Raw genomic sequence first — 56826 nt, forward strand, 5'->3', positions numbered from 1 at the left:
TTCGGGGTCGACGGCGGCGCCGCGCGCTCCGACGGCGACGTGGCACCCGAACGCGTCCACGACGTCCCCGTCGACGGCGAGGCCGAGATGTCCGGCATCTCGCTGCGACTCATCGCCGGGCTCGCGGCGACGGCCCACGGGTCGGTCCGCGCCGACCCCGCGCGACTCGACGTCACGGTCGACAGCACCGCCCCGCTGCGCACTGCCCTGCGCGACGCCACGGCCGGCATACGGCTGACCCACCGGCTCGTCCTCGCCGACGCCGCAGCCCTCGCCGAGCACGGGCGCGGCCTCCATGACGTCTTCACCGCCCTCGAGCAGGCCTCGGCCGCCGGCGTCGTCGTGTCAGGGCTCACCGGGCGCGCCGCGACGTCGGTCCGGACCGCCGCAGAGGCGACCGGGCTGCCGCTCATCGAGGTGCCGCTCGACCACATCGCGACCTTCACCACCGAGGTGCTGACCGCGATCCTCGAGCACCAGACGGCGGTCCTGCGCCGGCTCGAGGACGCCGACCGCGCCCTCGTGCAGATCGTGCTGGCCGGCGGGTCTCTCGACGCCCTCTGCGAGCAGGTGGTCGGTTTCCTCGACGGGGCCGTCATGGTGACGACCACCGACGGCCGGGTCATCGCCCGCGCCGGCTCCGATCGCGAGCTCGAGCACGCCGTGGGCCTCGAGTGCTTCGACCGCACCGGGCGGCTGCTCACCGAGAACGAGCCGATGGGTCCGCGGCCCGACGGCCCGACCGCCAACCGCGCCGCCGTGCGCATCGTGGCCGGACACCTCGACCACGGCGTGCTCATCGCGTTCTGCAGCCACCGGCGGCTGACCGTCGACGACGTGCGTTTGCTGGAACGGGCCGCCACCGTCGCCGCGCTCGCCATCACCAAGGACCAGGCCGTCTCGGCGGTCGAGAGCAAGTACCGCGCCGAGTTCCTCCGCGACGCCCTGGCCGGCCGCGCCGGGTCGCCTGCTGAGGCGGTCGCCCACGCGAGCTCGCTCGGCTGGGACATCAACCGCCCGATGGTCGTCGTGGTGGCCGAGACCGACGAGGACGACGACCGCTCGACGCGTGACGGCGACGAGGTTCGTTTCCTCCAGCAACGCTTCGCCCGTGCCTGGACCCACGCCGTCACGGTGCGCGACGCCCGCTCCCCCGTCATGGGGTTCAGCCGCGAGGTCGTGGCCCTCGTCGGGGTGCCGCCGCAGGCCGACACCGACCAGGTCATGCGCGTCGTCGGCGAGTACGTCCGCGTCGTCCGGGGTGACGGCGGCGGCGGCCGGCGCAGCTTCTCAGCGGGCGTCTCGCGGCCGTTCGTGTCCGTCGCAGCCCTGCCCCAGGCGTACGACGAGGCCCTCTCTGCGGTCACGGTCGGGCGCCAGATGCACGGCGACGGCGCCCTCACGCACGTCGACGGCCTCGGCATCTACCGCCTGCTCGCGCTCATCCCCGACGGCGCCGACCTGCGGCGGTTCGTCTCCGAGTCGCTGCGTGAGCTGGCCACCGACGAGTCACCGGAGTATGCCGGCCTGCGCGAGACGCTCGGCGTGCTCCTCGACACCAACCTCAACGTCGCCGAGACGGCCCGGCTGCTCTTCTTCCACTACAACACCCTGCGCTACCGCATCGGCAAGCTGGAGAAGCTCCTCGGGCCGTTCACGACCGACCCCGACCTGCGGCTGACGCTCGCCCTTGCACTCAAGATCCACCAAATGCGCGGTATATGACCTCGCCAGAGCCGCGAAAAGCCAGCAGTTCCAGCTTTTTCCGGTGGCGGGCGCCCAGCGGGAATACCGCATTCGGTGGCGCCTCGCAGGGCGCGGGGCGTGCCTTCACTTCGGGGAGTCCCGAAAAGGAAGAAACTTCTGGCTTGTGCCGCTGCACTGGCTCTCAGCGCCGGCGGACTGGTCGCCGGAGCCGCGAGTGCCGGCGCAGATCCGGGCCTTCTTCGACTCCGGGTCGCAGGAGCAACCCCCGTTCTTCGTCGACGGCCCCTCCGTCGGGATGGACGTGCAGTCGCCCGGTCGACAGGCCTTCCTGACCTACCGGCTGCCGGCCGGCACCTACGTGCTCGCCTGCTTCGTCGCAGACGACGTGACCGGTATGCCGCACCTGCTGATGGGAATGCACAAGGTGGTGACCCTGAAGTAGGGCACCCGTGAGGGCAGCCCGTCCGCCGCGGGCGGACGGACTGCTCCCTCGATCAACGGGGTGGCGTCACCGGCGCAGCAGTGACGGGGCACTCACTTTCCGACGAGCACGCTGACCGAGGTGTTGCCCGTGCAGTCCGGGATCTCGCGGATCGCCCACCTGCCGCGTAGTCCGTTGCCGGCGAAGTTCGACTCGGCGTCGCGGTCCTCCACCTCACCCTCCGACGGGGTCCACCCGCGCGTGGAGTAGGCGGACTGCATGTCGGCGAGGGTCTGCTCGAACGGCTTCGGCGAGACGGCCGTGACCACGGTGCGGCCGGCCGTGCGTGCCTGGACGTCCGTCACGACGTAGCCCTGGGGCACCGCGGCCTGCGCCGGGAACGCGGCGGGCACGGCGACGGCGGTGGCGTCCTTGGCGCAGACGAGCGGCGCCAGAGTCTGGCCCGCCGGAGGCTCGGCCATCGCCGACGCCAGCTCGTCGGACCCGCAACCGCCCAGCAGTGCAGCGCTGCCCACCGCGAGCGCCACGGCCACGGCCCTGGAGCGCAACCGCAGCGCCGGCGTACGCCTCATCGGGTCACCTGCGTCTGGCGCCGGTTGTCGGACTCGTCGGACTCGCGGATGCGGCCGTCCGGGTCGACGGCGACGAGCACGGTGTGCGTGCCCTTGCCGAGCCGCACACCCGGGAACGTCACGGAGCTCGAGCGCCCGGCAGCGAGGTCGACGGGGGCGGAGGTCGCGACGTTCACGCCGTCGACGAACAGGCGGCTGGTGACGCCGGAGGCGGCGGCCTTGCCGGAGTTCGTGACCGTCGTGGATGCGGCGTACAGCCCGCCGGCCTTCGCGACGGAGAGCGTCGTGGGGGCCAGGTTGGGCAGGGCGTCGTTGGCGGCATACAAGGTGTTGCCGGTCTGCTGACGCGCGATGGTGGCGTAGGCGTCGAAGTTCTGGACACCCCCGGGCTGCGTGCACGCCCCGGTGCAGCCGTCTGCGTAGCCGACCTCGACGCGGCCGGTCCGGTCGACCGTGGCGTCCATGAAGTCGAGCAGGTTGCGGTCGTTGCCGCAGGTCGTCCCGCCGGTGCAGATCGAGCCGCGCTGCACCGGGTCGCTCGGGGTCGTGTCGACGGTGGCCCAGCTCTTGCCGCCGTCGTACGTCGTGGACACGTACAGGTGCCAGTCGCCCTTGAACGCGGCGGCGTCCTGGTAGTTGCCGGGCGTCGTGCTGCCGATGAAGGCGAACGAGGCGCGGTCGTCGTCGCCGGCCACCACGGCCGGGAACACGGTGTTGTGGACGCCGAGGCTAGCGCCGACGTTCTGGTCGTCGGTCCACGTCGTGCCCTTGTCACGGCTGACCGCGACGCGCGGTGTGCCGTCGGCTGCCTGGTAGCCCATGTAGACGGTGCCCTTGGCGCCGATGCCGACGCTCGGGTCGGAGTCGCCCGCGGTGCTCGCCGGGTCCTTGCGCACCGACCACGTCGTGCCGCCGTCCTCGGAGACGGCGACGGCCTGGTTGCCGCCGCACGACTTGTTCGGCACGTAGACGGTGCCGTCGTTCGGGGCGACCTTGACGTGGCCGTGCAGACCGCCGCAGTCGAGGAGGGAGTACATCGGGACGGCAGGGCCGAACGTCGTGCCGCCGTCGTGGCTCGAGGCGCAGTTCGCGTCGGCGACGTCCTGGCTGCAGTAGTAGACGGCGTTCGCGTAGGTGGAGGTGGGCAGTGCTCCGACGCCGTTCGCAGAGTACGGGCCGCCACCGACGGTCTGGTGGTCGACGCCGGAGTTGAGGCCGCCTCCCTGGCTCGGCGACCACGTGCTGCCCTCGTCGTCGGAGTAGCACATCAGCGAGGTCTTGCCGGCGAGCTGGCTCTCGAAGACCCGTCCGGTGGTCGGGTCGGTGAAGCCGATGGGGTCGAGCGACGTCGAGCCGCCCGAGGCGCAGCCCCTGGCCGGGTTCGCCGAGACGTCCGTCCAAGTGACCTTCGAGGGCGTGGTGCTGTCGTCCCACGTCGCGCGGTAGGTGTCGTAGAGCGCCTGGTAGAAGCTGGCGTTCGTCTTGTGGCTGCTCCCCAGCGATGGCTCACCGGCGTCGTGGGCGCGAGCGAACGACTCCGGGGCGCCGTACTGGCTGAACGTGGGCGGTGTGGCCGTGCTCGGTGCCGGGTTGGCGGGGACATCGGTGAGGGTGGCCGTGCCGGAGACCGACTCGCCGAGCGGGGAGAAGGGCACGACCCTCACGGTGTAGTCACCGCTCGTGGGGGGCGCGACGATGACCTCGGGGTCAGAGCTCGAGGCGGCGGACGCGACCACTGCACCACTCTGGTCGAGCAGGTAGATGTCGAAGTCGGCGGCGGCGTTGCCCCACCCGACCTTGACGGTCAGCTGGTGGGTGTCGCCGTAGCCGGCCGGTGTCGACACGTGCAGGGCGAAGTCGTCACACAGCTGGGGTCCACAGCTGACGTCGCCTGTCGTGCCCGTGGCGTTCGGCACGGCGAACGGGCCTGCGGCCCACTGCGTGGTCGTGCTCGTGTCGGACAGCGACGCCGAGGCCGGCGTGGCCGCGAGGGCAGGGCCCGCGACGCCGACAGCCACGACCAGGGCGGCGGCGCCCACCAGCAGGGTCTGGGGGCGGGGGCGGTTGGTGCTAGGCCAGATCTTCAGCATGTTGACTGCTCCTGAACAGGGAGAGAACGAGACACCCCCGAGGTGTCCGGTCGACGGACGCGGCACCCCGTGACACCACGTGACGCCACCCGGTCCAACGACGCGCGAGCCCGCGGCGCTACGTCCCGGCGGGTCAAGAGTCGGTCAGGAGACGCTGGGACTCGGCTGGACGTTCGCTGGGCGACGAACCGCATGCTGCTGGAGAAACGGGACAACCCGGACACACGGCATACGTCATCTAGTGCCAGTGGCACGCCGTCGGCGTGTATCAACGTTTGACGAACGCAATCCCCTGTTGTGGGAGTAGTTTTCGCCCATCCCGGAGTGGGACGTGACCCGCATCACCAGGTGCGGCAACAATAGGAGTCGGAATGGCTTTGGGCTTGGGCTGGAAACTTCACGGGGACGGCAGAACGATGGGCCCCGACGATGTCGTCGCTCCCGACGAGCGTCTGTCCTGGGGCAAGACGGTGGGCCTCGGCGCCCAGCACGTCGTGGCGATGTTCGGGGCGACCTTCGTCTTCCCGCTCGTCATGGGCCTCAACCCGCAACTCGCGATCCTGATGAGCGGCATCGCGACCATCTGCTTCCTGCTCATCGTCAACGGCAAGGTGCCGAGCTACCTCGGCACGTCGGCGAGCTTCGTCGGCGGTGTCGCGGCGATCCGCGCGCAGGGCGGCACGTCGCAGCAGGTCACGGGCGCGATCCTCGTCTCGGGCCTCGTGTTGGCGCTCGTCGGCATCACGATCCACTTCCTCGGGTCGTCGATCCTGCACAAGGTGCTGCCGCCGGTCGTGACGGGCGCCGTCGTCATGCTCATCGGCTTCAACCTCGCACCGGTGGTCGCCGGCATCTACTGGCCGCAGGACCAGTGGGTCGCGATCCTCGTCATGCTCTTCACGATCATCTGTGCCGTCGCCTTCAAGGGCTTCATCTCGCGCATCGCGGTCTTCCTCGCGCTGATCTTCGGCTTCGTCATCTCGTGGATCTTCGACAAGGCCTTCGGCCAGATCACGAGCTTCGACGCCGGCGCCGGCAAGGTCACGACGCACTTCCGCACCAACTTCGACAACCTCGCCGCGTCACCCTGGTTCGGCTTCCCGCCCTCGACGGGCGACATCGGCCCTGACGGCAAGGCTCTCGTCGGCGTCCACCTGCCGTCGTTCTCCGTCGCGGCGATCCTGCTCGTGCTTCCGGCCGTCATCGCGCTCATCGCCGAGAACACCGGACACGTCAAGGCCGTCGCCGAGATGACGAAGACCGACCTCGACCCGTACATGGGCCGCGCCATCGCCGCGGACGGCATCGGCACGATGATCGCCACCTCCGTCGGTGGCTCCCCGACGACCACCTACGCCGAGAACATCGGCGTCATGGCGGCAACGCGCGTCTACTCGACGGCGGCGTACTACGTGGCCGCCGCAGTCGCGATCCTCTTCGGCCTCTCGCCGAAGTTCGGCGCGCTCGTCTCGTCGGTGCCCGGTGGGGTGCTGGGCGGCATCACGGTCGTGCTCTACGGCATGATCGGCCTGCTCGGCGCGAAGATCTGGAAGGAGAACGGGGTCGACTTCGGCAACCCGATCAACCTCGTTCCGGTCGCCGCCGGCATCATCATCGGCATCGGCAACGTCGAGCTGAAGTTCACCGACAGCTTCACCCTCGGTGGCATCGCCCTCGGCACGATCGTCGCCGTCGGCGCCTACCACCTCGCCCGTTCGGTCGCGCCGGAGGAGCTGCGACTACGAGCAGACGCGGCGGGGGGCACGATGATCGCGCTCGGCAAGGCGGAGTACGGCGACAGCGACGGCATCGACGACCTCTACCAGGACGAGCCGAACGGCCCCGACCTGCGCCGCCGCTGACCGCAGCCAGCACGACGCACTGCACGTCGCCGTGGGCCCTCGACGCCGAGTCGGGGGCCCACGGCAGTTCCGGGCAAGAGTTGCCAAAAGCGCACGGTCAGCGATGCACAACCATCACTAGTACGTAGCCGGATCGGAAGGCAGGATCAGTTCGGTGAAGCCCGCCCCCTTCGAGCACCACGCTCCCCTCAGCGTCGAGGAAGCCGTCGCCGTCCTGACCGAGGTCGGCCACGACGGCAAGGTCCTCGCGGGTGGGCAGAGCCTGATCCCGATCCTCAACATGCGCCTGGCCTCGCCGGCCCACCTCGTCGACATCAACCGCGTCGCGGGCCTCGACGGCATCGAGGTGACCCCCGGGGCCGTACGCGTCGGCGCCCTCGTGCGCCACGCCGGCCTCGAGCGGTCCGAGGAGGCGTATGCCGCCCTCCCCCTCCTGCGTCAGGCGCTCGTCAACGTCGCCCACCCGGCGATCCGCAACCGCGGCACCACGGTCGGCTCCATCGCGCACGCCGACGCCGCCGGCGAGATGCCCGCGATCCTCGCCCTCACCGAGGGCGTCGTCGAGGTCGCCGGGCCTGCTGGTTCGCGCGAGGTCCCCTGGGGCGACTTCTTCCTGGGCGCGCTTGAGACCTCCCTCGCGGCCGAGGAGCTCGCCGTCGCGGTGCGCTTCCGCCGTTTCGCCGCCGGCACGGGGACGGCGTTCGTCGAGGCCGCCCGTCGACACGGTGACTACGCCATGGCCGGCGTCGGCGTGGCCGTGACGGTGAGCGACGGCGTCGTGTCCGGCGCTCGCGCCTCGTTCGTCTCCGTCACCGACGTGCCTTCGGTGCTCGACCTCGGGCCCGCTCTCGACGGCGTCGAGCCGTTCAGCAGCGGGTGGGGGGCGGCCGTCGACGCCGCTGCCGAGCTCGTGCACGCGCACGTCGACCCCGAGGGCGACATCCACGCCACCGCCGAGTACCGCCGCATGCTCGTCACCGAGCTGACCCGCCGGGTCCTCCCCGGCGCCGTGGAGCAAAGTGCCCACTCGACTGGACACGGCCCCACCACCCCGTCGAGTGCCCAGTTCCCGACGGACACACCCCCGTCGAGTGCTCAGTTCCCGACGCAGGAAAGTGCCCACTCGACCGATTCAGGAAGGCAGTCATGACCGACACCGCCAGCGAGACGCTCCACGACGTGACGGTCACGGTCAACGGCATACGCCGGTCGGCCCGGGTGCCTGCGCGACGCCTGCTCTCCGACTTCCTGCGCCACGACCTCGAGCTCACCGGCACGCACGTCGGCTGCGAGCACGGCGTCTGCGGCGCCTGCACCGTGCTCGTCGACGGCGCCCCGATGCGCTCGTGCCTGATGTTCGCGGTCACCGCGCAGGACCACACGATCACCACCGTCGAGGGGCTGTGCACGGCGCCCGACGCCCGCGTGGCCCCGACCGGCGAGTCGATGAACCCGGTGCAGCAGGCGTTCGCCGAGTGCCACGGGCTCCAGTGCGGCTTCTGCACGCCGGGCTTCCTCACCACCGTCACGGCCTACCTCGACGAGAACCCGGCTCCGACGAGCGAGCAGGCGCGCGAGGCGATCTCGGGCAACCTCTGCCGCTGCACCGGCTACCAGAACATCGTCAAGAGCGTGCTCCGTGCGGCCGAGATCAAGGCCGAGCGAGCCGACGAGGAGGTCGAGGAGCGCTCATGACGACGCAGATGTTCGGTGCGCCGATCAAGCGCAAGGAGGACCCGCGCCTCGTCACCGGGGGCGGCCGCTACCTCGACGACCTCGGCAACGACGCGCTCGCCGCCGCCTTCGTGCGCAGCCCGCACGCCCACGCCCGCATCGTCGACATCGACGCGTCCGACGCCATCGACATCGAGGGCGTCGTCGGCATCTACGTGCACGAGGACCTGCCGGGCCGGGTCGGCGAGCCGCTGCCGCTGCTCATCCCGCACCCGACCCTGACCCACGGCCGCACCGGCTACGCGCTCGCCCGCGACGAGGTCAACCACGTCGGTGAGCCCATCGCGATGGTGGTCGCGACCGACCGCTACGTCGCCGAGGACGCGTGCCAGCGCATCCGCGTCACCTACGAGCAGCTGCCCGTCGTCGTCGGAATCGAGGCCTCCCGCTACGGCGAGCGGCTCGTCCACGACGACGTGCCCGGCAACGTCGCGGCGCACATGCTCCAGGAGGTCGGCGACGTCGAGGCCGCGCTGGCGTCGGCGCCGCACACCCTGACCCTCGCGCTCGACATCGAGCGCAGCGCCTGCATGCCGATGGAGGGCAAGGGCGTCTATGCCCGCTGGGACCGCGAGCGCGGCGAGCTGCGGATGTACTCCTCCACCCAGACCTCGACCGGCGTGCGAGCCGCCGTCGCGGCCAAGCTCGACCTGCCACTGGCCAAGGTCGAGTGCATCGCCCCCGACGTGGGCGGCGGCTTCGGCGTCAAGATCATGCACCCGTGGCCCGAGGAGGTGCTGGTCCCTTGGGCGGCAAAGCTGATCGGCCAGCCCGTCAAGTGGACCGAGGACCGCCGCGAGCACTTCATCAGTTCGGCGCACGAGCGTGGCCAGCTGCAGCAGGTGACCGTCGGCTTCGACGACGACGGCCGCGTGCTCGGTCTCGACGTGCGGTTCTGGCACGACAACGGCGCCTACACCCCCTACGGCATCATCGTCCCGATCATTACCTCGACCCAGCTGCTCGGGCCCTACAAGCCTGGCGCCTACCGCGTCGAGTTCTGGTCGCTATACACGAACACCGTTCTCGTGACGCCCTATCGGGGCGCCGGTCGCCCGCAGGGCTGCTTCGCGATGGAGCGCACGATGGACGCCATCGCCGACCAGCTCGGCCTCGACCGCGCCGAGGTGCGCTCGCGCAACTTCATCCTCCCGAGCGACATGCCCTACGACCACGGCCTGCTCTTCCAGGACGGCCGACCGTTGAAGTACGACTCCGGCGACTTCCCGGCGAGCCTGGCCAAGCTCAAGTCGCTCGTCGGGTGGGACGACTTCGCCGAGCACCGCCGGCAGGCGGAGGCCGAGGGGCGCAAGGTCGGGCTCGGAATCGGTTGCTACGTCGAGGGAACCGGCGTCGGCCCCTACGAGGGCGGCCACATCCAGGTCGAGACGAGCGGCCGGGTCAACGTGTCCACCGGGCTCACCTCACAGGGCCAGGGCCACGAGACCGTCTTCGCGCAGATCGTCGCCGAGGAGCTCGGCGTTCGCCTCGAGGACGTCCACGTCACCACCGGTGACACACGCAAGATGCCGTATGCCGTGGGCACCTTCGCGTCGCGGGCAGCCGTCATGAGCGGCAGCGCCATCGCGCTCGCGACCCGCAAGGTCCGCGAGAAGGCCCTGCGCATCGCCGCCGACGCCCTCGAGGTCTCTCCCGACGACCTCGAGATCGTCGAGGGCACGGTGCGCGTCAAGGGGGCCCCGACGACGTCGATGAGCCTCGGCACCGTGTCGGTGCTGTCCAACCCGCTCCGCTACGCCTTCGACGAGGCGTCCAAGGCGGCAACGCAGTTCGCCGGTAGCACCGACCTGAGCAAGCCGCCCGTCGCCGAGGGCGAGGAGCCGGGGCTCGAGGGCAAGGGCTTCTACTCGCCCCCGCAGGCGACCTTCGCCAACGGCATGCACGCCGCGATCGTCGAGACCGACCCGGTCACGGCCGAGATCAAGATCCTCCGCTACTGCGTCATCCACGACTGCGGCACGATGATCAACCCGATGATCGTCGAGGGCCAGGTGCACGGCGGCGTCGCGCAGGGCGTCGGCGGGGCGCTCTACGAGCGGATGGCCTACGACGAGTCCGGGCAGCTGCTCAACGCGAGCTTCATGGACTTCCTCATGCCCTACGCCTCCGAGGTGCCGACCATCGAGGCCGACCACCTCGAGACGCCGTCACCGCTGAACCCGTTGGGCATCAAGGGTGCCGGCGAGGCCGGTTGCATCCCGGTGACCGCCGTCATCGCCTCCGCCATCGAGGACGCCGAGGGCTTCCCGATCACCCGCATGCCCATCTCACCCAACGACCTGTGGGAGCTGCGCCGCCGTCACGCCTCCGGCGAGATCCCGTCGCTGCACCGCAACCCGAGCACCCCCAGCACCCCGAGCAATGCCAGCACGCCCAGCACGCCCAGCACGCCCAGCACGTCACCGAAGGAGCCGACGTCATGAAGATCTCCGGATCCGCGACCCTCGCGTCCGAACCCCAGCAGGTCTGGGACGCCTTCCACGACCCGGCCGTCCTCGCCCGCTGCCTCCCCGGCTGCGAGCGCCTCACCGAGGTCGGACCCGACCACTACGCCATGACCGTGACCGCGGGCGTGGCCGCGATCAAGGGCACCTACGACGGCGAGGTCTCGCTGCGCGACCCGCAGCACCCCGACTCCTTCACGATGAAGGCGTCCGGTGCCGGGGCGCCCGGCACCGTCGACGCCGACGTCGTCGTGCGGCTCGCGCCCGGCGCCTCGGGCGGCACCGACCTCACCTACGACGCCGACGCCGCGGTGGGTGGCGTCATCGGCGGGGTCGGGCAGCGCATGCTCGCCGGCGTCACGAAGAAGATGGCCGGACAGTTCTTCTCGGCCGTCGACGCCGACATCGCCGGCGCCCGGCCGGCCGTCGCAGCTGCTCCCAGCGGCACCGTCGCCGGCGCGCCCGCGGCAGCAAACGGCATACCTGGTGGGGCCGTCGCCGCCCAGCCGAGCGGCACGGGAACCGTGTATGCCGGCCGGCCCGCCCCCGCCGAGGCGTCCAGAGTTCGCGACTACGCCCTCGGGGTCGTCACCGGGGGCGTGGTCGCGGTCGTCGGCGTGCTCGTCGGCTGGGCGATCGGGAGGGGCTGACGATGCGCGCCTTCACCGCCGCCGCCGCCCAGGTGGCCCCCGTGCCCGAGAAGCTCTCGCACGAGACGATCCAGGCCAACATCGAGGCCTGCGTCGAGATGACGCGCCGCTGCGTCGAGGCCACCCGTGCCGAGCTCGTCGTGCTGCCCGAGACCGCGACGACCGGCTTCACGCCCGGCTGCTCCAAGGAGGAGCTCTGGGACCTCGTCACCGAGCTGCCCGGTGCGATGACCGAGCCGTTCCAGGCGGCCGCCCGCGAGCTCGGCGTGCACCTCTGCGTCGGCACCTACGAGCGGGGGCCCGAACGCGGCATCGTCTACAACTCGTCGGTGCTCATCGACCCGAAGGGCGAGGTGCTCGGCGTCTACCGCAAGACGCACCCGTTCTGCTCCGAGATCGTCAGCGGCGGCGGCTGGGTCACCCCGGGCGACACCGTCACGGTGTGCGACACCGACCTCGGCCGCATCGGCATGATCATCTGCTTCGACGGCGACTACCCGGAGCTCTCGCGCATCCAGGCGGTGCAGGGCGCCGAGGTGATCTGCCGCCCGTCGGCGCTGCTGCGCTCGGCCGACATCTGGGACCTCACCTCGCGGGCCCGCGCCTACGACAACCACGTCTACGTCATCGGCGCCAACGCGGTCGGTCAGGACCCGGCCGGGGTGCTCTACTTCGGCAACTCGCACATCGTGACCCCGGTCGGCCACATCGTGGCCAAGGCGGCGACGCACCCGGGCTGGGTCACGGCCCGCCTCGACCCGGCGGAGGCGCTCGCGTCGCTGACGCCGGGCTCGAACGTCGGCCAGGCATTCGACCACCTGCGCGACCGCAATCTCGACCTCATCCGCAACCACCGGGCCGAGCTCGAGGGCGCGGCCGAGACGCCGTTCCCGCACGCGCCGATCCATCGCGGCGAGGCCGGCTGAGTCTGCGACGGAGGAAAATGGGCACTCGACTGTGTGGGAGGCACGATCTTCCCGAGGGAGACCCGTCCTCCCCCGTCGAGTGCTCAGTTCCCGACGCAGGAAACTGAGCACTGGACTGGATGGGAGGGGACCACCCAGACACGACGGGACCGAACCTCCCCGTCGAGTGCTCAGTTCCCGACGCCGCCCTCACGTCGAGTGCTCAGTTCCTGACGCAGGAGAGTGAGCACTCGACTGGGTTCAGGGAGTGGGTGGTTCGCTGCTCTCGAAACGGCGGAGCAGCTCACGGATGGCTGCCATCTCCTCGGCGAGCGCATGCCGGCCCGCCCGCGTGATGGTCACCCAGGTGCGGGGGCGCTTGCCGGCATACCCCTTCTCGACGTGCACGAGCCCGCTGCCGGCGAGCACCTCGATGTGCCGTCCGAGATTGCCGTCGGTGAGGTCGAGCATCGACTTGAGATAGGTGAAGTCTGCCCGCTCGGTCTCAGCAAGAACCGCGAGGATGCCGAGTCGTGCCTTCTGGTGCACGACGTCGTTGAGCCCGCTCGTCGGGTGCGGGGCCTCGTCGACCGAGGCGTCACCCGCAGTCACGACGTCACCGGGTCGCGCGCGGCTCGACCCTCTCCGCTCGTGCGCCACTGCCGGAGGCCGACACCGATGAGCAAGATCCCCAGCGCTGCCATGACGACGAGGTCGGCCTGGACGATGGCGTCGACCGACACGGAGTCCGACAGCCCGACGAGCCGAACCAGGTCGCCGAAGCGGTTGGTGAAGAACCCGAGGTGCGCGAGCGTCACTACCACTCCGAAGACGACAACCCACACGGCAAGCCGCGGGTCGCGGCGGCGCCGCGCGATGATCAGCAGCGCGAGGCCGATGAACGCCGTCGGCGCCATGAACCCGACGATGCCGAACATCCCCACGAAGCCGAACGGCGAGAACGGCAGCCCGAAGGTCGCCAGGACGAAGAGCCCGACGCCGCCGGCGACCCACGCGCCGGCGCCGGCACCCGCACCCACACGTCGGCTGCGCACCGCGAACCAGATGCCGATGACCACAAGTCCGACGGCACCGACGACGGCCCAGTAGTTGTCGGCGAGCTGCTGGAACCAGAGCTCGGCGTCGGCGGAGTCCCTGGACTGTCCGGGCCCGAGGTCCGAGAAGAGGACGTTCTGTTGGATGTGGGACACGGCGGCGTAGCCGATGGTGAGGACACCGAGAACGAGTAGTGGGATGGCGAGGCCCCGGGCGTCGGCTCTGGCGGCTCGTCGCACGCCCTCGGTGCGCTCGAGGAGGCGGCGCGCCTCGTCGGGGTCGAGCCCGGCGGATGGTGCTGGTGAAGCGGAGTTGCCCGAGACGTCCATACCGTGCCCCCTGCGGTCGCGGCGCCCTCACGCGCCCAGTGCCTTCACTCTGCATTGCAGAGTGGTCGCCAGTCAAGAGTACTCTCTGGCCAAGACCGATAGAGAGAACGCTCGGCACGCCAGCCACCCGGACGGAGCGTTCTCTCGATCGGAGGTGGGGATCGAAACTGCGAGTTCGTACGCGAGCCGCGGGCGGCGCTGGGAGACTGGGAGGCGCGCTCTCCGGAGCTCCCGGGGGCAGCCTGTGCATCGGGGGGGTTCACCATGCAAGGTCGGACACGTCGCGCTCCGAGGACGCAGCGATGGAGGCGGTGACCTCGACCGACCCCTCTGGTCGCACCGCTCCGGGGCGGTTCCTCATGGTTGCCATCGATGCCGGCGGCACGCTGCCACCGATGTTGGGGGTCGCCGCCGAGCTGGTGAGGCGCGGGCACCAGGTGCTGGTGCTCGCCGACCCCACCGCCGAGGACGTGGCCCGGACGGCCGGGTGCGACTACACGCCTTGGCAGACGGCGCCCCAAATCGGGTCGGTCGCCGAGCAGACCGCGATGATCTCCGAGTTCGAGACCGGCAACCCGCTGCGACGACTGCGGCGCGTCCGGGAGCGCGTGATCGTCGGGCCGGCAGGCTTCTTCGCCCGTGACGTGCTCGACGCAGCGCATCGTCACGCCGCGGACGCGGTGCTCGTCGAGGGCACGGTGCCCGGCATGGTCATCGGGGCAGAGGCGAGCCGGCTGCCCTTCGCCGCGCTCATGGCGAACATCTATGCGCGGCCCACCCGCGGCCTCCCACCCTTCGGCACCGGCTGGCCACTGGCCCGCAGCCCTGTCGGTCGAGCCCGCAATGCGATGGCCCTCGCGGCCATCCGAAAGGCGTCGGCCGGAATGACCAAGCAGCTCAACGCAGTTCGTGCGGCATACGGCCTCGAACCTGTCAGCGAGCTGCTCGGAATGCTCGACCACGCGAACGCGGTGCTGGTGCTCACGAGCCCGTCCTTCGACTTCACCACGCCCTACCTGCCGGGCAACGTCCGCTACGTCGGCCCGCAGCTCGACGACCCCGGCTGGGCGACGGGCGGGGACGAGGCGTCCGACGACCCCCGGCCCCTCGTGCTCGTGGGTTTGAGCTCCGTCCACCAGGACCAAGCAGACACGCTGGCCCGCATCTGCGCTGCCCTCGGCCGGTTGCCGGTGCGGGGCCTGGTCACGACCGGTCGCGCCGTCGACCCCGAGACCGTCGTCGCGCCGGCGAACGTGCAGGTCGTGCGGGCTGCATCGCACAACGAGGTGCTGCGGCGGGCGGCAGCGGTGGTCACCCACGCCGGACACGGCACGGTCCTGCGCTCGCTCGCCGCCGGAGTCCCTCTCGTCTGCATCCCGATGGGCCGGGACCAGAAGGACGACACCGTACGCGTGATGCGGCTGGGTGCCGGCGTGCGGGTGCGTGCGTCCGCCGCACCCGAGCCGATCGCCGCCGCAGTGCGTCGCGTGCTCGAGGACGGGCAGTATGCCGCAGCGGCCAGACGCTTTGCGGCTGTCCTCGCGGAGGAGGCCCGGACGCGTCCGTCCGCCGCCGACGAGGCAGAGGCGCTGCTCCGGCCGGGCTGACCCGCCCACCTCGCCAGGAGTCAGCGCAGAGCAGCTGCGCGTCGGCCCGATCGACTCGCCCGTCGCCGGCTCAGTCGTCGTGAGGCAGCACGATCGGCGGCGGGGTCGTCGTCGGCTCCGGCCGATCACGCTCGCGGGGATCGCAGCCGAGCAGCACGTGCCGCCAGGTGTCGACGCTCGGCCTCGTTCGTCGCCGTGGCGGCGGCCCGGTCGAGGTGGGCGGCGGCGAGCTCGGACTCGTCGGCCATCTCGAGCAGGTGGCCGCGCACGGCGAGCCAGCGGTGCGAGTCGCCGAGTCGGTCGGCGACCTCGTCGACGACCTCGATGGCGGCCTGCGGCCCGTCGACCATGGCCACGGCGACGGCCCGGTTGAGGGTGACGACCGGGCTGCCGGTGACCTGCTCGAGCAGACCGTAGAGCGTCAGGATCTCGCGCCAGTCCGTGTCGGCCGCGGTCGGCGCACGGTCGTGCACCGCGGCGATCGCGGCCTGCAGCTGGTACTCCCCCACCGCGCCGATCGCCATGGCCCGACCGAGCAGGTCGAGACCCTCCGCCACGAGGTCCGGGTCCCATCTCGTCCGGTCCTGCTCGGGGAGCGGCACGAGGTCGCCCGCGGCGTCCGTGCGCGCCGGAGCCCTCGCCGCGAGAAGGAGCATGAGGGCGAGCAGTCCGAGCGCCTCCGCATCGTCGGGCATGCCGGCGACGAGCAGCCGTGTCAGGCGAATCGCCTCGCGGGAGAGCTCGATCCGCTGCACCGCGTCACCGCGCGTGCTCGCGTAGCCCTCGTTGAAGAGGAGGTAGAGCACGTGCAGCGCGGAGCGCAGCCGGGCGTCACGGTCAGCACCGGACGGCATACGGAAGGGCTCACCCGATGCGCGGATCGCCGCCTTGGCGCGGCTGATCCGCTGCGCCATCGTCGACTCCGGCACGAAAAAGGCGTGCGCGATCTCGGCGGTCGTCAGGCCACCCACGGCGCGCAGCGTCAGTGCGATCGCCGATGCGGGGGTGAGCGCCTGGTGGCAGCAGAGGAAGAGCACCGTGAGGCTGTCGTCCCGGTCGGAGGGGTCGTATGCCGGCACCTCCCACGCGATGACGCGCGCCTCGCGCTCGCGCCGGGCGGCGTCACTGCGCCAGAGGTCGACGAGGCGTCGTGAGGCAGTCGTGACGAGCCAGGCGCGCGGCTCGTCGGGGAGCCCGTCGACTGGCCAGTGGCGTGAGGCCGCGAGCAGGGCCTCCTGGACGGCGTCCTCGGCGGAGTCGAAGTCGCCGAAGCGCCTGCTGACGATGCCGACGACCTGCGGCGCGAGGGTGCGCAGCAGGTCGTCGACCTCGGGTGCTGGACTCAGCGGGTGCCGCCAGCGGTGCGCAGGAACGCGTCCATCTCCTCCGTGTCCGACGGCGCCTGCTCCATCACCTGGCGCACGTGGATCGGCTGCCGGGTCGGGCGGCCCCCACGGCCGGGCACCGCCGACATCCGCGACGCGATCTCGAGGGCGCGCTCCTCCGTGTCGACGTCGACGACCTGGAAGCCGGCCAGCCACTCCTTGAACTCCTGGAACGGCCCGTCGGTGACGACCGGTGCGGCCCCGTCGGAGCGGACGATCTTGGCCAGGTCGGGACCGGTGAGGATCGTCGACGAGACCAGTTCGCCGTTGGCCTCGAGCTCGCCGATCAGCACCCCGTAGTAGTCGAGGTGCGCCTGGACCTCCTCGGGGGTCCAGTCGGACATCGGGGCCGGGTCGTCGCCGGCCTGGAAGTCCACGCCGATGAGGTACTTCGCCATGTCACTTTCTCCTTCGTCGCGTCGTGCCAGCGTGGCACGCTCACCCCTGGGACGGAGCGGAGGGCGCGCGCTCGACGTCGAGAAGGACGCCCGGGGCACAACTGGCGAGGATTGACCCGGAAGCGGACCTCTGTTGGCACCATGTGCCAACGCCGCGAGGTGGGTCCCCCGGGTTGAATCCTCACCATGACAGCAGGCATCCCCGCAGGCCGCCGGATCCGCATCGGCATCGACACGGGCGGCACGTTCACCGACGTCGTCGCGCTCGACGAGGGCTCCGGAGAGCTTGTCACGACGAAGACCCCATCCACCCCGAGCAACCCCGCCGACGGCTTCCTCGCCGGCGTCCGCAAGGTGCTCGACCTGATGGGTGCGACGGGCGACGACATCTCGGCCGTGTCGCACGGCACGACGGTCGCCACCAACAAGCTGCTCGAGGGCAAGGTCGAGGCGCTCGGGTTCATCACGACCGAGGGCTACGAGTTCATCCTCGAGATCGCCCGCCAGGCCGTGCCCGACGGCTACGGCAACTCCTACTTCTGGGTGAAGCCGCCCCGCATCGTCCCCGCCGACTACGTCAAGACCGTGGGCGGCCGGATGGACTTCGAGGGCAACGAGATCCGCCCCTTCGACGAGGACGGCGCCGTGGCCGTCGCGCGCTGGTTCAAGGAGCGCGGCATCACGACGATCGGGGTCTGCCTGCTGCATTCGTACGCCGACGACAGCCACGAGCTCGCCATGCGCGAGGTGCTGCGCCGCGAGCACCCCGAGGCCATCGTCTCGATCAGCTCTGAGGTGCTGCGCGAGTACCGCGAGTACGAGCGCTCCATGACGACCCTCGTCGACGCCGCCGTGAAGCCCAACGTGTCGCGCTACGTCGCGAACATCCACCAGCGGCTCGACGACTTCGTCAGCAGCAGCGAGAAGCTGCCGTTCTACATCATGAAGTCCAACGGCGGCGTGCTCTCGGCCGACGAGGTCGTGCACCAGCCGATCACGACTGTCCTCTCCGGCCCCGCCGCGGGCGCCCTCGGCGCCGGGCTCATCGCCAGCCGCGCCGGCTTCGACAAGGTGCTGACCTGTGACGGCGGTGGCACGTCGACCGACGTCTCCGTCGTGCTCGGCGGCGAGCCGACCCTGACCACCGAGGGCAGCGTCGGCGCCTACCCGAGCAAGATCCCGATGATCGACGTCGTCACCGTCGGTGCCGGTGGCGGCTCCATCGCGTGGGTCTCCCCCGAGGGCTCGCTCAAGGTCGGTCCGCAGTCGGCCGGCGCCGACCCCGGCCCGCTCTGCTACGCCAAGGGCGGCACCGAGCCGACGATCACCGACGCCCACGTCACGCTCGGCCGCATCCCCCCGCACCTGCTCGGCGGCGAGATCCCGCTCGACGTCGACGCCGCCCGCACCGGCGTCCAGGCCCTCGCCGACCGCCTCGGTCTCGACTTCGAGCGGTGCGCCACGGGCATCCTCGAGATCTCGGCGTGGAACCAGGCCAACGCCCTGCGCCAGGTGAGCGTCAAGCGCGGCCTCGACGTGCGCGACTTCATGCTCGCCACCTTCGGCGGGTCGGGCTCGCTGCTCGCCTGCCGCCTCGTCGACATCCTCGGACTCGCCGGCGTCGTCGTGCCTCAGAACCCCGGCAACGTCTCGGCGTTCGGCCTGCTCACCGTCGACGTCAAGAACGACTACGTCCAGACCGCCGTGGCGCGGCACTCGTCGCTCGACCACGCCGCAGTGCAGAAGACGTTCGACGACCTCACCTCGAAGGCCTCGAGCGCCCTTGACGCAGAGGGCTTCCCGGGCGAGGAGCACCGCTACACGCGCACCGTCGACCTGCGCTACTTCGGCCAGGCGTACGAGGTCCGCGTGGCCGCCCCCGAGGGTGAGGTCGACGAGGCGTATGCCGTCGACGTCGCCTCGCGCTTCCACGACGAGCACCGCGCCCTCTACGGCTACGACTTCCGCAGCGACCCCACGCAGCAGGTCGAGTGGGTCAACCTCCGGGTCACCGGCGTCGGACCCATCACCCGCCCGGAGCTGCGCGACCTCGCGAGCGCCGACGTGTCCGGTGTCGCCGACGTCCACGAGCGCGCCCACCGCAGCGTGCGGCCCGTCTGCTTCGACGCCGACGCCGGCTACGTCGACACCGACGTGTGGTGGCGCCCCGACCTGCTCGCCGGCGACTCGGTGCACGGCCCCGCGATCATCGAGGAGTTCGGCTCGACCGTCCCCGTGCACCCCGGCTTCGTCGTCCGCGTCGACACGCTCGGCAACCTCGTCATCACCAAGAGCGCTGCCGCCGACACCGTCACCGCTCAGACCAACACCACGGAGGCCTGAGATGTGCTTCTCCTGCCAGACCGCCGCCACCCGCCTCGCGCCCGTCGACGCCGCCACCGGCTCCCACGGGTCAACGGCCGGCACACCCGGCCACGACGCACCCGCGCCGAACCCTGCAGGGCTCCCCACGGCATACGAGCACGGCAACCGCCTGACGCCCGAGGGCACGTCGGTCGACCCGATCCTCGTCGAGATCGTCGAGGGCACCCTGGCCAGCGTCGAGATGGAGGTCGAGACGGCGATCGCCCGCACCAGCCGGTCGCCCATGATCCGCGACGCGCACGACTTCCGTGCCGGCATCCACGACCGCCAGCTGCGCAAGCTGACCGGGCGCTCCTACAGCGCGCTCGTGCACCCCATCGCCCGGGACTTCCCGCTCGACGAGATGAGCGAGGGCGACGTCTTCTTCCACAACGACGTCTACGAGTCCGAGGGTGGCATCGGCCACCTGCCCGACCTCTGCGTCACGGTGCCGGTCTTCTCCGGCGGCGAGGTCGTCGCGTTCGTCCAGGCGTTCGGCCACCACGACGACATCGGTGGAGCGGTGCCCGGCTCGATGCCGAGCAACGCCCAGACCGTCTTCGAGGAGGGCCTCTCCGTCCCGCCGATCAAGCTGTGGGACAAGGGAGTTCCGAACCAGGCCGCGCTGCGCATCATGACGCGCAACAGCCGCATGCCCGACAGCCTCGCCGCCGACCTCGACGCCGAGTGCTCGGCCTGCCTCATGGGTGCGCGTCGCCTGTCCGAGCTCTTCGAGCGCTACGGCCGCGACACCATCGAGGCGGCGTTCGACGCCATCCTCGACAAGACGACGGAGACCTACCGCCGCGAGATCCTCAGCAAGATCCCCGACGGCACGTACGTCTGGGAGGACTACGCCGAGCACGACGGCGTCGACGAGCCGATGCTGCACACGCAGCGGATCACGCTGACGAAGGTCTCCACCGGTGGCCCCGGCCCCGGCGACGGCGGCCCGAAGCTGATCATCGACTTCACCGGCACCGCCAAGCAGGCCAAGGGCCCGATCAACCACTGCGGCGACTACGTCGGCGGCAACTTCCTCAAGAAGTGGCTCGCGCCGATCCTGCGCAACCTCGCCGACACCCCCGAGCGGATGGCCGAACTCGACGTCAACGAGGGCATCGTGCCGCTCATCGAGATGAAGTTCCCCGAGAAGGGCACCCTGCTCACGCCGATCTACCCGGCGCCGACGAACGCCCGCACCTTTGTCATCCTGCGCCTGCTCGGCGTGCTCGCCGGCGTCGTCGCCAAGGCCGTCGACGGCAAGATGCCCGCCGACCAGGAGACGATCCGCTACACCGGCGTCTACGGCAAGGACCGCGACGGCAACGACTACCTCATGCGCGAGGTGCTCGGCGGCGGCTCGGGCGGGCGCTACTACGCCGACGGCGAGGACACGATCCACGTCGTGCCCGACAGCCGCAACCTGCCGACCGAGTTCACCGAGAGCCGCTTCCCGTTCATCGTCGAGCGCCTCGGCCTCGCCGTCGACTCCGGCGGCGCCGGGCGACACCGCGGCGGCCTCGGCTACGAGAAGCACATCCGGATGCTCAAGGACGCCAACTTCATGTCGATCGCCGACCGGTCGATCCTCGCCTGCTGGGGCGTCAAGGGCGGCAAGGCGGGTCGCCCCTTCGAGGTGACCGTCGACGTCGGCGGTCCCGAGGAGCGCACCGTGGATGCCCTCGCCGACGCCGAGGTCGTCAAGGCCGGCCAGGTCATCCGCATCCGCACGACCGGCGGTGGGGGCTGGGGCGACCCCCTCGAGCGCCCCTACGACGAGGTCGAGCGCGACCTGCGCTGGGGCAAGGTCTCCCTCGACGGCGCCCGACGCGACTACGGCGTCGTCGCGAGCGGCAGCAAGGACGAGCCGTCGATCGACACCGCGGCCTCGGACCAACTGCGTGACGAGCTGCGTGCCGGACGCGCCGCCGAGCGGCCGTTCTTCGACCGCGGCCCCGGCTACGCGACACTCGCAGCCGGCCAGCACGCAGCGGACGTCGACTGGGTGTGAACGATGACCGTCCTCGTGATCGGCGCGACCGGCAAGACCGGTCGCGCCGTCACGCGTGCCCTGGCCTCACGCGGCATCGCCGTCCGCGCTGCCGTGCGGTCCGTCGACAGACAGACCATGGCGTATGCCGCTGGGGCCCAGTCGATCTCGGTCGTTGACCTCGAGACCGGGGCCGGGTTGAACGAGGCGGTCCACCGGGTCGAGGGCGTCTACCACCTGGCGCCGAACGTGCACCCGGACGAGGCCGCCATCGCCGGCCGTGTGGCTTCGGCTGCGGCAGCGGCCGGAGTAGGTCGCTTCGTGTTCCACTCGGTGCTGCACCCGGACGACAGCTCCATGCCGCACCACCTCCGCAAGGGAGAGGCGGAGCGCGTCGTTCGCGCCGTGTTGCCGGGGGCGACAGTGCTGCGCCCGGCCGCCTACCACCAGAACCTCGTCGAGGCCGCCCGCTCAGGCCGGCTCGCCGTCCCCTACTCGCTCGACTCCCCCTTCACCAACGTCGACCTCGACGACGTCGCTGAGGCCGCCGCGCTGGTGCTCACCCGGCACGGGCACGAGGGCGTCACCTACGAGCTGGCCGGGCCCGAGGCCCTCAGCGTGCGCGCCCAGGCCGCCGTGGCCAGCGAGGTGCTCGGCCACCACGTGACGGCCGAGCACATTGCGCTCGAGGACTGGTCGAACGGCCCGGGCGCAACGCTGCCCGAGCAGGCCCGCGCCGACCTGCTCGCGATGTTCACGGCATACGACCGCCATGGTCTCGTCGGCGAGTCCGCCACCCTGGCCCGGCTACTGGGCCGCGACCCGCGCACTTGGGCCGACGTGCTAAGCGCACCCGTCACTGACCGCGCCCTTTGACCGCGCCCCCTGACCTACCTCACCCGAAAAAGACACCGCGACAGTGTGATTCGAAGCTGGCCTCTCCTCGCACCGCAATCGACCAGTGTTGCTCCGGCGCGCCGCCACGCCGCGGCAGAGCCACAAGCAAACCCCTCGCCCGCTGTCAGATGTTGCCGAAGAGTGGCATTCGTCACGGCTGGCACAGTCCTCCGCAACGGCACAGGGCCGCACTCACACACCGGCTCCTCAGCGACGCCGGAGCACCCCTTGGAGGTCCCATGGCACGTCACTCCGTCTTCCGAATCGTTGCCCCCGCCCTCGGTGTCGCGCTGCTCGCCGCAGCCTGCGGCTCGAGCGAGCCCGGCAGCAGCACGACCGGCGGTGCGGGCGGTGACGCCCCGCGCATCGCCGCGATCTTCTCCGGATCCGCCACCGACGCCGACTACAACGCCCTCGGCCTGCTCGCCCTCCAGGCAGCCGAGAAGTCCCAGGGGGCCGAGACCGCCCACTCCGAGAGCGTCCCGGTGCCCGACGCCGAGCGCGTCATGAAGGAGTACCTCGCCGACGGCTACACCGTGATCTGGAGCCACGGCAGCCAGTACTTCGAGGCGACCAGCAAGCTGGCAAAGCAGAACCCCGACGTCACCTTCATCGGCGAGTTCGACGACAAGCCGAAGGAGTCGATCCCCAACCTGTGGGTGCTCGACCGCAACTTCCACACGGCCTTCTACCCCCTCGGCGTCCTCGCAGCCGCGCAGACCAAGTCGGGCAAGATCGGCTACGTCGGAGGCCTGTCGCTCCCCTTCTCCTACTCCGAGGTCCACGCCATCAACCAGGCGCTCAAGGACAACGGCTCCAGCGCCACCGTCACGCCCGTGTGGACCGGCGACTTCAACGACCCGACGAAGGCGCAGCAGATCACCTCGCAGCTCGTCGGCCAGGGCAACGACGTCATCATCGGCTCGCTCAACCTCGGCATGGTCGGCGCCTTCCAGGCCCTCAAGGGCAAGGCCGACAACGTCGTCGTCACCGCGAAGTACACAGACAAGTCGCAGTTCGACCCACAGCACTATGCGACGTCCGCGATCTACGACTTCACCAAGCCCCTCGGCGACATGCTGACGAAGATCAAGGCCGGCGAGCGCAACGGCTACTACCCCCTCGGCTTCCAGGCGGGCGTCTCGATCCAGACTCCGAAGAACATCGACCCGGCCGTCGCCGCGAAGGTCGAGCAGGCCGTCACCGACATCACGTCGGGCAAGATCATGGTCGAGAAGAACCTCACGCCGATCAAGTGATGCGCCCATGACCGACGACACCGCACGGGGGCCGGAGAGCCCCCGGCCGCTCCTGCACATGGACGGCATACGCAAGACGTTCGGGCCGGTCGTGGCTCTCGACAGCGTCGACCTCACGGTCGGGCAGAGCGAGGTCCACGGCCTGCTCGGCGGCAACGGGGCCGGCAAGACGACGCTCATGAACGTCCTCTACGGGCTCTACCGCCCCGACGCCGGCACCGTCACCCTCGAGGGGGCCGACGTCGTCATCCGCGACCCGCGGGCGGCGATCGCCCACGGCATCGGCATGGTCCACCAGAACTTCCTCCAGGTCGACACGTACAGCGTCACCGAGAACGTCGTCCTGGGCACCCACCTGCCGTCGTGGCCGTCGATGAATCTGCGCGGCGAGGCTGAGCGCATCGCGGAGCTCTCCACGCGCTTCGGCCTGACGGTCGACCCGGGTGCCAAGGTCGCCGACCTGTCGGTCGGCCTGCGCCAGCGGGTCGAGATCCTCAAGGCGCTCTACCGCGGCGCGAAGGTGCTCGTCCTCGACGAGCCGACGACGAATCTCACTCCACAGGAGGTGGACTCGCTCTTCGGCTCGCTGCGCGCGATCGTGGACGAAGGGATGAGCGTCGTCTTCATCACCCACAAGATCCGCGAGACGATGGCGGTGTGCGACACGCTGACCGTGATGCGCGACGGCCTCCGCGTCGGCACCGTCGCACGTCGCGAGACCTCACCCACCGAGCTGGCTGGGCTCATGGTCGGCGACGACGCAATGGTCAGCCGGGTCACCGAGGTGGTGACGGCCGGCATGGCCGCCCCCGTCTCCGGCACCAGCGGACCGAGCACGTATGCCATCAGCCACGGTCCCGAGCGGGTCGTCGTCTCGGGGGTGGTGGCGCACAACGACCACGGCGTGCCCGCCACCCACGACGTCAGCCTGTCGGTCCGCGGCGGTGAGGTCGTCGGGATCGCCGGCGTCGCCGGCAACGGCCAGGTCGAGCTCGCCGAAGCACTGTCGGGTGTGCGGCCCATGGTCGCCGGCTCGGTCTCGCTCGACGACCACGACCTCGCGGGGGCCCCGACGGCGGCGTGGCTCGACCGTGGTGTCGCGTACGTGCCGGAGGACCGTCACCGCGACGGCATCCTGCCCTCGGAGAGCATCGTCGAGAACCTCGTGCTCGGCGCGCAGCGCGGGCGCCGGTTCCGCTCAGGACCCCTCCTCGACTGGCGCGTAGCTCGGCAGCACGCCGAGGACTCGATCAGGGCCTTCTCCATCAAGGCGCCGTCGGCCTCGACCCCGGCCGCGCAGCTGTCGGGAGGCAACATCCAGCGGATCATCCTCGCGCGCGCCTTCTCCCACGAGCCCGGGTTCCTCATCCTGCACAACCCGACGCGCGGCCTCGACATCCCGTCGACCCAGTTCGTGTACGACCGCACCCGCGGCGCCGCCACCAACGGCACGGCCGTGCTGCTCATCTCTGAGGACCTCGACGAGCTGACCAACCTGTGCGACCGCATCCTGGTCGTCTACTCCGGCCGCATCGTCGGCGAACGGCGCCGGGGCGAGTACGACCAGTACGAAATGGGCCATCTGATGGCCGGACTCGAGGAGTCGGCATGACGACGACCACCACCCCCGTCCAGACCCCGCCGCAGACCGGGCCCGCCCCGGGTCGCGGCCCCGCCATGGCCAGGCAGGTCGTCTCCTACGTCGTGGCCGTTCTCCTCGCGTTCGTGGTCGCCGGCATCGTGATCTCCGCGCTCGGGCACAACCCGCTGAGCGCCTACCGCGCCATCGTGACGACGTCGTTCAAGTCCGGCTTCGGGCTCGTCGAGACGGTACACAAGTGGGTTCCGCTGGTGTTGCTGGCACTCGCGTTCACGATCCCCCTCGCGGCCGGCAAGTACAACATCGGTGGTGAGGGGCAGCTGCTCGTCGGTGCCACCGCGAGCACCGCGGCCGGCATACTCCTGGCCGACCTGCCGCTGCCCGTCCTGCTGCCCATGGTCCTTGTCTGCGGGGTCCTGGCCGGCGCTGTCTTCGCGTGGGTCGCGGCCTGGCTGATGGACCGGTTCGGCATCAACGAGATCCTCAGCACGGTGCTCCTCAACTTCGTCAGCTTCGGGATCGTCGACTACGTCGCGTCCGAGGTGTGGAGCGACCCGGCAGCCGGGCACCCGACGACCATCCCCATCGGCGAGGGCGGTCTGCTCCCTCAGGTCGGTCGCCCCGCCATGCACCTCGGGGTACTGCTCGCAGTGCTCGTGACGGTCGCGGTGGTCGTCATCATGCGGCGCAGCGTGCCGGGCTACGAGCTGCGCGCCGTCGGCGCCAACTCCCGAGCCGCCCAGGTCCACGGCATCCGCATCGGCAGGGTGGCCGTCGGATCGCTCGTCGTCGGCGGAGCCCTCGCGGGACTCGCGGGCGCCATCGAGGTCGCCGGTGTGCACGGGAAGCTCATCGAGGGCATGCAGTCGAACTACCTGCTCCTCGGCATCATCATCGGGCTCATCGCTAGGGGCAACGCACTCGCCGTGCCCTTCGTCGCCTTCGGCATCGCCGTCCTCGAGGTCGGCTCCAGCGCGATGCAGCGCACGGCCGGCGTGCCGAGCGAGATGGTGCTCATCGTCGAAGCCCTGATCCTTTTGTTCCTGCTCTTCTCCGACGTCGTCGGGGCCCGTCTGGGGAGGTCGTCGCGATGACCGAGGTCACCTCGTTCCTGCAGCTCGTCGTCACCGCCATGGTGCCGTTCATCCTCGCCGCCCAGGGCACCATGCTCGCCGGACGCGCCGGGGTCTTCAACGTGGCCCAGGAGGGCCTGATGATGCTCGGCGCCAGCGTCGGCTTCCTCGTCTCGCTGAAGTTCGGCGGCAACCTCGTCGGCCTCGTCGCGGCCGCGCTCGTCGGCGGCTTCTTCGGCTGGTTCCTCGGGTGGGTCACCACGCGCTTCCGGCTCGACCAGTTCGTCATCGGGCTCGCGCTCTTCTTCGCCGCCACCGGCATCGCTTCCCTGCTCTACAAGGTCGTCATCGGCGTCACGCTCCAGCCGCCGCTCATCCCGACCCTCGACGACGTGAGCATCCCGCTGCTGTCGTCGATCCCCGTGCTCGGTCCGGTGCTCTTCCAGCAGTCGGGCATGGTCTACCTCGCCTTCGTCGTCTCCGGGTTGCTCTACTGGCTCCTCTACCGCACCAACCATGGCCTCAAGCTCCGGTCCGTCGGCGAGAACCCCAAGGCCGCAGACAGTCTCGGCGTCAACGTCGCCCGGACGCGCATCTGGTGCAGCGCGGGCGGTGCAGCCCTCATGGCGCTCGCCGGCGCCTACCTGCCGATGACCTACACAGGCACCTACACCGAGGGCATGGTCGCGGGCCGCGGTTGGCTCGCCATCGCGCTCGCCTTCTTCGGGGGCTGGCGACCGCAGTACATCCTCGGCGGTGCTGCGTTCTTCGCCGGCATGGAGGTCCTGGCGCTGCGCGTGCAGGTCGGCGGGCTCGACGTGCCGCACCAGTTCATCTCGATGCTGCCCTACGTCGCGACCCTCCTCGTCATGATGTTCGCACTACGCTTCGCCCGCATCCCGGCCTTCCTCGGACGCAACTACGACCGCGAGAGCCGAACCTCGCACTGAGGCGAGGCCGAACGATGCACGAAGAGAAGGGGACTGTCATGATCAAGCCACGACGGCTGGGCGCGCGGGAGCTGCTCGCCGCGGTGCTGGACGACGACAGCTGGCAGGGCTGGGACGAGGAGCCGTCCCAGCCGGCCGAGCCCGGTAGCGCCTATGCCGTCGAGCTCGCCGCCGCCACCGAGCGCAGTGGCTGCGACGAGTCGATCATCACCGGAGAAGGACGCATCCGAGGGCGGCGCGTGGCGGTCATCGCGGGCGAGTTCTCGTTCCTCGCCGGATCCATCGGGGCCGTGGCCGCCGAGCGGATCGTCCTCGCCTTCGAGCGGGCCGTGCGCGAGGAGCTGCCGGTCTTCGCGGCGCCCAGCTCCGGTGGCACGCGCATGCAGGAGGGCACGCCGGCATTCGTCGGCATGGTCAAGATCAGTGCCGCCTGCGCCCAGCTCAAGGCGGCCGGCCTGCCGTACCTCGTCTACCTGCGTCACCCCACGACCGGAGGAGTATTCGCGTCGTGGGGCTCCCTCGGCCAGGTCACCGTCGCCGAGCCCGGCGCGATGATCGGCTTCCTCGGCGCCCGGGTCTACGAGGCCCTCTACGGCCAGCCGTTCCCCGAGGGCGTCCAGACCGCCGAGAACCTCTTCGAGCACGGCCTCATCGACGCGATCCTGCCCGTCGAGGCGCTCGCCGAGACCGCGGACCGCGCCCTCAACGTGCTGATGGGCCCACGCGAGAACGTGCCCGACGTGCCCGAGCTCGTCCGTGAGCCGCTCGACGACATCCCGGCCTGGGACTCCATCGTCCGCTCCCGGCGCAGCGACCGGCCGGGTGTGCGGGCGCTGCTCAAGCTCGGGGCGACCGACGTGCTGCCCCTGCACGGGACCGGCCAGGGCGAGTACGACCCCGGCCTGCTCATGGCCTTGGCCCGCTTCGGCGGCGCCCCGTGCATCGTGCTCGGCCAGGACCGCCGGGGTCAGACGCTGGACACTCCCCTGTCCCCCAAGGGACTTCGCGTGGCCAGGCGTGGGATGGCCCTCGCCCGCGAGCTCAGCCTCCCCCTCGTCAGCATCATCGACACGGCGGGTGCGGCCCTGTCGAAGGAGGCCGAGGAGGGCGGCATGGCCGGCGAGATCGCGCGGTGCCTCGCCGACCTCGTGACACTCGAGGCGCCCACGTTGTGCGTGCTTCTCGGTCAGGGCACGGGCGGCGGCGCCCTCGCCGTCATGCCCGCGGACCGGGTCATCTGCGCGCAGCACTCCTGGCTGTCGCCGCTGCCGCCCGAGGGAGCGTCTGCCATCCTGCACCGCGACACCGAGCACGCACCCGAGCTGGCACAGGCCCAGCGGGTCCGCTCCGTCGACCTGCTCGCCGACGGCATCGTCGACCGCATCGTCGCCGAGCACCCCGACGCGGCCGACGAGCCGGAGGAGTTCTGTCGCCGGATGAGCCAGACGATCCAGCACGAGCTGGCGGTCCTCGCCCGCGAGCAGCCGGACGAGCGTCTCGCCGCCCGGCTCGCCCGCTACCGGGCCCTGGGCGCGGGCGCCCCACGGGCGTGAGCCGCTGCGACATCGACTGACCTCACCGTCCGTTTGCGGCGCGACCCGAGGTCAGTCGATGTCGCGTTCCTCGATGGTCTGGCGCACCGTGTTGGTCGGCATCGTCGCGCCGCTCGGGCGCTCCTCGCGAGTGATGACCCGTTTGCGCTGGCTGCCCTTGCGACCGTGCCAGATGAGCAGCCCGCCGGCGACCATGAGGATGATGCCGACGATCGGCAGGCTGATGACCGACGTGTTGGCCCGGACCGCGAAGGTCAGGATCGCGCCCACGACGGCGAGCAGGACTCCGACACCCACAGTGCCTCCACCTCCTGGTTTGAGCGGCGACGCAACGACTGCGTCTCCTCGACATCATCCTCCCTACCCGCCGGGGCGCCGGGACCCGCGCACCCACAGGCGGCGGACGGCATACATCTGCCAATGTCGGGGGCCGCGTTGGGCAGGAGGTGACAACGCGCACGCTCGCACGTGCTCCCTAGGCTCACGCCATGACGACGGCCCCGACAAGCAAGGACGCACCGTGAGGGTGCTCGTGGCGCTGGGCGGCAACGCCATGACCGGCCCCGACGGCAGCGCGACGCCCCAGGCCCAGCGGGCCGCGATCACGAAGGCCAGCCAGCACCTCGCCGACCTCGTCGCGGCCGGCCACGAGGTCGTCGTGACGCACGGCAATGGCCCGCAGGTCGGCAACCTCCTCGTCAAGAACGAGCTGGCCGCGCACGTGGTGCCGCCCGTCCCGCTCGACTGGTGCGGCGCGCAGACGCAGGGCACCATCGGTTTCACCCTGCTCGACACCCTCGAGGCGGCCCTCGGCGCACGCGGGGCCGAGCGTCCCGTCGCGGCGCTCGTCACGCGTACGCTGGTGGCCGCCGACGACCCCGGCTTCACCCACCCGACCAAGCCGATCGGGCGCTTCCTGCCCCGCGAGCAGGCGCAGGCCCTCATCGACCACGGCGAGCGCTGGGAGGACCGCGGCGACAAGGGCTGGCGACGAGTGGTCGCCTCGCCGGAGCCGATCGAGGTCCTCGAGACGCACACGCTGCTCACCCTGCTCGGCGCGGGCTACGTCGTCGTCGCGGCCGGCGGCGGCGGCATCCCCGTCGTGCGCACCGAGAGCGGCGCGGTCCGCGGCGTCGAGGCGGTCATCGACAAGGACCTCACAGCAGCCCTGCTCGCCCGCGCGGTCGGCGCCGACGTGCTCGTCATCGCCACCGACGTCGCGCACGCCGTCGCCGGCTGGGGCACCCCCGACGCCCACGACATCGGGCGGGTCACCCTCGCCGAGATGGAGGCGTATGCCGCCGCCGGCCACTTCGCGTCGGGCTCCATGGGCCCCAAGATCGAGGCCGCCATGCGTTTCGTGCGCGCCGGCGGCCGCCGCTCCATCGTGACGGCACTCGACCAGCTCGCAACCGCCATCGACGGCCACATCGGGACCGTCATCGAAAACCCTGAAAGAGAAAGGTGATTCACGTGCCCGAAGCCATTGAGGTGCGCAAGGTCCCCATCCACTCGGTCGCCGACGCGTCGGAGCTCGCGAAGCTCATCGACGACGGTGTCATGGAGGCGAGCCGCGTCATCGCCATCATCGGCAAGACCGAGGGCAACGGCGGCGTCAACGACTACACGCGCATCATCGCCGACCGGGCGTTCCGTGAGGTGCTCGTCGAGAAGGGCGCTCCTGCCGACCAGGTCAAGCAGGTCCCGATCGTCTGGTCCGGCGGCACCGACGGCGTCATCAGCCCGCACGCGACGATCTTCGCGACCGTTCCCGCCGACAAGGCCGAGGCGTCCGACGAGCCGCGGCTGACGGTCGGCTTCGCGATGAGCGAGCCGATCAAGCCCGAGGAGATCGGCTACGTCGCGATGGTGCAGAAGGTCGCCGACGCCGTGAAGGTGGCGATGGAGCGTGCCGGCATCACCGACCCGGCCGACGTGCACTACGTCCAGACCAAGACGCCGCTGCTGACGATCCACACGATCCGCGACGCGAAGTCCCGCGGCCACGAGGTGTGGACCGAGCACACGCACGAGTCGATGGACCTCTCCAACGGCACGACCGGTCTCGGCATCGCCGTCGCCCTCGGCGAGATCGACATGCCGACCGATGCCGACATCATGCACAACCGCTCGCTCTTCTCCTCCGTCGCGTCGTGCTCCTCCGGTGTCGAGCTCGACCAGGCGCAGGTCGTCGTCGTCGGCAACGCCCGCGGCGTCGGTGGCCGTTACCGCATCGGCCACTCGGTGATGCAGGACGCCCTCGACGCCGACGGCATCTGGGCGGCGATCAAGGACGCCGGTCTCGAGCTGCCCGAGCGTGCGCACTCCTCGGACATCGACGGGCGTCTCGTCAACGTCTTCCTCAAGTGCGAGGTGAGCCAGGACGGTCAGGTGCACGGCCGGCGCAACGCCATGCTCGACGACTCCGACGTGCACTGGCACCGCCAGATCAAGTCGGCCGTCGGCGGCGTCACGGCCTCGGTGACCGGAGACCCGGCCGTGTTCGTGTCGGTGTCGGCCGCGCACCAGGGCCCCGACGGCGGTGGCCCGGTCGCCGCGATCGTCGACCTCGGCGAGGGCGAGCCCACCGGCTACCGCTGGACCCGCTGACCCTGCTTCTCTCTCCCCAATCGAAAGAACACTCCGTCACCCCAGACAATCGAAAGAACACTCCGTCACGGTTCGGCGGGACCGAGCGGCCCCGCTGTCAGGCGACGGAGTGTTCTTTCGATTGAGACCCCGGGACGGGAGTGTTCTTTCGATTGAGACCCCGGACGGAGTGTTCTTTCGATTTGAACTCAGTGGAAGAAGTGGCGGGTGCCGGTGAAGTACATGGTCACGCCGGTTGCCTTCGCCGCCTCGATGACCTCGTCGTCGCGGATCGAGCCGCCGGGAGCGACGACCGCGCGCACGCCCGCCTCGAGCAGGATCTGCAGGCCGTCGGCGAACGGGAAGAACGCGTCGGACGCCGCGACCGAGCCCCGCGCCCTCTCCTCACCGGCACGGCGCACCGCGAGGTAGCAGGAGTCGACCCGATTCACCTGGCCCATGCCGACACCGACGGCGGCGCCGTCCTTGGCGAGCAGGATCGCGTTCGACTTCACGGCGCGGATCGCGCGCCAGGCGAACTGCAGGTCGGCGAGCGTCGCGTCGTCCGCAGCATCACCGGAGACGAGGCGCCAGTTGGCGGCGTCGTCGCCACCGGTCACGGCATCGCTCTCGCTGCGCACGACGGCGTCCACCCGGTCGACGGACTGCACGAGCAGACCGCCGCTGATCGGCCGGGTCTCGATCGGGTCGGCCGTCTCGGCCATGCCCGCCGGCAGGCGCAGCACGCGGAGGTTCTTCTTGGCGGTCAGGATCTCTAGAGCCTCGGGCTCGTAGTCGGGGGCGATGATGACCTCGGTGAAGACCGGCTTCGCAGCCGCGGCCATCGCAGCGGTGACCGTGCGGTTCGAGGCGATGATGCCGCCGTACGCGCTCACCGGGTCGGTCGCGTGGGCGCGCTCGTACGCCTCCTCGATCGACGTGCCGACGGCGATGCCGCACGGGTTGGCGTGCTTGATGATCGCGACGGTCGGCTGGTCGCCGTGGTCGTGGGCGGCGCGCACCGCGGCGTCGGTGTCGACGTAGTTGTTGTACGACATCTCCTTGCCGTGCAGCTGCTCGGCGGAGGCCACGCCCGGACGCCAGTGGCGGTAGAGCGCCGCCTGCTGGTGCGGGTTCTCGCCGTAGCGCAGGGCCGCCGAGCGGTCGAAGGTCGCACCCGTCCAGGCGGGGAAGCCCGTGCCGTCGGACGTGTCCGAGTACGCGTTGCCCATCCAGCTCGCGACGGCGACGTCGTAGGACGCGGTGTGCACGAAAGCCTCGGCGGCGAGGCGCTGGCGCTGGGCCAGCGTGAAGCCGCCGGAGCCGAGCGCCTCGACGACCTCGCCGTATGCCGTCGGGCTGGTCACGATCGCGACGCTGGGGTGGTTCTTGGCCGCGGCGCGCACCATGGAGGGGCCACCGATGTCGATCTGCTCGATGCACTCGTCGGGCGTCGCGCCCGAGGCGACGGTCTCGCGGAACGGGTAGAGGTTGACGACGACGAGCTCGAAGGGCTCGACCTCGAGGTCGGCCAGCTGCTGGAGGTGATCGGGCTTGCGCGTGTCGGCGAGGATGCCCGCGTGCACCTTCGGGTGCAGCGTCTTGACGCGCCCCTCGAGGCACTCGGGGAAGCCGGTCAGCTGCTCGACCGGGGTGACCCCGATGCCGAGGGCGGCGATGGTCTTGGCTGTCGACCCGGTCGAGACGATGCTCACGCCCGCGGAGTCGAGCGCGCGGGCGAGGTCCTCGAGACCGGTCTTGTCGTAGACGGAGATGAGAGCGCGCTTGATCGGGCGGCGGCCGTCGGACATCAGAACTCCTGGCGTGGGTAGGCGAGTGTCGATGACTCCGGAACACCCAGGCGGGCGATGCTCCGACAGTTCACTCCCTGGTGGTTCCCCACCTGCGCCAGTCGTGTGCCGCCAGACTAGCGGCCGACGCCGCGACGAGCCGAATCGTCCGTGACGCAGCGTTCTCTCGATCGAGGGTGCGCGTGACGGAGCGTTCTGTCGATCGGGAAGGGGTCAGCCGCGCCCGAGGCGGACGCGGCGGCCTTCGACGGAGAAGCCCTCGCGGGCCATCCGACCGACGACGTCGACGAGCAGGTCACGCTCCTGCACCTTGATCCGCTCGTGGAGGCTCTCCTCTGTGTCGTCGTCCTCGACGGCGACGACCCGCTGCTCGATGATCGGGCCGGTGTCGACGCCGGAGTCGACCAGGTGGCAGGTCGTGCCGGTCACCCTGACCCCGTACGCGAGCGCGTCGCGTACGCCGTGGGCGCCGGGAAAGCTCGGCAGCAGCGCCGGGTGCGTGTTGACGATGGGCTGCGCACCGAGCGTGAGCGGGCCGAGGATCCGCATGAACCCCGCGGTCACGACGAATGTCGGCGCGGCCGCCGCCACCTGGTCGGCGAGCGCGACGTCCCAGGCTGCCCGGTCGGCGAAGTCGGACACCGGGCACACGAACGTCGGGATGCCGGCGCGCTCGGCCCGCTCCAGTCCGGTGCAGGGCCGGTCGGCACCGACTGCCGCGATGCGCACGCCGTACGCCGGGTCGTGGGCGGCGTCGAGCAGCGCCTGCAGCAGCGTGCCGGAGCCCGAGACGAGGACGACGACCGGGACCGGTCCCTCGGTCGCTCCGGCAGTGCTGGCGAGGGCGTCGGTCGTCACGCGCCGGAGTGTAGCGCCGCGGCCCGGTGCCGGCCCGCGTCGATCCGTCACCGGACGATGGGCGAGGATGGGGCGCATGACAGAGCCGGAGCTGGAGCAGGAGATCGCGTTCGCTCGCGAGAAGGCCAAGCGCACCCTGCCCCTCGCCCTGCTCGTGCTGCTCGGGCTCGTCGCGATGTACCTGCCGCTGCCGAAACGGTTCGTCGCGTTCCTGCCGCTGGTCATCGCGATCGTGCTGACGGTCCGACTGCTGCGCTTTCTCTCGGCGCGCGGCGGCCGCGAGAAGATCTGGCCGGCCCTGACGCTCGTCATCGTCGGCATGCTGCTCTCGACACTCGTGCTCCAGGTCGCCTTCTACGACTCGTGGAGCGCCTACGAGAGCTGCCTCTCGGGCGCCCAGACCCGGCAGGCCACCGCCGACTGCGAGCACCTCAAGGACGCCGGGATGGTCGGCCTCGTCGTTCGCTGACGGGTCGCTCAGACCGACGTCGAGGTCTGCGCGTCGTCGACCGCGTCGTCGGCGACCGCTTCGCGCGACGCCGGGGAAGCCCCCTCTCTGCCGCTGCGGGACGCCAGGCGCTCACGCAGCAGCAGCACGCCGAGCCAGAGCAGGGCACCGCCGACGACCTCGGCCAGCAACGCGGCCGCGAAGGTCCACAGGTGGGGTCCGACCGCGGCGAGACGGTCGACGCCGACGGCCCCCCGGCCGAGCGCCGTCAGGCYGACGACGACGAGGACTGCCAGGACGGCCGCCGTGACGGTGGCGAGGAACCGCGACCGCATGTTGCCGAAGAACTCGAGGGCGGCCTCGACGCGCCCGCCCAGCCAGGCTCCGACGGCGACGGGCACCAGGAGGACGGCATACGTGGCGGTCGGGAAGTCGGCGGCACCCGGCAGCGCCCCGAAGAGCGGGAGGAGGGGCAGCAGCCCGGGCTGAGCGGCGGCCGGGGAGACGGTCGAACCGAGGGCGATCTGGAAGCCGGGACCGGCGAGGAACGACAGCGCCCACGTCGCCGCGTTGCCGAGCAGGGTGACCTGCGCAAGCACGATGACGGCGAGCGCCCCGAGGTTCGCGGCGTACTGGCCCTGGATGTCGGCGACCTCGGGCCAAGAGACGACCACCCTGACCAGCACGAGGGCCAGGCCCACCCCGAAGAGCAGGCGCGCACCTCGCCAGCCGATGCGCCAGACGGACGGCAACCACGTCGGGCCACGCCGGAACCACGTGCGCACGAAGGCGGGCGCCGAGTCGTCGTCGGGCCTGAGCATGACGAAGCCGAGCGCCGCCACGGGGACGAGCAGCGACCCGAGCACCGCCGCGGCCCCGGGTGTCGCCGGTCCTCCGAGGGTGAAGAGCGCGAACACGGCCGCGGCGACGCCGTAGCCGACGAGGAAGCCGGGCACGACGCCCCACTTCGCCACGCGGCTCCAGTCCTCACCGCCCACGCGCAACCGCTCCGTCTCTGCGAGGCGCCGGGCCCACCGGAACACGATGTAGACGAAGACGGCCAGCAGCAGCAGCGGTGTCATCGAGATCGCCACTCCCCCGGCGCCGACCGACTGCCCGTGGCCGACGAACCAGATGGCGCTCGCGACCGAGACCGCGGAGAACCAGCCGACGGTGCTCTCGGGCGCCGCGACCCAGCCGACCAGGGCGGGCAGAACGACCACCGTCCACGTGCCCAACGCCGCGAGCGCCCCTGCGCGCAAGGCCGACGGGAAGGCGCTCGACGGGCTTGTGGCGGCTGTCTCGCGGGCCAGTTTTCTCACTCCTGGGTGCTGCTTCGGGTGCGGCGGTCCGCGCCCATCGTCACGCGGACCGCCGCGAGGAGCGAGCACCCACGCCGAAGCGGTCCGTTCTTCCCCCTTTTGGACGCTGGAAGACCGACGACCGGCGACGCACACTGGACGTGGGGGTGGTCCCGGTCCGTTCGGGACCCAAGGGGCTTGAGGGGGTCCCGCCATGAAGAAGATCCGTCGGCAGACCCTGACGTTGCTGACCGTCCTGCTCACCGTGGCGACGGCCGCACTCCTGGGCGTGGGTGGGGCGACGCCCAGCGGTGGCGCGGGCCCTGCTCCGCCTGGGGCGCGATCGGTGCCGGCTCAGCCCGTGGCCTTCGCGGGCACCGTCTACCTCACCTTCGACGACGGGCCGCACACGACGTGGACGCCGAAGGTCCTCGCGGTTCTGCGCAAGTACGGGGTCAGGGCCGTGTTCTTCGAGATCGGCCAGAACGTCGCGACGGCGCCGTCGGTGACGCGGAGCGTACGCGACGCCGGGATGCTTGTCGGCAACCACACGTGGAGCCACCCCGACCTGACCCTGCTCTCGAGCACATCGGTCACGAGCCAGCTGAACCGGATGGAGTCGGCCCTCGGCTACCGGCCGCGCTGCGTCCGCCCGCCCTACGGCGCGACGAACGCCCGTATCGCGGCGATCATCGCGGCCCGGGGCCAGCGGCAGATCCTCTGGACCGTGGACCCGCGCGACTGGTCCCGCCCCGGGACGGCCACGATCGTCAACCGGGTGCTCGCGAGCGTGCGGGACGGCTCGCGGGTCCTGCTCCACGACGGCGGCGGGGACCGCTCCCAGACCGTCGCGGCGCTCGACCTGCTCATCCCGCAGCTACGGGCCCGCGGCTTCGTGCTCGGCCTGATGGCCTGCTGACACTCTCGCAATCGCCCCGACGGACGTATGCCGCCGAGCCGGGCTGGGTGCCGGCGTGGGCACCCAGCCGACTCAGCGGCATACGTAATCGGTTGTGGCAGAGGCTACTTCGCGAGGCCCTTCATGATCTCGCGCATGAGGTCGGCGGTCTCGGACGGCGTCTTGCCGACCTTCACGCCCGCGGCCTCGAGGGCCTCCTTCTTGGCCTGCGCGGTGCCCGACGAGCCCGACACGATGGCGCCGGCGTGGCCCATCGTCTTGCCCTCGGGGGCCGTGAAGCCCGCGACGTAGCCGACGACCGGCTTCGTGACGTTCTCCTTGATGTAGGCCGCGGCCCGCTCCTCGGCGTCGCCGCCGATCTCGCCGATCATGACGATCGCGTCGGTGTCGGGGTCGTTCTGGAACGCCTCGAGGCAGTCGATGTGGGTCGTGCCGATGATCGGGTCGCCACCGATTCCGACGGCCGAGCTGAAGCCGAAGTCACGCAGCTCGTACATCATCTGGTAGGTCAGCGTGCCCGACTTGGAGACCAGGCCGATGCGGCCGGTGCCGGAGATGTCGGCCGGGATGATGCCCGCGTTGGAGACGCCCGGCGTGATGAGGCCCGGGCAGTTCGGGCCGACGAGGCGCGTCGTGCCTTTTTCCTTGGCGTAGTTGTAGAACTCCGCGGTGTCCTTGACCGCGACGCCCTCGGTGATGACGACGGCGAGGGGGATCTCGGCGTCGATCGCCTCGACGGCCGCGGCCTTGGTGAACTGCGCGGGCACGAAGATGACAGACACGTTGGCGCCGGTGGCCTCGATGGCCTCCTTGACCGTGCCGTAGACGGGGACGGAGACGCCGCCCTCGAAGTCGACGGTCGTGCCGGCCTTGCGCGGGTTGACGCCGCCGACGATGTCGGTGCCGGACTTGAGCATGCGCTGGGTGTGCTTCATGCCCTCGGAGCCGGTCATGCCCTGGACGATGACCTTGGAGTCAGCGTTGAGGAAGATAGCCATGGTTGATCGTTCTCTCTCTCGGACTCTGGGTTCAGGCCTGCGAGGCCAGCTCGGCGGCGCGGCGCGCGGCGCCGTCCATCGTCGGCTCGACCGTCACCAGCGGGTGGTCGCGCTCCTGCAGGATGCGGCGACCCTCCTCGACGTTGTTGCCGTCGAGGCGCACGACGAGCGGGCGGTTCTCCTCGTCGCCGAGGGCGTCGAGGGCACCGACGATGCCGTTGGCCACGGCGTCGCAGGAGGTGATGCCGCCGAAGACGTTGACGAAGACGCTCTTGACCTGCGGGTCGGACAGGATGATGTGGAGGCCGTTGGCCATCACCTCGGCGCTCGCGCCACCGCCGATGTCGAGGAAGTTGGCCGGCTTCTGGCCGCCGAACTCCTCACCGGCGTACGCGACGACGTCGAGGGTGCTCATGACCAGCCCGGCGCCGTTGCCGATGATGCCGACGGAGCCGTCGAGCTTGACGTAGTTGAGGTCCTTCTCCTTGGCGGCGGCCTCGAGCGGGTCAGCGTGCGCCGTGTCCTCGAGGGCCTCGTGGTCGGCGTGGCGGAAGCCGGCGTTCTCGTCGAGCGTCACCTTGCCGTCGAGGGCGACGATGTCGCCGTCCTCGGTCTTGACGAGCGGGTTGACCTCGACGAGCGTCGCGTCCTCCTCGCGGTAGACGGTCCACAGCTTCTGGATGACGTCGGCGATCGCGGCCTTGTCGGCGTCGTCGAAGCCGGCGGCGTCGACGATCTCCTGCGCCTTGGCGGCGTCGATGCCCGTGTTGGGGTCGACCGCGACGCGAGCGAGTGCCTCGGGGCGCTCGACGGCGAGCTCCTCGATCTCCATGCCGCCCTCCTTGGAGCACATGGCGAGGTAGGTGCGGTTGGCCCGGTCGAGCAGGACCGAGAAGTAGTACTCCTCGGCAATGCGCGCGCCCTGGGCGATCATCACGGTGCCGACCGTGTGGCCCTTGATGTCCATGCCGAGGATCGCCTCGGCGGCGGCCTGCGCCTCGTCGGGGCTCTTGGTCACCTTGACGCCACCGGCCTTGCCGCGGCCGCCGGTCTTCACCTGCGCCTTGACGACGGTGACACCGCCCGACTTCGGCCCGATCTGCTCGGCGGCCGCGCGGGCCTCCTCCGGGGTGGTGGCGATGGCGCCGGCCAGCACGGGCACGCCGTGCTTCTCGAACATGTCGCGGGCTTGGTACTCGAAGAGATCCACGGGTGGGGTCCGTCCTCGTCGTCGATTCGTATCGTCGTCGACTGCGCCGCTGCGGCGTCCCGGGCTCGCGGTGCTCACGCTGACGCGCGGAGAGGGGCCCTGCACCGAGGCGCAACCGAATCAGGCTGTCCCTCGGACTCTAGTGGCTCCGAACTCGTGCGACGCCAGCGGGTCGCGGCGGACCGGACGAAGATCACACCCCCGTCTCACGTACCGCCCGGTACGCGGGTTGGCGCTTCGTGCGCGGGTCGGCGGTTCGTGCGGGCGGCGCCCCCGCCGCAGGATGCCGGAACACGCGGAGCGGGCTCTGGGCTGCGTCGCCGGCTCAGGCAGCGGTCTGGGCCAAGGCGTTCCGCAGGCGTCGCCGAAGCCGGGCCGGCTCAGCAAGGTCGGACCACACGACCCGCACGACGATCCAGCCGGCACGACGAAGGGCGTCCTCGCGCTGCTTCTCCTCGAAGAGCGCGGCGCGGTCGACGTACTTCACCGCGCCGTCGAACTCGACGAGAACCCGGGTGCCCCTGACCCGGAAGTCGGTGCGGAAGAGCCGCCCCTCGGCGCGGATCTCGACCTGCGGCTCGAGGTCGAACCCGAGGCAGCGCAGCACATATGCCGTGCGCGTCTCCCCCGGTGGCGTGCCGCCCGTCAGCGTGTCCCAGGGCTGCCCGAATCGTGGCCATGCCGGGATGGCCGGTGAGGCGCTCCACCGCGCCGACGAGCTGGTCGGGTCTGACGAGCGCCCGGGCGATCGCTGCGTCGGCGGCGACCAAGGCGGACTCCGGCCCGTGCACGAGCCCGGTCTGGACGAGGGCCACAGCGAGCGGAACCGTCGTCGTGAACGAGGCGCCCATCTGGCCCGTCGCACTCGGCACGGCGAGACCGGGCACCGGCCGGTGGATCACCAGACCCTGGCGTCGGACCGAGGCGTTGGGCACTCGGGCTCCCGACTGAAGGGGCACGGAGGTCAGGTGGACGGTGTCGAGGTCGACGGCATACGTCGGCAGCTCGTGCAGGACGAGGGCGGAGTGGTGGCTGACGGCTGCACGCGAGGCGTTGGCTCTGCCGAGCGCGGTGGCCATGAGAGCGTGCCGTGACTCGGGGCTGAGCGGCGTGACCGGCGCGACGGCATACCAGCCACGGGTGAGTCGGAGGCACGCGCCGGACCGCACCAGGCGGCTCAGGGCGTGCCCGTCGAGACCGTGTGCCGCGGCGTCGGCGGCCGAGAAGACGCCGTCGGCGCCGAGCAGGTCGAGTCGCATGGATCGAGGGTCGCGGCCCCCGGGCACCCGGACCAGCGCGGCCACCGGCGTTGTGGATGACGAGCTCGGGGACTGCGAGGGTGTGGACGGCGCGCGCGTTCCTGCGCGTCACGCGGGTCTGTGGTCGGTCCGCCCGGGGAACCGAACGTGCGGACCCTGAACCCGCGGAGGAGGCATCCAGTCGCGGAGGCGACCCCGGGGTGTCCGTTGTGTCAGGCGGGGTGGACGTTCTCGCGGACCCAGCCGACGATGTCGGTCGTCGTGGCGCCCGGGGTGAAGACCTTGGCGACGCCGAGCTTCTCGAGCTCGGGGATGTCGTCGTCGGGGATGATGCCGCCGCCGAAGACGACGATGTCACTGGCGTCGCGCTCGGCGAGCAGCTCGACGACGCGGGCGAAGAGGGTCAGGTGCGCCCCGGAGAGCACGGAGAGCCCGACGACGTCGGCGTCCTCCTGGATGGCCGCCTCGACGATCTGCTCGGGCGTCTGGTGCAGCCCCGTGTAGATGACCTCCATGCCGGCGTCGCGCAGCGCCCGGGCCACGACCTTGGCGCCGCGGTCGTGACCGTCGAGCCCGGGCTTGGCCACGACCACGCGGATCACGTCACCCGCCGAGTCGTCGGCGGAGGATGCAGCGGAGGGTGCGGCGGTCTGTGCGGGCTCGTCGGAGGTCACGGAAAAGGCCTCGGCGCCGGGGGTCTCGCTCATGCCGGGCACTCTAGCCAGCCGCGTGAGACGCGGCGCGCAATAGTGATGCAACGCCCACCCATCGGGGTACGTTCGGCTCGTGGCAGTGGCAGCACGCGCGGCAACGACGCCCCGTCAGAGCAGCACCCCGAGGCAGTGCGCGAGCGGGCCCAAGGGCTTCCTCGCAGCGGTCGGGGAGGTGGCCGGTGCCCTCCTGACGCCCACCGGGCTCGCCGGCGCGGCCCTCGAGGCCACCTGGATGGGCCTGCACCTGGGGCTCTACCCGCTGGGCCTGCTCGGCTCGCGGGCCAGCGACCGTCGTCAGGGCTACCGCCTCGGGCACCTGCCGCCGAGCCAGCGTGGCCTCGCGATCCAGAACGTCGAGGCTGCCGAGACGCCGATCCTGCTCGTGCACGGCATGGTCGACAACCGCTCGATCTTCACGGTGCTGCGCCGCGGCCTGGTGCGGCGCGGCTTCGGTCGCATCGAGACCATGAACTACTCCGTGTTCACCGGCGACATCCGGGCGGCGGCCGCCGAGCTCGGCGCCGAGGTCGAGCGCATCGTCGAGGAGACCGGCTACGAGCGCATCCACGTCATCGGGCACTCGATGGGAGGGCTGATCGCGCGCTACTACGTGACCCGGCTCGGCGGCGACGCCCACGTGCACACGCTCGTCACCCTGGGCACGCCTCACCAGGGCAGCTACCTCGCGTTCAGCTGGAACAACGGCCTGACCCGGCAGCTGCGGCCCGGGAGCCCGCTGATGAAGGAGCTCGCCGGTCCGGTGAAGGACTGCCAGACGCGCTTCCTTGTCTACTGGTCCGACCTCGACCAGGTCGTCGTGCCCCAGCGCAATGCCGCCCTGCACCACGACGACCTCAACGTCCACAACGTCGGCCTGCACGGCGTCGGCCACATGAGCCTGCCCATCACGAGCAGCGTCGTGCACGGGATCTCGACCGCGCTCGCACACCTCGACACGTCGGGCGCCACGGTCACCCCGGGCGTGAGCTCCCTCGAGAGCCGCCGCTCTAGCACGGGCACGGCGGCGGGTGGCGGTCATTCGTCGCGAGTCGTCAAGCCACGGTGAATCTTCCGCCAGGCACGGCCCTCGCCGACAAATTCGGACAGATCGGCCTGTGCAAAACCTTTTGACGCCGAGACAAATGCCCTAATGTCGAGCCCAGTCGCGACCCTCCACCGCGGCGCGAGACGTCCCTCCAGGACGCGGCTCGATTTCGCATAACGAAACGGTCACGTTAGTCTGGCGGCTCGCAATCTGTGACCGATAGGTAAGTTCTTCGTGCCCAAAAGCAATTACACCGGCCGTCATCGGCCGGCCGCCAAGCCATCACGGGGTCGACAGTTCGTCGTCCCCGTTGCTCTGCTCAGCTCGACCGTCGCCGGAGGTTTCATCGTCCGCGACGCCGGCGCCAGCGAGCTGAGCCCCGAGGCCGCGGCCATGAAGAACGTCTCCAACTCGGTTGCGGGGCTCGGCCTCACGGCCGACCCGGACGCCCTTGCCGCGGCCACCGCCAACCGTGCCGGTGCGCGCTCGTCCCGTGACATGGCCCGCGACGCCAAGAACCTCATCGTCAATGCGACCGCCTCCGCCTCCGGCGCGGCCGCCCAGGCGCAGGCAACCGCCGAAAAGTCCGCCGCCGCCCAGGCTGCAGCCGCCGAGGCGCAGGCCGCCGCTGCAGCCAAGGCGAAGCGAGACGCGGCCGAGCGTGCGCGCGCAACCGCACACCGCTGGGTCTCCCCCGTGTCCGGCTACACGCTGACCTCCGGCTTCGGCTGGCGCTGGGGCAAGATGCACCCGGCCCAGGACCTCGCGTGTGCCGTCGGCACCCCCGTCCACGCCCTCTCGAGCGGCACGGTCATCTTCGCCGGCTGGTCCAACGAGGGCTACGGCAACTTCGTCAAGATCCGATACTGGGACGGCACCGTCTCCTGGATGGCGCACAACAGCCGCCTTCTCGTCTCGGTCGGCGACGAGGTCGCCCCGGGCCAGAAGGTCGCCTACAGCGGCAGCACGGGCAACTCGACGGGGCCGCACGTGCACCTCGAGATCCACCCCGGCGACGGCGCGGCCGTCGCTCCCCGCACCTGGCTCTCGGCCCACGGCATCAACCTCTGACCCAGGTCGCAACGCGCATCGCGAGGCCCGTCCCCTTCCGTGGGGCGGGCCTCGTCGCATCTCCCCCACCAGTCGAGTGCCCACTTTCCGACGCCCAGACGCGTGGAGAATTGAGCACTCGAGCCACCCCACAAGTCGAGTGCTCAGTTCCAGACGCCAGAGGCCCGTCGGAAAGTGGGCACTCGACTCACACGGGAGCCGCCGAGAGCCGCGGCCCAGGACCGGCCCCGTCGGAAGTGGGCACTCGACTCATGCGCTTCAGCCGGACGGCCCCGTCCCCGGACTGAGGCCGTCGGAAAGTGGGCACTCGACTGCGGGGTGAGTGGGGTCAGAGCTTGACGAGCGGCGCGTAGCGCAGGAGCAGGCGCTTGGTGCCCGTGTCGGCGCCGAAGTCGACGTGCGCCATCGACTTGTCGCCGTCGCCCTCGACGCGCACCACGGTGCCGAGCCCGAACGCGTCGTGGCTGACGCGGTCGCCCGACTGCAGTGCGATGACCGGGCGCTTGCCGGCGCTACGCACACCCGGGCGAGCGGCGAGCGTCGCCACCGCCGGGCGGTCGGATCCCCTGGCGCCGCTGAACGACGGGCCCAGGCGCTGCCAGTCGAGCAGGTCGCCGGGGATCTCGTCGAGGAAGCGTGACGGCGGGTTGTACTGAGGCGCACCCCAGGCCGACCGGACCGCGGCGCGCGAGAGGTAGAGCCGCTCGCGCGCCCGGGTGATGCCGACGTAGGCAAGGCGCCGCTCCTCCTCGAGCTCCTTCGGGTCGCCGAGGGCGCGCATGTGCGGGAACGTGCCGTCCTCCATGCCGGTGAGGAAGACGACGGGGAACTCGAGCCCCTTGGCCGTGTGCAACGTCATGAGCGTGACGACGCCCTGCGCCTTGGCCTCGGGCTCGTCGGGGATCTCGTCGGCGTCGGCGACGAGCGAGACCTGCTCGAGGAACTCCTCGAGAGCGCCGGCCGGGCCGATGTCCTCCGGCTCGACGCCGGGCGCCAGCTCACCACCCGACTCGGCGAGCTCGGTGGCGCGGCGGTCGTCGTACTCCTGCGCGACGGCGACGAGCTCGGCGAGGTTCTCGACGCGCGTCTCGTCCTGGGGGTCGCGGCTCGCGCGCAGCTCGGCGAGGTAGCCGCTCTGCTCGAGCGTCATCTCGAGCAGGGCCGCCACGCTGTCGTCGGCCTCGTAAGAGGTCCGGAGCTTCTCGAGCAGGGCGGTGAAGCCCTCGATCGCCGCAACCGAGCGCGTGGCGATGCCCGGCGCGTCGGCGGCGCGACCGAGTGCCGCGACGAACGGGATGCGCTCGCGCTCGGCGAGCGCCGCGACGCACGCCTCGGCCCGGTCACCGATGCCACGCTTGGGGGTGTTGAGGATGCGCCTCAGGTTGACGGTGTCAGTGGGGTTGGAGACGACGCGGAGGTAGGCGAGGGCGTCCTTGACCTCTCGCCGCTCGTAGAAGCGTGTGCCGCCGACCACCTTGTAGGGCAGCCCGACCCGCACGAGGATCTCCTCGATGGCACGGCTCTGGGCGTTGGTGCGGTAGAAGACCGCCACGTCACCGGGCTTGACGCCCTTGTCGGCGAGGTCGTCGATCTCCTTGGCGACGAAGGCCGCCTCGTCGTGCTCGTTGTCGGCGACGTAGCCGGTGATCATCGCGCCGTCGCCGGAGTCGGTCCAGAGGTTCTTGGCCCGACGCCCCTCGTTGCGGGCGATGACCGAGTTGGCGGCACGCAGGATGCGCTGCGTCGAGCGGTAGTTCTGCTCGAGCAGGATCGTGCGGGCGTCGGGGTAGTCGTTCTCGAACTCGAGGATGTTGCGGATGGTCGCGCCACGGAAGGCGTAGATCGACTGGTCGGAGTCGCCGACCACGCACAGCTCGGCCGGCGGCACGGCATACGCGCCCTCGGGGCCCTTGACCTCGCCGACGAGCTCCTTGATGAGCTGGTACTGCGCCTGGTTGGTGTCCTGGTACTCGTCGACGAGCACGTGACGGAACCGGCGGCGGTAGTACTCGGCGACGTCGGGAAAGGCCTGCAGGATGTTGACGGTCATCATGATGATGTCGTCGAAGTCGAGGGCGTTGGCCTGGCGCAGGCGGCGTTGGTACTGCGTGTACGCGTCGGAGACGGTGCGCTCGTAGTGGTTGCCCTCGGTGACCTGACCCGCGTAGGTCTCCTCATCGATGAGCTCGTTCTTGAGGTTGCTCACCTGCGCCGAGAACCCGCGCGGCGGGTAGCGCTTCGGGTCGAGGTCGAGGTCGCGCAGCACGAGGCTCATCAGCCGCTGGCTGTCGGCGGCGTCATAGATCGAGAACGTCGACTTCATGCCGACCTTCGCGGCCTCGCGACGCAGGATGCGCACGCACGCCGAGTGGAAGGTCATGACCCACATCGCGCGAGCACGCGGCCCGACCAGTGCTTCGACGCGCTCGCGCATCTCGGCGGCGGCCTTGTTGGTGAACGTGATGGCGAGGATCTGCCCCGGCTGGGCGTGCCGCTCGCCGAGCAGCCATGCGATGCGGTGCGTCAGCACGCGCGTCTTGCCGGAGCCAGCACCGGCGACGATGAGCAGCGGGGTGCCCTCGTGCACGACGGCCTCTCGCTGCTGCGGGTTGAGGCCCTCGAGCAGCACCGCCGGGTCGAGGTCGGCCGGCGCCTCGCGCGCCACCTCGACGCCACCACGGGCCGCGGCCTCGGCCCACGTCGGGACGCCCTGATCGGTGACGTCACCACCGCGCCGCGGCCGCGCGGACCCGCCGGAGGGCGCGCCCTGACCGTGCTCGAAACCGGGGATGGGGAGGTCGTCGAAGAGCGTGCTCATGATGGTCCCAGCCTACGTCGGACCGCCCACACCGCCCGACCACCGCACCGTGGTCACACGGCTTCGCGGGTCGCTGTGGACGGGCCCGGCGCAAGCCCCCTGCGACCGGGCAGGATGGGCGTGGTGAGCGACTTCGAGATCCGCCCCGCGACGGCCGCCGACGTGCCCGACCTGCTCCGCCTCGTGCGGGCGCTGGCGGACTACGAGAAGGAGCCCGACGCGGCGACCGCGACCCCCGCCCAGTTCGAGGCCGCCCTGTTCCCCGCCCAGGGCGACCCGACGGCATACGCCCTCGTCGGGGTGCGCGATGGCGCTGTGGTCGGCATGGCGCTGTGGTTCCGCAGCTTCTCCACGTGGACGGGCGAGGCCGGCATCTGGCTCGAGGACCTCTTCGTCCAGCCCGACCATCGCGGCAGCGGCATGGGGCAGGCGCTGCTCGCCCGGCTCGCCGAGCTGTGCGTCGAGAACGGCTGGACCCGTCTCGAGTGGGCGGTGCTCGACTGGAACACTCCCTCGATCGAGTTCTACCGTTCCCGCGGCGCCCGGGCGCTCGACGGCTGGACCACCTTCCGGGTCGACGGAAAGGCGCTGGACCAGCTCGCCGAGAGCTGAACAGGCGGTCGTAGGGTGGCGTGCATGACCCGAGCGACCAGCGTCTTCGTCTCCGAGCCCGGCGACCGCAGCGTCCTGCAGGTGCGCACCCACGACGTCCCCGACCCCGCCCCCGGCGAGGTGCAGGTCGAGGTCGCGGCGGCCGGCGTCAACTTCATCGACGTCTACAAGCGCCAAGGCATCTACCCCGTCGCGACGCCGTTCGTGCTCGGCGACGAGGGCGCCGGAACGGTGACGGCCGTCGGACCCGACGTGAGCGGCCTCGCCGTCGGCGACCGCGTCGCGTGGTGCCAGTCCCTCGGCAGCGAGTCCACGGTCGTCAACAAGCCCGCGAACCTGGTCGTCAGGGTGCCTGACGGCGTCGAGCTGGAGGTCGCCTGCGCCGCCATGCTCCAGGGCCTCACCGCCCACTACCTCGTCACGACTACGTATGCCGTCAAGGCGGGTGACGTGGCCCTCGTGCACGCCGCGGCGGGCGGGGTCGGGCAGCTGCTCGTGCAGATGATCACGGCCAAGGGCGCGACCGTCGTCGCGACCGCCGGGTCCCACGAAAAGCTCGAGATCGCAAGGACGCTCGGCGCCCAGCACCTCATCGACTACTCAACCTTCGCCTCCCCGGATGACCTGGCGGCAGCCGTCCGCGACGCCGCCGGGCGCGGTGTCGACGTGGCCTACGACGGCGTCGGCAAGTCGACGTTCGACGCGTCCCTCGCCTCCCTTCGGCCCCGGGGCACCATGGTGCTCTTCGGCGGTGCGAGCGGGCAGGTCCCTTCGTTCGACATCCAGCGCCTCAACGCGGCTGGCTCCCTGTTCCTCACCCGCCCCAAGCTCGGAGACTACGTGGCCGAGCGGTCCGAGTACGAATGGCGTGCGCGCGAGGTGCTCGGCGCCGTGGCCGACGGCTCCCTCAAGGTCGAGATCGGCGGGCGCTACCCCCTCGCCGAGGCGGCCGCGGCCTACGAGGCGCTCGAGGGACGACAGACCACGGGCAAGCTCGTCCTGGTGCCCGGGGCATGAGCCGCACTCTTTTCCGGCACGACCGCATCTGGACCGGCGACACCGAATCCCCTTGGACCGACGCGCTGCTGGTCGAGGACGGCCGCGTCGTGGCAATCGGTGCCGACGCCCTCGAGACCGCCGGTGCGGGCCGTGCGACCACGACCGTCGACCTGCCCGGGGCCGTCGTCATGCCGGGCCTGCACGACGCGCACATCCACACCGCGTGGCTCTCGCGCGACCTGTCGTCGGTCGACCTGCGCGAGGCGCGTTCGCTCGACGAGACGCTCGAGCTCGTCCGCGTCCATGCGGCCGGCCTGCCCGCCGGCGAGTGGCTGCACAGCGGACGCTGGAACCACAACCGCTGGGCCGTTCCGGTCCAGCCCGACCGGCACTCCCTCGACACCGTGACGGGCGACCGGGTCGCCGCACTCGCGAGCGTCGACGGGCACACGATCTGGGCGAACTCCCTTGCGCTGCAACGAGCCGGCATCACCCGCGACACCCCCGACCCTGTCGGTGGCGAGATCGTGCGCGACGCGTCCGGCGCGCCCACCGGCATCCTGCGCGAGTCGGCCCAGGAGCTGCTCGACGCGATCCCCCGCGAGGAGACACCGCTGCGGCCGTGGCTCGAGCGCTGCCAGGAGTGGCTGCTGTCGGTCGGCCTCACGAGCATCACCGACATCGACGGCGAGGACGCCCGAGCCGCGTACGCCGACCTGCACGCCGACGGCGCCTTGCGGGCGCGCGTGACCAAGTGCACCCGCGACCCCGACCTCGAGCTGGCGATCGCGGAGGGGCGGCGGTCGGGCCAGGGCGACGAGGTGTTCCGGGTCGGGCCGGTCAAGTTCTTCAGCGACGGCGCCCTCGGCTCGCACACGGCGCACATGACCGAGCCGTTCATCGGTCACGAGGGCTGCGGCATCGCCGCCATGCCCTACGACGTGCTGCTCGAGCGCACGCTGCTCGCGGCCCGCTCGGGCCTCGACGTCGTCACGCACGCCATCGGCGACGAGGCGAACCGTCTCGTGCTCGACTCGTTCCAGGCCGTGCGCGCCGAGGGGCTCGACCGGCTGCTTCGCATCGAGCACGCCCAGCACGTGCTGCCCGTCGACATCCCCCGCTTCCGCGCGCTCGACGTCGTGGCCTCGATGCAGCCCAGCCACTGCACCGCCGACCTCGAGCTGGCCGACGAGATCATCGGGCCGCGGCGTCTCGCGTCGTACGCCTGGCGCAGCTTCCTCGACGCCGGAGTGCGGGTCGCCTTCGGCTCGGACGCCCCGGTCGAGGACCCGAACCCCTTCTTCGGGCTGCACGCGGCCGTCACCCGCCAACGCGCAGACGGCCACCCCGAGGGAGGCTGGCGGCCCGACGAGCGCATCTCCCTGACCGAGGCCGTGCACGCGCACACCGTGGTGGCGCACGAGTCGGTCGGGCGCACCGACATCGGGCGACTCGTGCCGGGCCAGCTCGCCGACCTGGTGGCGATCGACCGCGACATCTGGGCGCTGGAGGAGTCGGCGCCGGCCGAGATCCGCGACACGGTGGTGCTCCAGACGTGGGTCGGTGGCGAGCTCGCGCACGAGCGCAGCTGACGCTTCGCTCACCCGCAGCTGACGCTTCACTCACCCGTCGCTGACGCGACCCTGGCCCCAGACGAGGTATGCCGTCGCGCCGGGTCGCGAGGGACCACCTCGATCCGCTGGAGCGCGGGCGGCGTCGAGGTATGCCGCCGCGCCGGGTCGCGAGGAATCACCTCGACCGCAGGGAGCCGGCAGGGGAACGCCGGGCCTGTCGCCACGGGCGCGGAGCGTCCATCCTTGAGGGAGGAGGGCGCATGCGCGAGATCGACGCCGACTTCGCCGCCTGGGTGCGGGCCCGGCAGCTGCGACTGCTCCGCGCGGCCGCTCTCGTCGACGGTGACCGGAAGCGCGCCGAACAGCACGTCCTCTCGGCGCTGACGCGCCTGGCCCTGCACTGGCACCACGTGCGTGACGGCGACCCCGACGCGTACGTCCGGGGCCGCATACACCGGTCCGCCCTGTTCGCGGCGGTGGGAGACGCGCACGCGGGGGCCCTCTCCCGCGACCTGCCGCTGCGACTGCGCCGCCTCACCCCACGGCAGCGCGCGGTGCTCGTCCTGCGGTGGTACGTCGGGCGGTCGCTCGACGACACGGCCGAGCTGGTCGGCGTCTCGCCCGAGAAGGTGCGCCGCGACGAGCGGCTCGCACGCGCGAGCCTCGCGACCGACGCAGCTCGCCCGCTGACGGACGAGGATGTCACCGCAGCCCTGGAAGCCGCCGGCTCGAACATCCGGGAGGTCGACCTCGCGGACCGCGCCTGGCACGACGCGCTGCTGCACCGCACGACGACGCGGCGTCGGGCAGCCTCCGCCGTCGCCGCGGCCGCTCTCGTCGTCGGCGGCGCGACCCTTGCCGGTCGTGATCCGGTGGTCGTCACGACCCGGGCACCGTCGCCGGTGAGCCTCACCCAGGTGCCTCTGCTCGACGAGGCGACCTGGCACACCACCGCGAGCGGTCTGAGGTACGTGGTCGCGCCCACCGCGGGCACGGAGTCCGGCCAGCCGGTGCTCTCGCTCGGCCTGCCCGCGGTCATCGATCCCCACCGTGAGCACCAGCTCGCGAGCGGACCTCCTTCGGACGGCCTCGGCGCGTTCGGCGACGCCGTCTACCTCGAGCGACGGGCGCCGGGTCGCTGGGCGCCGGTGCTGCTCTACGGCGACGGCGAGCTGCTCACCCTCGACACGGTCGAGCTGACGGACGTGCACCCGGCGTCGGGCGTCCCCCACCCGCCCCTCGGGGTCTGGGCCTTCTCGGGAGACAAGACGACTCTCGCGTTCGCCCAGCCGGGGAAGGTCATGGTTTTCGACATGCAGACGCGCCGGGTGAGCGCCGTCGCCATCCCGTCTCGCACGCTCGAGTGGGCGGCCTGGCGCGGCAACCACCTGCTGGCCGGCTCGGCAGAGGGACTGTGGTCGCCCGGGCTCTCACCGGTCTGGCCGGCACCCGAACCACCGCGGCGACCCGGTGTCCGCGAGTTCCGCGTCGAGGCGGGGCGCACCGTGCTCGACGAGCACTCCCCCGACCCCGGCACGCACCCGCTCGCCGTCGCCTGGCCGCGCACAAGCCCGGTCGGCGACACGCTGTCCAACGCGAGTCAGTACGCGTCGGTCTTCCGACTGGCTGCAGGTGACGCCCGCGACATCGAGGCCGTTTCACCCCGACGGGTCATCGTGGCGACCAACAGCCTGGGCCGAGACCGGATGCTCGTCTTCGGGGAGGAGCAGCCTCGATCCGCCGACTGCTGCTCGGTGCTGGGGTGGACCGTTCGCGGTGAGCTCGTCTACCTCTCGACCGCTCCCGGCGACACGTGGATCATGGCGTGGGACGTCGAGACGGGCCTCGTCCGCCGGGTCTCGCAGTTCCTCACCTCGGATGCCGTGCCGCCTCTCATCGCCCTCGGCGCCCGCTTCACCGTGAGCTGACGAGTTGCGCGGCATGACTCCGACCCAATGGCGGCAGATGGCGGCAGATGGCGGAGATGGCGGAGATGGCGGAGATGGCGGAGATGGCGGCAGGATGCCGGCAGGTCAGGGGCCGCCCGGCACGACGGCCAGCAGCAGCGTGGCGAACCAGGTCAGGCCACCCACGGCGAGCAGGAACCAGCCGATCACCCCGACGTTGCCGGCGCCCTCGGCGCGGGACTCCCGAGCGCGGCGACGGCCGACCACCACGAGCACGAGCCCGAGCGTGAGCCACACGAGCCCGATGAGCAGGCCGGCGAGAACGCTTGCGTTCCAGCGCATCTCAGCAACCCTCGTGGCGTCGTCGGGTCACCAGAGGGCTGCGACGAGCACGTTGGTAACGGCAGCTCCGCCCGCAATGTCGAGCAGCGGGCCGGTGTCGCGACCCTTGCGCGCCCGAGCGGCGCCGATCTCGGCCGCTGCGACGACGCCGAGGGCGATGACGAGCTTGACCGCGATCTTCGCGTTGTTGACCTCGTGGCTGTCGTCCTTGATCGCCGACGCGATGCCGACGAGCGCCAGGCCCGTGATGATCTGGGCGCGGGCTCCCCACACGATCGGCGCGGTGACCGTTCGGCCCGAGCGCACGGCGATCCAGCCGCCGACGACGGCGGCCATGCCGAGCAGGTGCAGGGCGACGAGGAGGTTGTACACGAAGTCCATGGCCGTCATCCTACGGAGCGTCGTACCGGCCGGCCGCGCGGGGCTGGCGCAGGTCGACGAGCGCAGCGAGCCGGCGCCACGACGAGGTCAGCGGGTAGTCGTCCAGCTCGTCGAACGGCACCCACCGGGCATCCGACGTCGTGCCACCGACGTCGTGGATGACGACCTCGCCGGGCTCGGGACACGTTGCGGCGTAGACGATCCGCACGGCATGGAAGTCCTCGAGCCCACCGCCGGGGGCGCGCCCGACCCAGTGGTCCGACTGCACGGCGACGAGAGCGCCCAGCTCGATCCGCTGACCGGTCTCCTCCCACACCTCGCGATGGACGCCGTCGACAGGAGACTCCCCCTCGTCGAGGCCACCCCCGGGCAGGCCCCACCGCCCCGCGACATGGGTCTGGGTGTTGAACTGGGTGAGCAGCAGCCCGCGGGCGCTCGTCACCACGGCATATGCGGCCACCCGCTGGTAGGGCTCACCCACCTCGTCGGCGCCCACGCCGGCATCGCGAGGCACCGCCTCCGACCGAGGGCGTATGCCGTCCAGCGGGCTCACGCGGAACGCGAGCTCCAGGGCGCCGTCATCGTGCACGGTGGCCGACGACGGTGCGCCCAGTGCCCAGCCGAGGTCGCCGAGGACGACCTCGGGATGCTCGCCGTGGCCGAGCCGCGCCTCGCCGAGCCGCGCGTGGTCGTCGCCGACCGCGACGACGCGGATGCCTCCCGGCTGGTTGGTCCTCATCGGCGGACCAGGCCGACGGCCCGCTCGTACTCCGCGACGGCCATGGCGGCGACCCGGGACCAGTCCTGCGCGGGCGGGTTGGCGACGTTCCATGCCCGCATCCGGGCGACTTCGTCGGGCGCCTTGGCCAGGTTGGCGATCGCCCCGGCCATCTGTGAGTCGCTCGAAACCACAAGGCCGTTCACGCCGTTGGTAACGAACTCACCGACGCCAGAACCGGATCGACCGATCACGGGCAGGCCTACCGTGCGCGCTTCGAGGGCAGCGATCCCGAACGACTCGAGACGGGCCGGCGACAGGTAGACGTCCGAGGCGGCATACCTCTCGCGGAGCTCGTCGCGGGAGACCCGGCCCGGCAGCGAGACCCAGTCGAGTCCGCGCCGACGCACGAGTGACTCGACCTTGCGGCGGTCGGGCCCGTCCCCCAGGACGGTCAGCGAGACCGAACCGGCGCCGGCGTGGCGCTCCGCCTCGGCGACGAGCTCGACGAGCGCAGCCGGTCGCTTGCGGGCCGCGAGACGCATCGCGGTGACGAGTCGCAGCGGCCCCGGCGCGCGCTGTGCGGGAGTGGTGGCCCACCGCGCGACGTCGATGCCGTTGGGCAGCACGCCGACCGAACGCTTCGGCCCGACGAGCCGGCGCAACGGCTGCGCGGCCACGTCGGACACCGCCGACATGGCGACGCCGCGCGAAGCCCACCGGCGCACGAAGCGGGCGAGGTCGAAGACGGGAGCCACACCGGCCAACATGCAGTGCCACGTCATCGCCGTGGGCAGCCCGAGGCCGACCGTGACTCGTGTGGAGTCCCACGCGAAGGGCGAGACGACCCCGGTCTGCACGTGGGCGACGTCGAACCCGCCGTCGCCCAGACGTCGCCGCAGCTCGGGAGGCGCCCACGGGTTGACCGGCAGCTCCCACGGCAGACGGGCCGCGAGGCGGTGCACGGGGACGCCGTCGACGACGGTCACGGCGCCGTGCATCTCGCCCGCGGCGCCGCGGGTCGCGGTGAAGACCTCCACCTCGTGCCCGGCCGCCAGCAGGTGACGCGCGAGGTCGTGGGTCTGCACCTCGATCCCGCCCAGCCGGGGCAGGTAGCAGTCGGACAGGAGGGCCACCTTCACGGGGAACACTGTGTCATGCGTCAGGATGGGTGACTGTGCCCCACACCCTGCTCGCCTTCCATGCGCACCCCGACGACGAGGCACTGCTGACGTCGGGCACGATGGCCCGCGCCGCGGCCGAGGGGCACCGGGTCATCGTCGTGGTGGCCACCGACGGCGAGCTGGGCCTCGCCGCGAGCGAGTTCACCGGCGACGGAGCCCTCGCCGCGACCCGCATGGACGAGCTGCGCGCGAGCGCACGCGCGCTCGGTGTCGCCCGGGTCGAGCACCTCGGCTACGCCGACAGCGGTCTCGGACCGGACGTCGCACCCGACCCGCCCGGGGCCACCCGGTTCGTGCGGGCCGACGTCGAGGAGGCCGCCGCACGCCTCGCGACGATCCTTCGCGACGAGCAGGTCGACGTCCTGCTCAGCTACGAGCCCAACGGCGGCTACGGACACCCCGACCACAGGCAGGTGCACGTCGTCGGCGCGCGTGCCGCCGAGCTCGCCGGCACGCCGCGCGTGCTCGAGGCGACCGTGCCGCGCGACACCATCTGCCGCGCCATCGACCTTGCCGCCAAGGTGTACCGCTTCCCGCCCGAGTTCGACCGGTCGAGCTTCGACCGGGCCTTCTCGGCGCGCAGCGAGATCACCCACCGCATTGGTGTGCGCCGCCAGATCGCGGCCAAGCGGGCCTCGATGCGGGCGCACACCTCGCAGGCGAGCGCCGACGGAGGCGCCGACCGCACGCTCGCGGCCTTCCTGCGGATCCCCCGCCCGATCTACGACCTCGTCTTCGGCCGGGAGTGGTTCGTCGACCGGTCGCTGCCGGCCGGCTCGGCGATCCGCCGCGACGTCTTCGCCGACCTCCCCTGACCCACCTCCACCAGTCGAGTGCGCAGTTCCCGACGCGCACACCGCGTCGGAAAGTGGGCACTCGACGGTAAGGGACCAGTCGAGTGCGCAGTTCCCGACGCGCACACCGCGTCGGAAAGTGGGCACTCGACGGGAAGAACCAGTCGAGTGCGCAGTTCCCGACGTCCGCCCGGGTCGGAAAGTGGGCACTCAACCGGAAGGACCAGTCGAGTGCGCAGTTCCCGACGCGCACACCGCGTCGGAAAGTGGGCACTCGACGGGAGAACCAGTCGAGTGCGCAGTTCCCGACGCCCGCCCGGGTCGGAAAGTGGGCACTCGACGGGAAGAACCAGTCGAGTGCGCAGTTCCCGACGCGCACACCGCGTCGGAAAGTGGGCACTCGACGGGAAGGGACCAGTCGAGTGCGCAGTTCCCGACGCGCACACCGCGTCGGAAAGTGGGCACTCGACGGGAAGAACCAGTCGAGTGCGCAGTTCCCGACGCCCGCCCCGGCGTCGGAAAGTGGGCACTCGACGGGGGCCTGTGGGGTGGGGCGTATGCCGTCGCAGATCGCTGTGATGCCTGTCCCGAACGTCGACCGGCCGGTCGGGGACGGCGGACGATGGAGGTGTGACCAGGTGGCGTGACCGCGCACCGGCGGTCTTCTTCGTCGCGTCGGCGCTGCTGCTCGCCGGCGGCGCGGCAGCGGCGCTCACGGGCGCCGACACAGCCGCACGCGCCACCTGGGTCTCGGCCACGGTGCTGGGGCTCGCCCTGTCGCTCATGTGGACCGCTCGTTCGCTCGCCGAGCACCGCGCCACCGTCGACGTCATCGCCGTCATGGCCCTCGCGGGAGCGCTGTGGGTCGGTGAGGAGTTCGCCGGAGCGATGATCACCCTGATGCTCGCGAGCGGTCGACTGCTCGAGGCTCGCGCAGCGGCACGCGCCGACCGGGAGCTGCGGCTGCTCGTCGAGCGGGCCCCGCGCACGGCCCGGCGCCGTCGGGGCGACCACGCCGACGGCATACGGGCCGACGAGGTGGTTGCGGGTGACGTCCTCGTCGTGGGGACGGGTGAGGTCGTGCCCGTCAACGGCCGCCTACTCACGCCGGGCACCTTCGACGAGTCCGCGCTGACCGGCGAGCCGATGCCGGTGGAGCGTCCGGTCGGTGACGACGTCCGCAGCGGCATCGTCGCTGCCGGGCCGCCGGTCGACCTCGTCGCGACCGCTACCGCCGAGGCATCGACGTACGCGAACGTGGTGCGGCTCGTGGGCCAGGCACAGGCTTCGTCCGCGCCGTTCGTACGCACGGCCGACCGATTCGCAGTGCTGTTCGTCCCGCTCACCCTCGCCGTGGCAGCCCTCGCGTGGGTCCTCGGCGGCGCGCCCCTGCGCGCCGTCGCCGTGCTGGTCGTGGCGACCCCTTGCCCGCTGCTCCTCGCGGCTCCGGTGGCCCTCATGTCAGGGCTCTCTCGCGCGTCGCGGATCGGTGTCGTCGTCAAGGGCGGAGCGGCGCTCGAGGCCCTGGCGGCCGGCAAGGTGGTGCTCTTCGACAAGACGGGCACGCTGACCGCGGACGACCCGAGCTGACGTCGGTGGTCGTCGCGCCGGAGGGTCCGGAAGCAGCGGAGGTGCTGCGGCTCTCCGCTTCACTCGACCAGGTCTCGCCGCACCCCCTCGCGAGCGCCCTGGTCACGGCCGCCCGCAGCCGCGCGCTGGACCTCGAGCTGCCGACCGCGGTGCGCGAGGTGCACGGCTACGGCCTCGAGGGTCTGGTCGGCGGCCGGCTCGTCCGCATCGGCAAGGCTCGCTGAACCATCGGCCACGGCGACCCCAGCTGGCTCGAGCAGGTGCGCCGCCTCATCGACCGGCTCGAGCAGGAGCTGGTCCCGCACGAGCGCGCCGACGAGGAGGAGCTCACGCCGCTCGTCGCACGAGCACTCGGCGCCCCCGCGACCGCGACGATGCGGCGCACCCACGCCGAGATCGAGCACCAGGTGTCACGCCTGCGCCGGCCCGTCGAGGGCATCGACGCGGCGCACGTCACCCCGGAGGACGTGATCGAGCTGCGCCGCCTGCTCTACGGCCTCTACGCCGTATGCCGTCTGCACAACAGTCAGGAGGAGGAAGGCGCGTTCGCCCTCGTACCCGAGACGGTCCCCGGCGGCCCCTCGACCTCAGCAAGGCGGCATACGTTGGCCACTCGACGTACGCGAGGCGGCCAATAGTGGCCACTCGACGGTTGAGAGGCGGCAAATCGTGGCCTCTCGACGGTTGAGAGGCGGCAAATCGTGGCCTCTCGACGGTTGAGGGGCGGCGGCCGGGGTCAGGGGGTGGTAGCGGGGGGCTGTGGCTGCTCGAAGACGATCGCCATGGGGGTCTGC

General features: G+C 71.3%; 51 protein-coding genes, 1 pseudogene and 1 riboswitch (2 of these 53 cut by a window edge). Of the genes and pseudogenes, 31 read left to right on the forward strand and 21 right to left on the reverse strand.

The window, feature by feature from the left end; translation table 11 throughout:
* Positions 1-1725: the 3' portion of a helix-turn-helix domain-containing protein gene (locus AC1DE0_RS11100; protein WP_478100350.1), read on the forward strand. 81 nt of this gene lie to the left of the window's left edge; 1725 of the gene's 1806 nt are visible here — the last part of the coding sequence; its start codon lies off the left edge, out of view; its stop codon occupies positions 1723-1725.
* A 196-nt stretch (positions 1726-1921) separates the two neighbouring features.
* A complete protein-coding gene (locus tag AC1DE0_RS11105) occupies positions 1922-2149 on the forward strand; it encodes a hypothetical protein (RefSeq protein ID WP_478100354.1) in 228 nt (75 codons plus the stop codon).
* A gap of 92 nt (positions 2150-2241) precedes the next feature.
* On the opposite strand, the gene AC1DE0_RS11110 is transcribed toward AC1DE0_RS11105, so the two are convergent.
* Entirely contained in the window at positions 2242-2721 is a 480-nt protein-coding gene (locus AC1DE0_RS11110) for a hypothetical protein (RefSeq protein ID WP_478100356.1), read from the reverse strand.
* On the reverse strand, positions 2718-4811 hold the full coding sequence (locus AC1DE0_RS11115; RefSeq protein ID WP_478100358.1) for a CARDB domain-containing protein: 2094 nt from the start codon (positions 4809-4811) through the stop codon (positions 2718-2720). The genes AC1DE0_RS11110 and AC1DE0_RS11115 overlap by 4 nt, the downstream gene beginning before the upstream one ends.
* Positions 4812-5227: 416 nt before the next feature.
* On the opposite strand from AC1DE0_RS11115, the gene AC1DE0_RS11120 reads away from it, so the two are divergent.
* The 6 genes from AC1DE0_RS11120 to AC1DE0_RS11145 all read left to right on the forward strand — a co-directional run bounded on the left by AC1DE0_RS11120 (position 5228) and on the right by AC1DE0_RS11145 (position 12448).
* On the forward strand, positions 5228-6673 hold the full coding sequence (locus AC1DE0_RS11120; RefSeq protein ID WP_478100360.1) for a uracil-xanthine permease family protein: 1446 nt from the start codon (positions 5228-5230) through the stop codon (positions 6671-6673).
* 154 nt (positions 6674-6827) lie between these two features.
* The gene (locus AC1DE0_RS11125) at positions 6828-7823 is read left to right on the forward strand and encodes an FAD binding domain-containing protein (RefSeq protein ID WP_478100362.1); all 996 of its coding nucleotides are present in this window, start codon (positions 6828-6830) and stop codon (positions 7821-7823) included.
* On the forward strand, positions 7820-8368 hold the full coding sequence (locus tag AC1DE0_RS11130; RefSeq protein ID WP_478100364.1) for a (2Fe-2S)-binding protein: 549 nt from the start codon (positions 7820-7822) through the stop codon (positions 8366-8368). Before AC1DE0_RS11125 ends, AC1DE0_RS11130 begins: the two co-directional genes overlap by 4 nt.
* On the forward strand, positions 8365-10851 hold the full coding sequence (gene cutA, locus AC1DE0_RS11135; protein ID WP_478100366.1) for an aerobic carbon-monoxide dehydrogenase large subunit: 2487 nt from the start codon (positions 8365-8367) through the stop codon (positions 10849-10851). The genes AC1DE0_RS11130 and cutA overlap by 4 nt, the downstream gene beginning before the upstream one ends.
* Positions 10848-11522 carry an SRPBCC family protein gene (locus AC1DE0_RS11140; protein ID WP_478100368.1) on the forward strand — a complete coding sequence of 225 codons (675 nt, stop codon included), beginning with the start codon at positions 10848-10850 and terminating at the stop codon, positions 11520-11522. The genes cutA and AC1DE0_RS11140 overlap by 4 nt, the downstream gene beginning before the upstream one ends.
* 2 nt (positions 11523-11524) lie before the next feature.
* Positions 11525-12448: a carbon-nitrogen hydrolase family protein gene (locus tag AC1DE0_RS11145; protein WP_478100370.1), complete on the forward strand. Its 924-nt coding sequence runs from the start codon at positions 11525-11527 to the stop codon at positions 12446-12448.
* Between the two features lie 240 nt (positions 12449-12688).
* Here the strand turns inward: AC1DE0_RS11145 and AC1DE0_RS11150 are convergent, their stop codons facing one another.
* The gene (locus AC1DE0_RS11150) at positions 12689-13039 is read right to left on the reverse strand and encodes a winged helix-turn-helix domain-containing protein (RefSeq protein ID WP_478100373.1); all 351 of its coding nucleotides are present in this window, start codon (positions 13037-13039) and stop codon (positions 12689-12691) included.
* A complete protein-coding gene (locus AC1DE0_RS11155; protein WP_478100375.1) occupies positions 13036-13812 on the reverse strand; it encodes a hypothetical protein in 777 nt (258 codons plus the stop codon). Before AC1DE0_RS11155 ends, AC1DE0_RS11150 begins: the two co-directional genes overlap by 4 nt.
* Positions 13813-14114: 302 nt before the next feature.
* Here AC1DE0_RS11155 and AC1DE0_RS11160 point away from each other — a divergent pair, with 302 nt between their 5' ends.
* Complete coding sequence (locus AC1DE0_RS11160) at positions 14115-15419, forward strand: nucleotide disphospho-sugar-binding domain-containing protein (protein ID WP_478100377.1); 1305 nt, start codon at positions 14115-14117, stop codon at positions 15417-15419.
* Between the two features lie 125 nt (positions 15420-15544).
* Here AC1DE0_RS11160 and AC1DE0_RS11165 read toward each other — a convergent pair whose 3' ends face one another.
* Together AC1DE0_RS11165 and AC1DE0_RS11170 are read right to left on the reverse strand one after the other, a co-directional pair.
* Complete coding sequence (locus tag AC1DE0_RS11165; RefSeq protein WP_478100781.1) at positions 15545-16765, reverse strand: RNA polymerase sigma factor; 1221 nt, start codon at positions 16763-16765, stop codon at positions 15545-15547.
* Positions 16762-17202 carry a YciI family protein gene (locus AC1DE0_RS11170; RefSeq protein WP_478100379.1) on the reverse strand — a complete coding sequence of 147 codons (441 nt, stop codon included), beginning with the start codon at positions 17200-17202 and terminating at the stop codon, positions 16762-16764. The genes AC1DE0_RS11165 and AC1DE0_RS11170 overlap by 4 nt, the downstream gene beginning before the upstream one ends.
* 186 nt (positions 17203-17388) lie before the next feature.
* Here AC1DE0_RS11170 and AC1DE0_RS11175 point away from each other — a divergent pair, with 186 nt between their 5' ends.
* From AC1DE0_RS11175 to AC1DE0_RS11210, 8 genes are all read left to right on the forward strand, one after another.
* The gene (locus AC1DE0_RS11175; RefSeq protein WP_478100381.1) at positions 17389-19545 is read left to right on the forward strand and encodes a hydantoinase/oxoprolinase family protein; all 2157 of its coding nucleotides are present in this window, start codon (positions 17389-17391) and stop codon (positions 19543-19545) included.
* Position 19546: 1 nt separating this feature from the next.
* Positions 19547-21580, forward strand: a complete 2034-nt coding sequence (locus AC1DE0_RS11180) for a hydantoinase B/oxoprolinase family protein (protein ID WP_478100383.1) — start codon at positions 19547-19549, stop codon at positions 21578-21580.
* 3 nt (positions 21581-21583) lie between these two features.
* Positions 21584-22435, forward strand: coding sequence for an SDR family oxidoreductase (locus AC1DE0_RS11185; RefSeq protein ID WP_478100385.1), 852 nt, complete (start codon positions 21584-21586; stop codon positions 22433-22435).
* A 260-nt stretch (positions 22436-22695) separates the two neighbouring features.
* Positions 22696-23715, forward strand: coding sequence for a BMP family protein (locus AC1DE0_RS11190; RefSeq protein ID WP_478100387.1), 1020 nt, complete (start codon positions 22696-22698; stop codon positions 23713-23715).
* Between the two features lie 7 nt (positions 23716-23722).
* Positions 23723-25327, forward strand: coding sequence for an ABC transporter ATP-binding protein (locus AC1DE0_RS11195; protein ID WP_478100389.1), 1605 nt, complete (start codon positions 23723-23725; stop codon positions 25325-25327).
* Positions 25324-26409, forward strand: coding sequence for an ABC transporter permease (locus AC1DE0_RS11200; protein ID WP_478100391.1), 1086 nt, complete (start codon positions 25324-25326; stop codon positions 26407-26409). Before AC1DE0_RS11195 ends, AC1DE0_RS11200 begins: the two co-directional genes overlap by 4 nt.
* Positions 26406-27338: an ABC transporter permease gene (locus AC1DE0_RS11205; RefSeq protein WP_478100392.1), complete on the forward strand. Its 933-nt coding sequence runs from the start codon at positions 26406-26408 to the stop codon at positions 27336-27338. Before AC1DE0_RS11200 ends, AC1DE0_RS11205 begins: the two co-directional genes overlap by 4 nt.
* A 38-nt stretch (positions 27339-27376) precedes the next feature.
* Positions 27377-28891, forward strand: a complete 1515-nt coding sequence (locus AC1DE0_RS11210; RefSeq protein ID WP_478100394.1) for a carboxyl transferase domain-containing protein — start codon at positions 27377-27379, stop codon at positions 28889-28891.
* A gap of 51 nt (positions 28892-28942) precedes the next feature.
* Here AC1DE0_RS11210 and AC1DE0_RS11215 read toward each other — a convergent pair whose 3' ends face one another.
* Complete coding sequence (locus AC1DE0_RS11215) at positions 28943-29188, reverse strand: DUF6458 family protein (protein WP_478100396.1); 246 nt, start codon at positions 29186-29188, stop codon at positions 28943-28945.
* A gap of 223 nt (positions 29189-29411) precedes the next feature.
* On the opposite strand from AC1DE0_RS11215, the gene AC1DE0_RS11220 reads away from it, so the two are divergent.
* Both AC1DE0_RS11220 and bar read left to right on the forward strand, forming a co-directional pair.
* Positions 29412-30359: a carbamate kinase gene (locus AC1DE0_RS11220; RefSeq protein WP_478100398.1), complete on the forward strand. Its 948-nt coding sequence runs from the start codon at positions 29412-29414 to the stop codon at positions 30357-30359.
* A 5-nt stretch (positions 30360-30364) separates the two neighbouring features.
* A complete protein-coding gene (bar, locus tag AC1DE0_RS11225; protein WP_478100400.1) occupies positions 30365-31501 on the forward strand; it encodes a barbiturase in 1137 nt (378 codons plus the stop codon).
* A gap of 188 nt (positions 31502-31689) precedes the next feature.
* On the opposite strand, the gene purH is transcribed toward bar, so the two are convergent.
* Both purH and purN read right to left on the reverse strand, forming a co-directional pair.
* Positions 31690-33291 (reverse strand): bifunctional phosphoribosylaminoimidazolecarboxamide formyltransferase/IMP cyclohydrolase, encoded by a 1602-nt coding sequence (purH, locus tag AC1DE0_RS11230; RefSeq protein WP_478100402.1) that lies wholly within the window; start codon positions 33289-33291, stop codon positions 31690-31692.
* A gap of 37 nt (positions 33292-33328) precedes the next feature.
* Positions 33329-33406: riboswitch (ZMP/ZTP riboswitch) on the reverse strand.
* Positions 33407-33504: 98 nt separating this feature from the next.
* Positions 33505-34149, reverse strand: a complete 645-nt coding sequence (gene purN / locus AC1DE0_RS11235) for a phosphoribosylglycinamide formyltransferase (protein WP_478100405.1) — start codon at positions 34147-34149, stop codon at positions 33505-33507.
* A 76-nt stretch (positions 34150-34225) separates the two neighbouring features.
* Between purN and AC1DE0_RS11240 the strand changes: the two genes are divergently transcribed.
* The gene (locus tag AC1DE0_RS11240) at positions 34226-34618 is read left to right on the forward strand and encodes a hypothetical protein (protein ID WP_478100407.1); all 393 of its coding nucleotides are present in this window, start codon (positions 34226-34228) and stop codon (positions 34616-34618) included.
* An 8-nt stretch (positions 34619-34626) separates the two neighbouring features.
* On the opposite strand, the gene AC1DE0_RS11245 is transcribed toward AC1DE0_RS11240, so the two are convergent.
* The gene (locus AC1DE0_RS11245) at positions 34627-35919 is read right to left on the reverse strand and encodes a cell division protein PerM (protein WP_478100409.1); all 1293 of its coding nucleotides are present in this window, start codon (positions 35917-35919) and stop codon (positions 34627-34629) included.
* A 193-nt stretch (positions 35920-36112) separates the two neighbouring features.
* Here AC1DE0_RS11245 and AC1DE0_RS11250 point away from each other — a divergent pair, with 193 nt between their 5' ends.
* The gene (locus AC1DE0_RS11250) at positions 36113-36817 is read left to right on the forward strand and encodes a polysaccharide deacetylase family protein (protein WP_478100411.1); all 705 of its coding nucleotides are present in this window, start codon (positions 36113-36115) and stop codon (positions 36815-36817) included.
* Between the two features lie 104 nt (positions 36818-36921).
* Here the strand turns inward: AC1DE0_RS11250 and sucD are convergent, their stop codons facing one another.
* The 5 genes and pseudogenes from sucD to AC1DE0_RS11275 form a co-directional block, all read right to left on the reverse strand.
* Positions 36922-37815, reverse strand: coding sequence for a succinate--CoA ligase subunit alpha (gene sucD / locus AC1DE0_RS11255; protein ID WP_478100413.1), 894 nt, complete (start codon positions 37813-37815; stop codon positions 36922-36924).
* A 31-nt stretch (positions 37816-37846) separates the two neighbouring features.
* Positions 37847-39025 (reverse strand): ADP-forming succinate--CoA ligase subunit beta, encoded by a 1179-nt coding sequence (gene sucC, locus AC1DE0_RS11260; RefSeq protein ID WP_478100415.1) that lies wholly within the window; start codon positions 39023-39025, stop codon positions 37847-37849.
* A gap of 325 nt (positions 39026-39350) precedes the next feature.
* A complete protein-coding gene (locus AC1DE0_RS11265; protein ID WP_478100795.1) occupies positions 39351-39632 on the reverse strand; it encodes a hypothetical protein in 282 nt (93 codons plus the stop codon).
* A 523-nt stretch (positions 39633-40155) separates the two neighbouring features.
* Positions 40156-40284: pseudogene (locus AC1DE0_RS11270) on the reverse strand (type IV toxin-antitoxin system AbiEi family antitoxin domain-containing protein); the annotation flags it as partial.
* Between the two features lie 212 nt (positions 40285-40496).
* The gene (locus AC1DE0_RS11275) at positions 40497-40991 is read right to left on the reverse strand and encodes a cobalamin B12-binding domain-containing protein (RefSeq protein ID WP_478100417.1); all 495 of its coding nucleotides are present in this window, start codon (positions 40989-40991) and stop codon (positions 40497-40499) included.
* Positions 40992-41070: 79 nt separating this feature from the next.
* Here AC1DE0_RS11275 and AC1DE0_RS11280 point away from each other — a divergent pair, with 79 nt between their 5' ends.
* Both AC1DE0_RS11280 and AC1DE0_RS11285 read left to right on the forward strand, forming a co-directional pair.
* Positions 41071-42063 carry an esterase/lipase family protein gene (locus AC1DE0_RS11280; RefSeq protein ID WP_478100420.1) on the forward strand — a complete coding sequence of 331 codons (993 nt, stop codon included), beginning with the start codon at positions 41071-41073 and terminating at the stop codon, positions 42061-42063.
* A gap of 213 nt (positions 42064-42276) precedes the next feature.
* On the forward strand, positions 42277-43113 hold the full coding sequence (locus AC1DE0_RS11285) for a M23 family metallopeptidase (RefSeq protein WP_478100422.1): 837 nt from the start codon (positions 42277-42279) through the stop codon (positions 43111-43113).
* A gap of 328 nt (positions 43114-43441) precedes the next feature.
* On the opposite strand, the gene pcrA is transcribed toward AC1DE0_RS11285, so the two are convergent.
* Entirely contained in the window at positions 43442-45931 is a 2490-nt protein-coding gene (pcrA, locus tag AC1DE0_RS11290) for a DNA helicase PcrA (protein ID WP_478100424.1), read from the reverse strand.
* A gap of 123 nt (positions 45932-46054) precedes the next feature.
* Here pcrA and AC1DE0_RS11295 point away from each other — a divergent pair, with 123 nt between their 5' ends.
* The 4 genes from AC1DE0_RS11295 to AC1DE0_RS11310 all read left to right on the forward strand — a co-directional run bounded on the left by AC1DE0_RS11295 (position 46055) and on the right by AC1DE0_RS11310 (position 51044).
* The gene (locus tag AC1DE0_RS11295; RefSeq protein ID WP_478100426.1) at positions 46055-46543 is read left to right on the forward strand and encodes an N-acetyltransferase family protein; all 489 of its coding nucleotides are present in this window, start codon (positions 46055-46057) and stop codon (positions 46541-46543) included.
* A 24-nt stretch (positions 46544-46567) separates the two neighbouring features.
* On the forward strand, positions 46568-47560 hold the full coding sequence (locus AC1DE0_RS11300) for a quinone oxidoreductase family protein (protein ID WP_478100428.1): 993 nt from the start codon (positions 46568-46570) through the stop codon (positions 47558-47560).
* Positions 47557-49134 (forward strand): amidohydrolase, encoded by a 1578-nt coding sequence (locus AC1DE0_RS11305; RefSeq protein ID WP_478100430.1) that lies wholly within the window; start codon positions 47557-47559, stop codon positions 49132-49134. Before AC1DE0_RS11300 ends, AC1DE0_RS11305 begins: the two co-directional genes overlap by 4 nt.
* A gap of 242 nt (positions 49135-49376) precedes the next feature.
* Positions 49377-51044: a sigma factor-like helix-turn-helix DNA-binding protein gene (locus tag AC1DE0_RS11310; RefSeq protein ID WP_478100432.1), complete on the forward strand. Its 1668-nt coding sequence runs from the start codon at positions 49377-49379 to the stop codon at positions 51042-51044.
* Positions 51045-51149: 105 nt separating this feature from the next.
* On the opposite strand, the gene AC1DE0_RS11315 is transcribed toward AC1DE0_RS11310, so the two are convergent.
* From AC1DE0_RS11315 to AC1DE0_RS11330, 4 genes are read right to left on the reverse strand one after another with little or no spacing between them, the layout of a single operon-like run.
* Entirely contained in the window at positions 51150-51365 is a 216-nt protein-coding gene (locus tag AC1DE0_RS11315; RefSeq protein ID WP_478100434.1) for a hypothetical protein, read from the reverse strand.
* A 27-nt stretch (positions 51366-51392) separates the two neighbouring features.
* The gene (locus tag AC1DE0_RS11320) at positions 51393-51746 is read right to left on the reverse strand and encodes a hypothetical protein (RefSeq protein WP_478100436.1); all 354 of its coding nucleotides are present in this window, start codon (positions 51744-51746) and stop codon (positions 51393-51395) included.
* 10 nt (positions 51747-51756) lie between these two features.
* Positions 51757-52485 (reverse strand): NUDIX hydrolase, encoded by a 729-nt coding sequence (locus AC1DE0_RS11325; RefSeq protein WP_478100438.1) that lies wholly within the window; start codon positions 52483-52485, stop codon positions 51757-51759.
* Entirely contained in the window at positions 52482-53606 is a 1125-nt protein-coding gene (locus AC1DE0_RS11330; RefSeq protein WP_478100440.1) for a glycosyltransferase family 4 protein, read from the reverse strand. Before AC1DE0_RS11330 ends, AC1DE0_RS11325 begins: the two co-directional genes overlap by 4 nt.
* A 35-nt stretch (positions 53607-53641) precedes the next feature.
* Here AC1DE0_RS11330 and AC1DE0_RS11335 point away from each other — a divergent pair, with 35 nt between their 5' ends.
* The 4 genes from AC1DE0_RS11335 to AC1DE0_RS11350 all read left to right on the forward strand — a co-directional run bounded on the left by AC1DE0_RS11335 (position 53642) and on the right by AC1DE0_RS11350 (position 56670).
* Positions 53642-54463 carry a PIG-L deacetylase family protein gene (locus AC1DE0_RS11335; protein WP_478100783.1) on the forward strand — a complete coding sequence of 274 codons (822 nt, stop codon included), beginning with the start codon at positions 53642-53644 and terminating at the stop codon, positions 54461-54463.
* 609 nt (positions 54464-55072) lie between these two features.
* The gene (locus AC1DE0_RS11340) at positions 55073-56032 is read left to right on the forward strand and encodes an HAD-IC family P-type ATPase (RefSeq protein WP_478100442.1); all 960 of its coding nucleotides are present in this window, start codon (positions 55073-55075) and stop codon (positions 56030-56032) included.
* A gap of 5 nt (positions 56033-56037) precedes the next feature.
* Positions 56038-56256, forward strand: a complete 219-nt coding sequence (locus AC1DE0_RS11345; protein ID WP_478100444.1) for a hypothetical protein — start codon at positions 56038-56040, stop codon at positions 56254-56256.
* A 36-nt stretch (positions 56257-56292) separates the two neighbouring features.
* Entirely contained in the window at positions 56293-56670 is a 378-nt protein-coding gene (locus AC1DE0_RS11350; protein ID WP_478100446.1) for a hemerythrin domain-containing protein, read from the forward strand.
* Positions 56671-56768: 98 nt separating this feature from the next.
* Here AC1DE0_RS11350 and AC1DE0_RS11355 read toward each other — a convergent pair whose 3' ends face one another.
* Positions 56769-56826 carry the end of an asparagine synthase-related protein gene (locus AC1DE0_RS11355; RefSeq protein ID WP_478100448.1) on the reverse strand. It continues 2612 nt past the right edge of the window, so the window shows 58 of its 2670 coding nt (coding positions 2613-2670); its start codon lies off the right edge, out of view — the gene reads right to left on this strand; its stop codon occupies positions 56769-56771.

The organism is Terrabacter sp. 05T424 (genome assembly GCF_056396225.1).

What these genes read in the sequence shown, in the direction of transcription:
- AC1DE0_RS11110 (WP_478100356.1), bottom strand. Translation starts at nt 2,721, where the DNA reads ATGAGGCGTACGCCGGCGCTGCGGTTGCGCTCCAGGGCCGTGGCCGTG.
- AC1DE0_RS11115 (WP_478100358.1), bottom strand. Translation starts at nt 4,811, where the DNA reads ATGCTGAAGATCTGGCCTAGCACCAACCGCCCCCGCCCCCAGACCCTG.
- AC1DE0_RS11120 (WP_478100360.1), top strand. Translation starts at nt 5,228, where the DNA reads ATGGGCCCCGACGATGTCGTCGCTCCCGACGAGCGTCTGTCCTGGGGC.
- AC1DE0_RS11130 (WP_478100364.1), top strand. Translation starts at nt 7,820, where the DNA reads ATGACCGACACCGCCAGCGAGACGCTCCACGACGTGACGGTCACGGTC.
- cutA (WP_478100366.1), top strand. Translation starts at nt 8,365, where the DNA reads ATGACGACGCAGATGTTCGGTGCGCCGATCAAGCGCAAGGAGGACCCG.
- AC1DE0_RS11140 (WP_478100368.1), top strand. Translation starts at nt 10,848, where the DNA reads ATGAAGATCTCCGGATCCGCGACCCTCGCGTCCGAACCCCAGCAGGTC.
- AC1DE0_RS11145 (WP_478100370.1), top strand. Translation starts at nt 11,525, where the DNA reads ATGCGCGCCTTCACCGCCGCCGCCGCCCAGGTGGCCCCCGTGCCCGAG.
- AC1DE0_RS11155 (WP_478100375.1), bottom strand. Translation starts at nt 13,812, where the DNA reads ATGGACGTCTCGGGCAACTCCGCTTCACCAGCACCATCCGCCGGGCTC.
- AC1DE0_RS11160 (WP_478100377.1), top strand. Translation starts at nt 14,115, where the DNA reads ATGGAGGCGGTGACCTCGACCGACCCCTCTGGTCGCACCGCTCCGGGG.
- AC1DE0_RS11170 (WP_478100379.1), bottom strand. Translation starts at nt 17,202, where the DNA reads ATGGCGAAGTACCTCATCGGCGTGGACTTCCAGGCCGGCGACGACCCG.
- AC1DE0_RS11175 (WP_478100381.1), top strand. Translation starts at nt 17,389, where the DNA reads ATGACAGCAGGCATCCCCGCAGGCCGCCGGATCCGCATCGGCATCGAC.
- AC1DE0_RS11180 (WP_478100383.1), top strand. Translation starts at nt 19,547, where the DNA reads ATGTGCTTCTCCTGCCAGACCGCCGCCACCCGCCTCGCGCCCGTCGAC.
- AC1DE0_RS11185 (WP_478100385.1), top strand. Translation starts at nt 21,584, where the DNA reads ATGACCGTCCTCGTGATCGGCGCGACCGGCAAGACCGGTCGCGCCGTC.
- AC1DE0_RS11190 (WP_478100387.1), top strand. Translation starts at nt 22,696, where the DNA reads ATGGCACGTCACTCCGTCTTCCGAATCGTTGCCCCCGCCCTCGGTGTC.
- AC1DE0_RS11195 (WP_478100389.1), top strand. Translation starts at nt 23,723, where the DNA reads ATGACCGACGACACCGCACGGGGGCCGGAGAGCCCCCGGCCGCTCCTG.
- AC1DE0_RS11200 (WP_478100391.1), top strand. Translation starts at nt 25,324, where the DNA reads ATGACGACGACCACCACCCCCGTCCAGACCCCGCCGCAGACCGGGCCC.
- AC1DE0_RS11205 (WP_478100392.1), top strand. Translation starts at nt 26,406, where the DNA reads ATGACCGAGGTCACCTCGTTCCTGCAGCTCGTCGTCACCGCCATGGTG.
- AC1DE0_RS11210 (WP_478100394.1), top strand. Translation starts at nt 27,377, where the DNA reads ATGATCAAGCCACGACGGCTGGGCGCGCGGGAGCTGCTCGCCGCGGTG.
- purH (WP_478100402.1), bottom strand. Translation starts at nt 33,291, where the DNA reads ATGTCCGACGGCCGCCGCCCGATCAAGCGCGCTCTCATCTCCGTCTAC.
- AC1DE0_RS11240 (WP_478100407.1), top strand. Translation starts at nt 34,226, where the DNA reads ATGACAGAGCCGGAGCTGGAGCAGGAGATCGCGTTCGCTCGCGAGAAG.
- AC1DE0_RS11250 (WP_478100411.1), top strand. Translation starts at nt 36,113, where the DNA reads ATGAAGAAGATCCGTCGGCAGACCCTGACGTTGCTGACCGTCCTGCTC.
- sucD (WP_478100413.1), bottom strand. Translation starts at nt 37,815, where the DNA reads ATGGCTATCTTCCTCAACGCTGACTCCAAGGTCATCGTCCAGGGCATG.
- AC1DE0_RS11275 (WP_478100417.1), bottom strand. Translation starts at nt 40,991, where the DNA reads ATGAGCGAGACCCCCGGCGCCGAGGCCTTTTCCGTGACCTCCGACGAG.
- pcrA (WP_478100424.1), bottom strand. Translation starts at nt 45,931, where the DNA reads ATGAGCACGCTCTTCGACGACCTCCCCATCCCCGGTTTCGAGCACGGT.
- AC1DE0_RS11300 (WP_478100428.1), top strand. Translation starts at nt 46,568, where the DNA reads ATGACCCGAGCGACCAGCGTCTTCGTCTCCGAGCCCGGCGACCGCAGC.
- AC1DE0_RS11305 (WP_478100430.1), top strand. Translation starts at nt 47,557, where the DNA reads ATGAGCCGCACTCTTTTCCGGCACGACCGCATCTGGACCGGCGACACC.
- AC1DE0_RS11310 (WP_478100432.1), top strand. Translation starts at nt 49,377, where the DNA reads ATGCGCGAGATCGACGCCGACTTCGCCGCCTGGGTGCGGGCCCGGCAG.
- AC1DE0_RS11315 (WP_478100434.1), bottom strand. Translation starts at nt 51,365, where the DNA reads ATGCGCTGGAACGCAAGCGTTCTCGCCGGCCTGCTCATCGGGCTCGTG.
- AC1DE0_RS11320 (WP_478100436.1), bottom strand. Translation starts at nt 51,746, where the DNA reads ATGGACTTCGTGTACAACCTCCTCGTCGCCCTGCACCTGCTCGGCATG.
- AC1DE0_RS11325 (WP_478100438.1), bottom strand. Translation starts at nt 52,485, where the DNA reads ATGAGGACCAACCAGCCGGGAGGCATCCGCGTCGTCGCGGTCGGCGAC.